The 57671-nt window shown below is 70.6% G+C and carries 48 protein-coding genes, 2 tRNA genes, 1 other RNA gene and 1 pseudogene (1 of these 52 running past the window's edge); 41 read left to right on the forward strand and 11 right to left on the reverse strand.

All coding sequences use genetic code 11. From position 1 onward, the window contains the following. The 3 genes and pseudogenes from FHX53_RS08330 to FHX53_RS08345 form a co-directional block, all read left to right on the forward strand. Window positions 1–1199: ISL3 family transposase (locus tag FHX53_RS08330; protein ID WP_182490904.1), on the forward strand; the 1199-nt coding region annotated here is incomplete at its 5' end. A 237-nt stretch (window positions 1200–1436) separates the two neighbouring features. Continuing rightward, complete coding sequence (locus FHX53_RS08335; RefSeq protein ID WP_182490905.1) at window positions 1437–1793, forward strand: Lsr2 dimerization domain-containing protein; 357 nt, start codon at window positions 1437–1439, stop codon at window positions 1791–1793. Window positions 1794–2109: 316 nt separating this feature from the next. Continuing rightward, window positions 2110–3281 (forward strand): annotated as a pseudogene (locus FHX53_RS08345) (IS30 family transposase). Window positions 3282–3407: 126 nt separating this feature from the next. Here the strand turns inward: FHX53_RS08345 and FHX53_RS08350 are convergent. Further along, window positions 3408–4643 carry a pyridoxal phosphate-dependent aminotransferase gene (locus tag FHX53_RS08350; RefSeq protein WP_182490906.1) on the reverse strand — a complete coding sequence of 412 codons (1236 nt, stop codon included), beginning with the start codon at window positions 4641–4643 and terminating at the stop codon, window positions 3408–3410. Between the two features lie 207 nt (window positions 4644–4850). On the opposite strand from FHX53_RS08350, the gene FHX53_RS08355 reads away from it, so the two are divergent. The 12 genes from FHX53_RS08355 to rplL all read left to right on the forward strand — a co-directional run bounded on the left by FHX53_RS08355 (window position 4851) and on the right by rplL (window position 13523). After that, window positions 4851–4923, forward strand: a tRNA-Trp gene (locus FHX53_RS08355). Between the two features lie 98 nt (window positions 4924–5021). Then, window positions 5022–5309: a preprotein translocase subunit SecE gene (gene secE, locus FHX53_RS08360; protein WP_182490907.1), complete on the forward strand. Its 288-nt coding sequence runs from the start codon at window positions 5022–5024 to the stop codon at window positions 5307–5309. A gap of 62 nt (window positions 5310–5371) precedes the next feature. Next, window positions 5372–6322 carry a transcription termination/antitermination protein NusG gene (nusG, locus tag FHX53_RS08365; protein ID WP_182490908.1) on the forward strand — a complete coding sequence of 317 codons (951 nt, stop codon included), beginning with the start codon at window positions 5372–5374 and terminating at the stop codon, window positions 6320–6322. 106 nt (window positions 6323–6428) lie between these two features. Continuing rightward, a complete protein-coding gene (gene rplK, locus FHX53_RS08370) occupies window positions 6429–6860 on the forward strand; it encodes a 50S ribosomal protein L11 (protein WP_055858203.1) in 432 nt (143 codons plus the stop codon). Window positions 6861–6942: 82 nt separating this feature from the next. Then, a complete protein-coding gene (gene rplA / locus FHX53_RS08375; RefSeq protein WP_182490909.1) occupies window positions 6943–7632 on the forward strand; it encodes a 50S ribosomal protein L1 in 690 nt (229 codons plus the stop codon). A 145-nt stretch (window positions 7633–7777) separates the two neighbouring features. Beyond that, complete coding sequence (locus FHX53_RS08380) at window positions 7778–8473, forward strand: Pr6Pr family membrane protein (protein WP_182490910.1); 696 nt, start codon at window positions 7778–7780, stop codon at window positions 8471–8473. 34 nt (window positions 8474–8507) lie between these two features. Then, entirely contained in the window at window positions 8508–9209 is a 702-nt protein-coding gene (locus tag FHX53_RS08385) for a DUF998 domain-containing protein (protein WP_182490911.1), read from the forward strand. Window positions 9210–9213: 4 nt separating this feature from the next. Beyond that, the gene (locus FHX53_RS08390; RefSeq protein ID WP_182490912.1) at window positions 9214–9954 is read left to right on the forward strand and encodes a response regulator transcription factor; all 741 of its coding nucleotides are present in this window, start codon (window positions 9214–9216) and stop codon (window positions 9952–9954) included. Beyond that, window positions 9954–11405, forward strand: a complete 1452-nt coding sequence (locus tag FHX53_RS08395) for a sensor histidine kinase (RefSeq protein ID WP_182490913.1) — start codon at window positions 9954–9956, stop codon at window positions 11403–11405. The genes FHX53_RS08390 and FHX53_RS08395 overlap by 1 nt, the downstream gene beginning before the upstream one ends. A 9-nt stretch (window positions 11406–11414) precedes the next feature. Next, entirely contained in the window at window positions 11415–12260 is an 846-nt protein-coding gene (locus tag FHX53_RS08400) for an NAD-dependent epimerase/dehydratase family protein (RefSeq protein WP_182490914.1), read from the forward strand. 315 nt (window positions 12261–12575) lie between these two features. Then, window positions 12576–13091, forward strand: a complete 516-nt coding sequence (gene rplJ / locus FHX53_RS08405; protein WP_055858222.1) for a 50S ribosomal protein L10 — start codon at window positions 12576–12578, stop codon at window positions 13089–13091. 48 nt (window positions 13092–13139) lie between these two features. Further along, window positions 13140–13523: a 50S ribosomal protein L7/L12 gene (rplL, locus tag FHX53_RS08410; protein WP_182490915.1), complete on the forward strand. Its 384-nt coding sequence runs from the start codon at window positions 13140–13142 to the stop codon at window positions 13521–13523. A 489-nt stretch (window positions 13524–14012) separates the two neighbouring features. Here rplL and FHX53_RS08415 read toward each other — a convergent pair whose 3' ends face one another. Then, window positions 14013–15050 carry a LacI family DNA-binding transcriptional regulator gene (locus tag FHX53_RS08415; protein ID WP_182490916.1) on the reverse strand — a complete coding sequence of 346 codons (1038 nt, stop codon included), beginning with the start codon at window positions 15048–15050 and terminating at the stop codon, window positions 14013–14015. A 394-nt stretch (window positions 15051–15444) separates the two neighbouring features. On the opposite strand from FHX53_RS08415, the gene FHX53_RS08420 reads away from it, so the two are divergent. From FHX53_RS08420 to FHX53_RS08430, 3 genes are all read left to right on the forward strand, one after another. Next, the gene (locus tag FHX53_RS08420; protein WP_182490917.1) at window positions 15445–16806 is read left to right on the forward strand and encodes an ABC transporter substrate-binding protein; all 1362 of its coding nucleotides are present in this window, start codon (window positions 15445–15447) and stop codon (window positions 16804–16806) included. 101 nt (window positions 16807–16907) lie between these two features. Continuing rightward, on the forward strand, window positions 16908–17900 hold the full coding sequence (locus FHX53_RS08425) for a carbohydrate ABC transporter permease (RefSeq protein WP_182490918.1): 993 nt from the start codon (window positions 16908–16910) through the stop codon (window positions 17898–17900). Then, entirely contained in the window at window positions 17897–18847 is a 951-nt protein-coding gene (locus FHX53_RS08430) for a carbohydrate ABC transporter permease (protein ID WP_182490919.1), read from the forward strand. Before FHX53_RS08425 ends, FHX53_RS08430 begins: the two co-directional genes overlap by 4 nt. A 303-nt stretch (window positions 18848–19150) precedes the next feature. On the opposite strand, the gene istB is transcribed toward FHX53_RS08430, so the two are convergent. Beyond that, a complete protein-coding gene (istB, locus tag FHX53_RS08435) occupies window positions 19151–19969 on the reverse strand; it encodes an IS21-like element helper ATPase IstB (protein WP_182490920.1) in 819 nt (272 codons plus the stop codon). After that, window positions 19966–21273: an IS21 family transposase gene (gene istA / locus FHX53_RS08440; protein ID WP_425488308.1), complete on the reverse strand. Its 1308-nt coding sequence runs from the start codon at window positions 21271–21273 to the stop codon at window positions 19966–19968. The genes istB and istA overlap by 4 nt, the downstream gene beginning before the upstream one ends. Window positions 21274–21416: 143 nt before the next feature. Here istA and FHX53_RS08445 point away from each other — a divergent pair, with 143 nt between their 5' ends. Continuing rightward, entirely contained in the window at window positions 21417–23306 is a 1890-nt protein-coding gene (locus tag FHX53_RS08445; RefSeq protein WP_182490922.1) for an ABC transporter transmembrane domain-containing protein, read from the forward strand. A gap of 10 nt (window positions 23307–23316) precedes the next feature. Here FHX53_RS08445 and FHX53_RS08450 read toward each other — a convergent pair whose 3' ends face one another. Beyond that, complete coding sequence (locus FHX53_RS08450) at window positions 23317–24018, reverse strand: DUF305 domain-containing protein (protein ID WP_343050926.1); 702 nt, start codon at window positions 24016–24018, stop codon at window positions 23317–23319. Further along, window positions 24018–24674, reverse strand: coding sequence for a DUF3105 domain-containing protein (locus tag FHX53_RS14050; protein ID WP_182490923.1), 657 nt, complete (start codon window positions 24672–24674; stop codon window positions 24018–24020). Before FHX53_RS14050 ends, FHX53_RS08450 begins: the two co-directional genes overlap by 1 nt. A gap of 153 nt (window positions 24675–24827) precedes the next feature. On the opposite strand from FHX53_RS14050, the gene FHX53_RS08460 reads away from it, so the two are divergent. From FHX53_RS08460 to FHX53_RS08535, 16 genes are all read left to right on the forward strand, one after another. Beyond that, window positions 24828–26222 (forward strand): cystathionine beta-synthase, encoded by a 1395-nt coding sequence (locus FHX53_RS08460; protein WP_182490924.1) that lies wholly within the window; start codon window positions 24828–24830, stop codon window positions 26220–26222. Further along, entirely contained in the window at window positions 26219–27379 is a 1161-nt protein-coding gene (locus FHX53_RS08465) for a cystathionine gamma-synthase (protein WP_182490925.1), read from the forward strand. The genes FHX53_RS08460 and FHX53_RS08465 overlap by 4 nt, the downstream gene beginning before the upstream one ends. A 166-nt stretch (window positions 27380–27545) precedes the next feature. After that, complete coding sequence (locus FHX53_RS08470; protein WP_182490926.1) at window positions 27546–28577, forward strand: substrate-binding domain-containing protein; 1032 nt, start codon at window positions 27546–27548, stop codon at window positions 28575–28577. A 259-nt stretch (window positions 28578–28836) separates the two neighbouring features. Next, complete coding sequence (locus tag FHX53_RS08475; protein WP_182490927.1) at window positions 28837–29826, forward strand: hypothetical protein; 990 nt, start codon at window positions 28837–28839, stop codon at window positions 29824–29826. Between the two features lie 437 nt (window positions 29827–30263). Then, complete coding sequence (locus FHX53_RS08480; RefSeq protein ID WP_182490928.1) at window positions 30264–30968, forward strand: L-ribulose-5-phosphate 4-epimerase; 705 nt, start codon at window positions 30264–30266, stop codon at window positions 30966–30968. Beyond that, window positions 30968–32620, forward strand: a complete 1653-nt coding sequence (locus tag FHX53_RS08485; protein ID WP_182490929.1) for an FGGY-family carbohydrate kinase — start codon at window positions 30968–30970, stop codon at window positions 32618–32620. Before FHX53_RS08480 ends, FHX53_RS08485 begins: the two co-directional genes overlap by 1 nt. 8 nt (window positions 32621–32628) lie before the next feature. Then, the gene (araA, locus tag FHX53_RS08490) at window positions 32629–34137 is read left to right on the forward strand and encodes an L-arabinose isomerase (RefSeq protein WP_182491114.1); all 1509 of its coding nucleotides are present in this window, start codon (window positions 32629–32631) and stop codon (window positions 34135–34137) included. A gap of 105 nt (window positions 34138–34242) precedes the next feature. After that, window positions 34243–35367, forward strand: coding sequence for a multiple monosaccharide ABC transporter substrate-binding protein (chvE, locus tag FHX53_RS08495; protein ID WP_425488309.1), 1125 nt, complete (start codon window positions 34243–34245; stop codon window positions 35365–35367). A gap of 127 nt (window positions 35368–35494) precedes the next feature. Next, on the forward strand, window positions 35495–37021 hold the full coding sequence (gene mmsA, locus FHX53_RS08500; RefSeq protein WP_182491116.1) for a multiple monosaccharide ABC transporter ATP-binding protein: 1527 nt from the start codon (window positions 35495–35497) through the stop codon (window positions 37019–37021). Further along, a complete protein-coding gene (gene mmsB, locus FHX53_RS08505) occupies window positions 37008–38228 on the forward strand; it encodes a multiple monosaccharide ABC transporter permease (protein WP_182490930.1) in 1221 nt (406 codons plus the stop codon). The genes mmsA and mmsB overlap by 14 nt, the downstream gene beginning before the upstream one ends. A 141-nt stretch (window positions 38229–38369) precedes the next feature. Continuing rightward, window positions 38370–39815: a GH1 family beta-glucosidase gene (locus tag FHX53_RS08510; RefSeq protein WP_182490931.1), complete on the forward strand. Its 1446-nt coding sequence runs from the start codon at window positions 38370–38372 to the stop codon at window positions 39813–39815. 280 nt (window positions 39816–40095) lie between these two features. Then, window positions 40096–40686, forward strand: a complete 591-nt coding sequence (locus FHX53_RS08515) for an HhH-GPD-type base excision DNA repair protein (protein ID WP_182490932.1) — start codon at window positions 40096–40098, stop codon at window positions 40684–40686. A gap of 184 nt (window positions 40687–40870) precedes the next feature. Continuing rightward, window positions 40871–42100, forward strand: coding sequence for a multidrug effflux MFS transporter (locus FHX53_RS08520; protein ID WP_182490933.1), 1230 nt, complete (start codon window positions 40871–40873; stop codon window positions 42098–42100). A 63-nt stretch (window positions 42101–42163) separates the two neighbouring features. Continuing rightward, a complete protein-coding gene (locus FHX53_RS08525) occupies window positions 42164–42961 on the forward strand; it encodes a phosphatase PAP2 family protein (protein ID WP_246335600.1) in 798 nt (265 codons plus the stop codon). A gap of 9 nt (window positions 42962–42970) precedes the next feature. Next, on the forward strand, window positions 42971–44254 hold the full coding sequence (locus FHX53_RS08530) for a saccharopine dehydrogenase family protein (RefSeq protein WP_182490934.1): 1284 nt from the start codon (window positions 42971–42973) through the stop codon (window positions 44252–44254). A gap of 71 nt (window positions 44255–44325) precedes the next feature. Beyond that, the gene (locus FHX53_RS08535; RefSeq protein WP_182490935.1) at window positions 44326–46227 is read left to right on the forward strand and encodes a helicase HerA-like domain-containing protein; all 1902 of its coding nucleotides are present in this window, start codon (window positions 44326–44328) and stop codon (window positions 46225–46227) included. A 369-nt stretch (window positions 46228–46596) separates the two neighbouring features. Here the strand turns inward: FHX53_RS08535 and FHX53_RS08540 are convergent, their stop codons facing one another. Together FHX53_RS08540 and FHX53_RS08545 are read right to left on the reverse strand one after the other, a co-directional pair. Then, the gene (locus FHX53_RS08540; RefSeq protein WP_182490936.1) at window positions 46597–47223 is read right to left on the reverse strand and encodes a hypothetical protein; all 627 of its coding nucleotides are present in this window, start codon (window positions 47221–47223) and stop codon (window positions 46597–46599) included. A 69-nt stretch (window positions 47224–47292) separates the two neighbouring features. Next, window positions 47293–47377 (reverse strand) — tRNA-Ser (locus FHX53_RS08545). Between the two features lie 57 nt (window positions 47378–47434). Between FHX53_RS08545 and ffs the strand changes: the two genes are divergently transcribed. Further along, window positions 47435–47531, forward strand: an RNA gene (gene ffs / locus FHX53_RS08550) — signal recognition particle sRNA small type. Window positions 47532–47600: 69 nt separating this feature from the next. Here the strand turns inward: ffs and FHX53_RS08555 are convergent. Further along, a complete protein-coding gene (locus FHX53_RS08555; protein WP_182490937.1) occupies window positions 47601–49187 on the reverse strand; it encodes an FAD-dependent oxidoreductase in 1587 nt (528 codons plus the stop codon). Window positions 49188–49325: 138 nt separating this feature from the next. Here FHX53_RS08555 and pta point away from each other — a divergent pair, with 138 nt between their 5' ends. Both pta and FHX53_RS08565 read left to right on the forward strand, forming a co-directional pair. Beyond that, window positions 49326–51485, forward strand: a complete 2160-nt coding sequence (pta, locus tag FHX53_RS08560; protein ID WP_182490938.1) for a phosphate acetyltransferase — start codon at window positions 49326–49328, stop codon at window positions 51483–51485. Then, window positions 51482–52801, forward strand: a complete 1320-nt coding sequence (locus tag FHX53_RS08565; RefSeq protein ID WP_343050927.1) for an acetate kinase — start codon at window positions 51482–51484, stop codon at window positions 52799–52801. Before pta ends, FHX53_RS08565 begins: the two co-directional genes overlap by 4 nt. A gap of 164 nt (window positions 52802–52965) precedes the next feature. Here FHX53_RS08565 and FHX53_RS08570 read toward each other — a convergent pair whose 3' ends face one another. Further along, window positions 52966–54387 (reverse strand): HNH endonuclease signature motif containing protein, encoded by a 1422-nt coding sequence (locus FHX53_RS08570; protein ID WP_182490939.1) that lies wholly within the window; start codon window positions 54385–54387, stop codon window positions 52966–52968. A gap of 178 nt (window positions 54388–54565) precedes the next feature. Between FHX53_RS08570 and FHX53_RS08575 the strand changes: the two genes are divergently transcribed. Both FHX53_RS08575 and FHX53_RS08580 read left to right on the forward strand, forming a co-directional pair. Then, window positions 54566–55048 (forward strand): SRPBCC family protein, encoded by a 483-nt coding sequence (locus FHX53_RS08575; RefSeq protein WP_182490940.1) that lies wholly within the window; start codon window positions 54566–54568, stop codon window positions 55046–55048. Next, entirely contained in the window at window positions 55045–55611 is a 567-nt protein-coding gene (locus FHX53_RS08580) for a TetR/AcrR family transcriptional regulator C-terminal ligand-binding domain-containing protein (protein ID WP_182490941.1), read from the forward strand. The genes FHX53_RS08575 and FHX53_RS08580 overlap by 4 nt, the downstream gene beginning before the upstream one ends. A 19-nt stretch (window positions 55612–55630) precedes the next feature. Here the strand turns inward: FHX53_RS08580 and FHX53_RS08585 are convergent, their stop codons facing one another. Further along, on the reverse strand, window positions 55631–56086 hold the full coding sequence (locus FHX53_RS08585; RefSeq protein WP_182490942.1) for an NAD(P)H-binding protein: 456 nt from the start codon (window positions 56084–56086) through the stop codon (window positions 55631–55633). Window positions 56087–56177: 91 nt separating this feature from the next. On the opposite strand from FHX53_RS08585, the gene FHX53_RS14055 reads away from it, so the two are divergent. After that, a protein-coding gene (locus FHX53_RS14055; RefSeq protein ID WP_182490943.1) for an RNA-binding domain-containing protein crosses the window boundary here: on the forward strand, window positions 56178–57671 show its 5' portion. It continues 198 nt past the right edge of the window; the window shows 1494 of its 1692 coding nt (coding positions 1–1494); its start codon is at window positions 56178–56180; its stop codon lies off the right edge, out of view.

Here is a 57671-nt window from a genome sequence, read left to right on the forward strand (position 1 = left end):
GCCGGGTCATCGAGGCCGACGACTGGTGCCGCGCCTGCGGCTGCCGGGGCGTGCCGCGCGACACGGTCACGCGTAGCTTGGCGCATGCGCCGTTCGGGCATCGGCCGACGACCTTGCTGCTGCGCCTGCGCCGGTATCGCTGCAGCGGCTGCGGCCGCGTCTGGCGGCAGGACACGGCCGCGGCGGCGGAGCCGCGTGCGAAGATCTCTCGCGCGGGACTGCGCTGGGCGCTGGACGCGCTGGTGCTCGACCATCTCACCGTCTCGCGCGTCGCGGCCGGCCTGGGCGTCGCCTGGCATACCGCCAACACCGCCGTGCTCGAGGAGGGCAGGCGCCGCCTGCTCGACGACCCGGCACGGTTCGAGGGGGTCGCGGTGCTGGGCGTGGACGAGCACGTCTGGCGTCACACGCGCCGCGGCGACCGCTACGTGACCGTCATCATCGACCTCACCCCGATCCGCGACAAGACGGGGCCAGCCAGGCTGCTGGACATGGTCGAGGGCCGCTCCAAGCACGCGTTCCAGCAGTGGCTCGCCGCCCGACCTCAGGCGTGGCGAGACGGCGTCGAAGTTGTCGCGATGGACGGCTTCTCCGGCTTCAAGACCGCCACCGTCGAGGAGCTGCCCGAGGCGGTGGCCGTCATGGATCCGTTCCACGTCGTCCGCCTCGCCGGCAACGCGCTCGACAGCTGCCGGCGGCGCGTCCAGCAGCAGATCCACGGCCACCGCGGCCGCAAGGGCGATCCGCTCTACGCCGCCCGCCGCACCCTCCACACCGGTGCCGCGTTCCACACGCCGCGCCAGCAGCAGCGGCTCGACGCGCTCTTCGCCGACGAGCGGCATGCCGCCGTCGAGGTCACCTGGGGCATCTACCAGCACATGGTCGCCTCCTACCGCGACCCCGACCGAGCCGCGGGCAAGCAGCTGATGATCGAGCTGATCGACACGGTCAGCGTCGGCGTTCCCGGGGCGCTCCGCGAGGTCATCACCCTCGGCCGGACGCTGAAACAGCGCGCCGCCGACGTGCTCGCCTACTTCGACCGGCCCGGCACCTCGAACGGGCCGACCGAGGCGATCAATGGCCGTCTCGAGCACCTCCGCGGCTCCGCCCTCGGCTTCCGCAACCTCACCAACTACATCGCCCGATCCCTGCTCGAGGCCGGAGGCTTTAGACCGTTGCTACACCCCCAAATGCGATGAGCCACTAATGCGTCGAGGGCCGGATTATCGGCAATTGCCGTAAGATGACGACCGCTCACCGGAATCGCGCGTATTTATCCTGTGAATAGCAGTACTCTGATCCCGCGCCGAGTGTTTATGCTCGGCGACCGACGATTAGCGCTCCGCATGAGAATGCTCCGCCGCGACCCGCTGATCGACGCGATCCCCTCGCGGGCGCACGGCCCCGCGAGAACCGCACTATTCAAGGAGTAATTTGTGAAGCGCATCACCACCGAGCTCGTCGACGACCTCGACGGCGGCATCATCGGCCAGGGCGACGGCGGCACCGTCTCGTTCGGCCTCGACGGCAAGCACTACGAGATCGACCTCACGAACGCTAACGCCGAGCAGCTGCGCAGCGCGCTCTCCCCGTTCATCGCCAAGGCCCGCTCGGCGAGCTCGGCCCGCGCGGCCGCTCCCGCTACGAAGGCTCCGGGCCGCAAGCGCGCCTCGGCCGGCAGCAGCGCCGAGACGCAGGCCATCCGCGAGTGGGCGCAGGCCAACGGCTACCCAGTCGGCGACCGCGGCCGCATCGCCGCCGAGATCCGCGAGGCGTACGCCGCCGCGAAGTAGTCGCCGCGACGCCCTCGCACCGAGGCAGTCGCCCCAGAGCAGCCGCATCGAACGTCGACGGCCCCGCACGATCGGCGGGTTCTAGCGATCCCCGCAACACCCTGAGGTTCAGGGAGTTGCGGGGATCGTGGTTTCTCAAGAGTTGAAGGTGCAGTTCTTTCAAGCGCTCGATCGGGAGAGCGGCAGCATCACTGCTGCGGCTCGTGTGGTGGAGGTCAACCGTCACACCGCCTACGGGTGGGCAAGGAAAGCGGGCCTTCGCGGCCTTGGGAAGTCAGGAGTGGGCCCGCATCCCGGCCGCGGGGATTACGAGCGGTTGCGCGCTGCGGGTGTTCGGCGGCGCGACGCCGCGGCGTGGGTCGGTATCAACGAGCGCACAGCGCGGGACTGGGACAAAGGGATCCGGAAAACGGGCAACGCGCGCCTGCACCCGGATGGGCGCCGGGTGGATTACAACACGGGTATGACCACCATTGTTGATGTGACGGTGCCCGTGAGGGCGCTTGAGGCGCAGTTGCATCCGCGGTTTCTGACGTTGGCCGAGCGGGAGCAGATCGCGGACCTGCATCGGCAGAGTGCGTCGCTGCGTGAGATCGGTCGACAGTTGGGCCGGCCGGCATCGACGATCAAGCGGGAGCTGGATCGCCGGTCGGATGTTGGCTCTTACCGCCCCTACGCCGCTCACCGCTCCTGGGTCAAGAGCCGCGCCAGGCCCAAGAACAGCAAGCTCGCCGCGGACAGCGCGTTGCGCGCGTTCGTCGTCGACAAGCTGCGGGTGCGGTGGTCGCCAGAGCAGATCTGTCACGCTCTGGTGAAGGACTTTCCCGATGACGAGAGCATGCGCGTGAGTGCTGAGACGATCTATCAGGCGATCTACGTTCAGGCCCGCGGCGGCCTGCGCCGCGAGATCGCCGCGGCGCTGCGCACTGGACGCACCCGCCGAAAGCCGCACAGACTCCCCGAGCAACGCACGCCGCGATTCACCGACCCTATGGTGATGATCTCCGACCGGCCGGCGGAGGTTGAGGATCGTGCCGGTCCCGGGCACTGGGAAGGGGATCTGATCGTCGGCACCCGCAGCGGCTCCGCGATCGTGACGTTGGTGGAGCGAACCACCCGATATGTGATGCTGGGACACCTGCCCGGCGGACACAGCGCCGAAGAGGTTCGTGACGTTCTCGTGCCGCTGATCACGAGCCTGCCCGAGCATCTGCGCGGCTCGTTGACCTGGGACCAGGGCAGCGAGATGGCCGCTCATAAACAGTCGTGCCGGTGTATTTCTGCGATCCTCACTCGCCCTGGCAGCGCGGCTCGAACGAGAACACCAACGGGCTGCTGCGTCAGTACTTCCCGAAGTGCACCGACTTGTCCATCTTTGGTGCGGAGGACCTTGAGCATGTTGCACAGGAGCTCAACGGCCGCCCGCGCAAAACGCTCGGCTGGGATACCCCAGCCGAGCGTTTGCGTGATCTACTGACGACGCCATAAGTCGCCAGGTGTTGCGAGGACCCCTAGATTCCGCCTCACCGTGCGGGGCCGTTCTCGTCACGCGGCGGCAGAGCGCCGCCGGGCCCCCAGGTCCGCGCCGCGGACAGCCGGTGGCAGAGCGCAGCCCTAGTCCCGTGCGCCGAAGAGTCGCTGCAGGCGCCGGATGCCCTCGAGCAGGTCGTCGTCGCCGAGCGCGTAGCTGAAGCGCAGGTAGCCGCTCGGGCCGAACGCCTCGCCGGGCACCGCCGCGACCTCCGCCTGCTCGAGGACGAGGTCGGCGAGCTCGAGCGACGTCGTCGGCGTCACGCCTCCCCACTCGCGACCCAGCAGGCCCGCGACATCCGGGTAGACGTAGAACGCGCCCGTCGGCGTCGGCGTGACCATGCCGGGGATGCGGTTGAGCTCCGCGACGGCCAGCCGGCGCCGCCGGTCGAAGGCCTCGCGCATCGTCGCGACCGCGTCCTGCGGGCCGGTCAGCGCGGCGAGCGCGGCGCGCTGCGACACGTTCGCGACGTTGGAGGAGAGGTGCGACTGAAGATTTGAGGCCGCGGCGATCGCGTCGGCCGGCCCGACCATCCACCCGACCCGCCAGCCGGTCATGGCGTACGTCTTCGCGACGCCGTTGACGAGGATGGTCGTGTCGGCGAGCCCCGGCACGGCCTCGACGATCGACACCGCGCGCTCGCCGTCGTAGGTGAGCGCCTGGTAGATCTCGTCGGTGATGACCCAGATGCCGTGCTCGAGCGCCCACTCGCCGATCGCGCGGGTCTGCTCGGGGCTGAACACCGAGCCGGTCGGGTTCGAGGGGCTCACGAAGAGCAGCACCTTCGTGCGGGGGGTGCGCGCGGCCTCGAGCTGCTCGACCGTGACGAGATAGTTCTGGTCGCTACCGGCGAAGACCTCGACGGGCACGCCGCCGGCGAGGCGGACGACCTCGGGGTAGGTCGTCCAGTACGGGGCGGGAAGCAGCACCTCGTCGCCGTCGTCGACGATCGTGGCGAAGGCCTGGAAGACGGCCTGCTTGCCGCCGTTGGTGATGATCACGCGGCTGGCGCTCACCTCGAGGCCCGAGTCGCGCAGCGTCTTCTCGGCGACCGCCTCCCGCAGCTCGGGAAGGCCCGCGGCGGGGGTGTAGCGGTGGTTCCTGGGGTCGCGCGCGGCGGCGACGGCCGCCTCGACGATGTGGTCGGGCGTCGCGAAGTCGGGCTCCCCGGCCGCGTACGAGATGACGGGCCGACCGGCGGCCTTGAGAGCCTTCGCCTTCGCGTCGACTTTCAGGGTCGCGGATTCGCTGATCGCGGCGATGCGAGCGGAGATGCGGGAGGAGTCTGCGGTCACGACGGGAAGTCTACGGGCGGGCATCCGCGCCCCGCGAAGCGCTCACCCGCCCCGCGCCGCCGTCTCGAAGAGAGGGGCGGATGCCCGGCCGGGGGCTCGGCTGGACTCGCCCCGGGGCGTCACCTACACTGGTCGAGGTAGTTGAACTCTGCCAAGCTTTGCCGCGCCGTCAGTCTGGCGAATCCCCCGGAACCCGACCGCGGTGAAGCATGCCCGAGTTCGACCACGCCGAGGGCGGTGGCTCAATTGGTAGAGCAGCGGTCTCCAAAACCGCAGGTTGCAGGTTCGAGTCCTGTCCGCCCTGCACATCGATCGGGCTCGGGGCGCTCCCGCACGGGAACGCCCCGGTCTCGGTGATACGGGCTCGCGAGAGCCCGGCGACAGTCGGAAGGCAGTGTGAACGTGGCAAGAAACGTGGTCGACGAGCCCAATGAGGACATCGTCGAGAACGCCAGGAAGGACCGCGCCGAGAAGCGCGGACCCTTCGGCCGCATGGCGCTGTTCATTCGTCAGGTGTTCAACGAGCTCGGCAAGGTCGTCACGCCGACGCGGCGCGAGCTCATCACCTACACCCTGGTCGTGCTCGTGTTCGTGATCATCATGATGGCGCTCGTCTCCGGCCTCGACGTCGTGTTCGGGTGGGTCGTGTCGTTCGTCTTCGGCGACGGATCGGCCGTCACGGGCGGTTAGCGCCCCCGCCTCGAACCGCCAGCACCCGCACCGGCCCAGTACTGCCAACGGAAAGAGATCCAGTGACCGACGACCACCGCCGCGACATCGACCTCGCGACCGCTGCCGAGCAGTCCTCCGAGGAGGACGAGGCGCAGGAGGGCAACACCCTCGAGGCTGACGAGCACTCGGCCGACGCCGCCGAGCACGTCGCGATGCACATCGTGGACGAGGACGAGCCCGACCTCACCGACCTGTTCGATGCGCTCGAGACCGCCGCCGACCCCGAGGCCGACGCGATCGTCGATGACGCTCTCGACATCGACTCCGCCGAGGAGGCCGAGGCCGCCGCCGAGGCGACCGAGGACGAGGCCGCCGAGGAGGCCGCGGAGTCCGCCGAGGAGGAGCCCGTCGAGGTCGACCCCTACGACGAGTTCAAGCGCGAGCTGCGCGTCAAGCCGGGCAAGTGGTACGTCGTCCACTCGTACGCAGGCTTCGAGAAGCGCGTGAAGTCGAACATCGAGAACCGCCGCGTCTCCATGAACATGGAGGAGAGCATCCACGAGGTGCAGGTCCCCATGGAGGACGTGGTCGAGATCAAGAACGGCCAGCGCAAGCTCGTCAACCGCGTGCGCATCCCCAGCTACGTGCTCGTCCGCATGGACCTCAACGAGGACAGCTGGTCGGTGGTGCGCCACACGCCCGGCGTCACCGGCTTCGTCGGCAACGCCCACAACCCGACGCCGCTGCGCTTCGACGAAGCCTTCACGATGCTGAAGTCGACCGTGCAGATCGCCGAGGCTCCCGCCAAGGCGGGCGCGGCCAAGGGCGGCGCGACCACCGCGCGCTCCATCCCCGCCGAGATCGACTTCGAGGCCGGCGAGACGATCACCATCAAGGAGGGCTCGTTCGCGGGTCTTCCCGGCACGATCAGCGAGATCAAGCCCGAGAGCGGCAAGCTCATCGTGCTGGTGTCGCTGTTCGAGCGCGAGACCCCGGTCGAGCTCAGCTTCGACCAGGTCACCAAGCTCTAAGATCCTCTGGGCCCTCGGGCCCCCCCAGTTCACCGCGGCTCGGATTCGCCGAGCAGGCGGGAGCGCGACGGCCACCCGGCTGCCGCACGACACGAAGGAAGAAGAAATGGCACCGAAGAAGAAGGTCACGGGCCTGATCAAGCTGCAGATCAACGCCGGCGCGGCGAACCCCGCCCCGCCGATCGGTCCTGCGCTCGGTCAGCACGGTGTGAACATCATGGAGTTCTGCAAGGCGTACAACGCCGCGACCGAGTCGCAGCGCGGCAACGTCATCCCGGTCGAGATCACCGTCTATGAGGACCGCTCGTTCACGTTCATCCTCAAGACCCCGCCGGCGGCCGAGCTCATCAAGAAGGCCGCGGGCGTGCAGAAGGGCTCGTCGACGCCGCACACAGTGAAGGTGGCCAAGCTCACCAAGGAGCAGGTCCGCGCGATCGCCGAGCAGAAGCAGGCCGACCTCAACGCCAACGACATCGACGCCGCGGCGAAGATCATCGCAGGCACCGCCCGCTCCATGGGCATCACGGTCGAGCAGTAAGCGCCCGCCTTCCCCCTTCCCACTCAGCGGGAGAGCCAGCCAGGCTCACGATTCACCGCGAACTCAGCACAGGAGACACAACATGGCACAGAAGTCCAAGGCCTACCGGGCCGCGGCCGAGAAGCTCGAGGCCGGCAAGTACTACACCCCCACGGAGGCCGTGACGGTCGCCCGTGAGACGGGTTCGAAGAACTTCAACGCGACCGTCGAGGTCGCCCTGAAGCTCGGCGTCGACCCCCGCAAGGCCGACCAGATGGTGCGCGGCACCGTCAACCTGCCCCACGGCACCGGCAAGACCGCGCGCGTCATCGTCTTCGCGACGGGCCCCGCGGCCGAGGCCGCGATCGCCGCGGGCGCCGATGAGGTCGGCGGCGCCGAGCTCATCGAGAAGGTCGCCGGCGGCTACACCGCCTTCGACTCGGCCGTCTCGACGCCCGAGCTCATGGGCCAGGTCGGTCGTCTCGGCAAGGTCCTCGGCCCCCGCGGCCTCATGCCCAACCCGAAGACCGGCACCGTGACGCCCGACGTCGCGAAGGCCGTGACAGACATCAAGGGCGGAAAGATCGAGTTCCGCGTCGACAAGCACGCCAATGTTCACTTCATCGTGGGCAAGACCTCGTTCAGCGAGGACCAGCTCAACGAGAACCTGCGCGCCGCGCTCGACGAGGTCCTGCGCCTCAAGCCGTCGAGCTCGAAGGGCCGCTACGTGCAGAAGGGCTCGCTCTCCACGACCTTCGGCCCGGGCATCCCGCTCGACGTCAACGCGCTCTGAGCTCACTGGTGCGCCGCCGCTGCTGCGGCGCATCGTCGCGAAGGCCCCGCTCCGGCGGGGCCTTCGTCGTTCCCAGCCGATGCGCGGGCTTCTGAGACTTCCGCGGCTCTAGTCTGGTCGCGTCCCCCCGCACGGAAAGGGCCACGTGACCGCCGCCTTCCTCGTCCTCCGCGCCATCGCGGTTCTCGCGATCGGGGCCGCGGTCGTAGGCCAGATCATCACGTCGCTCGGATTCTGGGCCGACGCCGGCCTCACCGATACGGCCTTCCGGCTCACGAACTTCTTCAGCATCGTCACGATCGAGTCGAACGTCGCGTCCGTCGTGGTTCTCACGATGGCTATCGGCCTGACTCTCATGGGCCGGCGTCCGACGTGGTTCGAGGTCCTGCGGGCCGCCGTCACGACCTACATGGTCACGGGGGGCATTGTCTACAACATGCTCCTGCGCGGCATCGAGCTGCCGCAGTGGGCGACGCTCGCCTGGTCGAATGAGATCCTCCACGTCTGGGGCCCGCTCTACCTGCTCATCGACCGGCTCTTCGCACCCGGGCGAATCCAACTCGAATGGAAGCAGTTCCTCTGGATCATCGGGTTCCCGCTCGTGTGGGCCGTCTACACGCTCATCCGCGGGCCGCTCACCTACGACCCCGTGCTCGAAGGTCCCTTCTACCCGTACCCGTTCCTCAACCCCGTCACGTCGACCAGTGGCTACGTCTCCGTGGCCTTCTACGTCATCCTCATCGCGGCCGTCATCGGACTCGTGGGGGCGGCGATCATCCGCATCTCGCGCACCCGTCTCGGTCAGGCGACGGATGCGCGTCCCGTGAGCGCAACGGCCTAGTGCGTCTGCCTGCTCCCGTCCTACGGTTCCTCCCATGACGCCTCAGCACCGGCGCGACGCCGCGCTCTCCGTGGCCGGCGCGCTCCTCGTGCTCGCCTCGCTCGTCATCATCTGGGTCTCCCGGCTCACCGTCCCGCGCGAGCTGTATGTCAGCGAGCTCGGCGCGGTCGGCGAGCCCACGGCGGACGCCTTCCGTCTCGCTCTGCTGCTCCTGGTCGCAGGAGGCGTGCTCGTCGCGTGGGCGGTGCGCGACCTTCGCGCACGCACGCCGATCCTCCGTCTGGGAACCCCCGCGCTCAGTCTCGCGCTCGCGTGCGCGGGCTTCTTCGTCGCCGCGAACGTGCCGTGCACCTCCGGGTGCCCCCTGCCGCTCGGGGACACGTTCACGTGGCAGGACTTCACGCACACCCTCGCGGCGGTCCTCGCCTTCGCGGCCGCGTGCTGGGCGATGCTGCAGGTCGCCTTCGCGCCGGGCCATCGGCCGATCTCCCGACTGTCGCTCGCGATGGCCATCGCAGTCGGTGCCATCGCGGCCGCGGGCGGGCTGCTGTCTCTCGCGCGCTGGAACGCGGAGTTCGGCAGCCGTCTGGAGCTCGTCGCGACGACCGTGGGGATCGCGTGGCTCGTCGTCGTGGGGCTCGTCCGCGCCGTGGGAGCGGTGCGCCCGTCGAGCTCGATGCGCCTCTCGGCCGCAGGGCCGACTCCAAGGAAGCTCATAGGTGATTCCGCAGACTAGGAGCATGGCCGACGACGAGACCCCCACCGCTCCTCGCTTCACCCACCCCGACGGCTCGGCGATCCGCGCCCTCGTCGTCGACGACGAGCCCTCGCTCGCCGACCTCGTCTCGATGGCCCTCCGCTACGAGGGCTGGGAGGTCCGCACCGCGCTGACCGGCGCCGACGCCGTCAAGCACGCGCGCGAGTTCGCCCCCGACGTGGTGGTCCTCGACATCATGCTCCCCGACATCGACGGGCTCGAGGTCCTGCGCCGCCTGCGCGCCGACGGCCGCGATGTGCCTGTACTCTTCCTCACCGCGAAGGACTCGGTCGATGATCGCGTCGTCGGCCTCACCGCGGGCGGCGACGACTACGTCACCAAGCCCTTCAGCCTCGAGGAGGTCGTGGCACGGCTCCGCGGGCTCATCCGACGCAGCGCCATGGTGGTGAGCGAGCGCCCGGACCCCGAGCTGCGCGTCGGCGACCTCGTGCTCAACGAGGAGAGCTACGAGGTGCGTCGCGGCGACGTCGAGATCGAGCTCACGGCGACCGAGTTCGAGTTGCTGCGCTACCTCATGCGCAACCCGCGCCGCGTTCTGTCGAAGGCGCAGATCCTCGATCGGGTGTGGAGCTACGACTTCGGCGGCCGCTCCAGCATCGTCGAGATCTACATCTCGTACCTCAGGAAGAAGATCGACACCCTCGGGCCGGCGATGATCCACACGGTGCGCGGGGTGGGGTACATGATCAAGCCGGTCACCTGATGGCGCAGTCCTGGTCGCTGCAGAAGCGCCTCGTGGCGGGCATCCTCGCTCTTCTCACCCTGGCGATCCTGGCGATCGGCGTCCTCAGCGTCGTCCTCCTCCGCGCGAACCTCGTCGATCAGCTCGACGAGGAGCTGCGCCTCACCTCGGCCCGCGTGGAGAACGCCCTCAGCACCGGTGGCCGACAGGGGCCCGGCGTGGGACTCGCCGGGCCGGGCATCCCCGTCGACTCGCTCGTCGGCGTCGTATCCGCCGACGGCACGATCGCGGCTGCCTACCTCGACAGCGATGCGGATGTCCGCCAGCTGACGACGGCGCAGCGTCGCGTCCTCGCCGAGCTCCCCCTCGACTCGCCGCGCACCGTCCGCCTGGACAGCGGGCTCGGCGAGTTCCGCGTCATCGCTGCGAGCCTCGACGGAGACAGCGCTCTGATCGTCGGCCTGTCGACGCGCGAGGTGCAGTCGACGACCGCCCGCCTCGGGGCGGTCATCACCGCGGTCCTCGCCGGCATCCTCGTCGCGGCCGGCGTGCTCGGTCGCGAGGTCGCGCGCGTCGCCCTCCGCCCGCTCACGCGCGTGCGCGAGAGCGCGACGCGCGTGACCGAGCTGCCTCTCGACCGCGGCACGGTCGCGCTCGCGGACCGCCTGCCGGAGCTCGACACCGACCCCGACACGGAGGTCGGGCAGCTGGGAGCGGCGTTCACGCGCATGCTCGAGCACGTGCAGTCGGCCTTCGACGCACGCCAGGCCAGTGAGGAGAAGGTGCGGCGGTTCGTCGCCGACGCGAGCCACGAGCTGCGCACGCCGCTCGCCGCGATCCGTGGCTACAGCGAGCTCACGCGCCGCAGCGGCCACCGGCTGCCCGACGACATCACGCACGCGCTCAGCCGCATCGAGTCGGAGTCGGTGCGTATGACGGCGCTCGTCGACGACCTCCTTCTGCTCGCGCGGCTCGACGAGGGCCGCGAGCTGCGGCGCGACCCGGTCGACCTCGGTCGACTGCTCGTCGACGCGGTCGCCGACGCGCGCGCGACGAGCTCCGAGCACGACTGGGTGGTGCGGGTTCCGGAGGCTCCCGTGGTCGTCGCGGGCGACGAGCACCGGCTGCACCAGGTCGTCGCCAATCTGCTCGCGAACGCGCGCATCCACACTCCCGCCGGGACGCGCGTGACCGCGGCCCTCGGGTCGCTCGAGGGTCGCGCGATCGTGACGATCACCGACACCGGTCCCGGAATCCCCGACGACATTCGGCCCGTCCTGTTCGAGCGGTTCGCCCGCGCCGACACCTCCCGCTCGCGCGCGACCGGCTCGACGGGGCTCGGCCTCGCCATCGTCTCGGGAGTCGTCGCCGCCCACCGCGGCCGGGTGGCGGTCGCGTCGAAGCCCGGCGAGACGGTCTTCACGATCAGCCTCCCGCTCGCCGCTCAGGGGGATGCGCCGCGAGCCGACTAGCCTGAGCGCATGCGCATCGCCGTCACCGGATCATCGGGAAAGCTCGGACGAGCGGCCGTCGACCACCTTCGCGAGGCGGGGCACGACGTCATCGGCTTCGACTCCACGGGCGAGCGCGGGCCCGATTTCGTGCAGATCGACATGACCGACTACGGGCAGGTCGCCGACGCGGTCGCGGGTGTGGAGGAGCGGGTGAGCGGGCTCGACGCGATCGTCCATCTGGCCGCGACGCCCGCGCCGGGCATCCGCCCCGATACCGCGCTCATCCAGGACAATCTCGCCATGACGATCAACGTCGTGCAGGCGGCCCGCCGCGCCGGAGTGCCGCGCATCGTGCACGCCTCGAGCGAGACGCTGCTCGGCCTGCCGCTGACCGAGGCGCCGCCGTACGCGCCGATCGACGAGGCCGCCGAGACGCGCCCGAACTTCATGTACGCGATCGGCAAGCACCTCGAGGAGGAGCTCGCGCGGAAGATCATGCGCGTCGAGGCGGCGCTCACGATCACGGGCCTGCGCTTCAGCAACGTGAAGGCGCCGGAGGACTACGCCGAGTTCGAGTCGTGGCAGGACGACGCGAGTGTGCGCCGCTGGAACCTGTGGGGCTACATCGACCGCCGCGACGGCGCGCACGCGATCGAGCGCGCGCTCGTCACCGAGCGCTCGAGGTACGAGTCGTACATCATCGCCGCGGCCGACACCGTCATGCGTCGCGACAGCGCCGACCTGCTCGCGGAGGAGTTCCCGGGCGTGGAGCTCGCTCGCCCCGTGACCGGCCGCGAGACGCTGCTCTCGATCGAGAAGGCGCGCGCCGAGCTCGGGTACTCGCCCCAGCACTCCTGGCTCGATCACGTCTGAGCCGTCGCGAACGCGTCGCGAGAGGCGGATGCCCGGCTCGATTTGCTCGCGGAGCCCTGCGTCCCGTAACCTGGCCTCTGCCAAAGACCGCCGGTCATCGGCGTGCCTGCCCGCTCCGCGAGCAGAACCGTCGATCGAAGGCTCGACACCCCTCGCGGGGTGACGGGGGCCCGCGCAGGTGACACAGGACAGATCCGCTCCTCCCGTCTGATCGAGGGGGGCGAAGAAGCTCCGTGCGCGTGCGCCGGAGCTTTCGTCATTCGGGCAGGGCTCCGGTGGTCGTGGGCAACACCAACCACAACTAAGAGGAGCACCATGGCGAACAAGGAAGCAACGGTCGCCGAGCTCGCGGAACTCTTCCGCAGCTCGACCGCCGTCCTGCTGACCGAGTACCGCGGCCTCACGGTGGCGCAGCTGAAGACGCTGCGCACGAACATCGCTGCAGACGCGTCGTACGCCGTGGTGAAGAACACGCTGACCAAGATCGCGGCCAACCAGGCAGGCATCGACTCGCTCGATGACATGCTCGCCGGCCCCTCCGCGATCGCGTTCGTGAGCGGTGACGCAGTCACCGTCGCGAAGGCTCTGCGCGACTTTGCCAAGGCAAACCCCAACCTCGTAGTGAAGGGCGGCTACTTCGACGGTAAGCCGCTCGACGCATCCGAGGTCATGAAGCTCGCTGAGCTCGAGAGCCGTGAGGTGGTCCTGGCGAAGCTCGCCGGTGCCGTCAAGGCTTCGCTCTTCGGCGCCGCGTACATGTTCAACGCGCCGCTGGCGCAGGCCGCCCGCGCCGTTGACGCGCTGCGGCAGAAGCAGGAGTCCGGCAGCTGATCTCAGCCCGCCGGTTCACGACGAGTACCAACCACTAAGGAGAAAATCATGGCCAAGCTCACCACCGACGAGCTCATCGAGGCGTTCAAGGAGCTTTCGCTCATCGAGCTCAGCGAGTTCGTGAAGAAGTTCGAAGAGGTCTTCGAGGTCACCGCCGCCGCGCCCGTCGCGGTCGCCGCCGCCGCCGGCCCCGCCGCCGCCGCCGAGGAGGTCGAGGAGAAGGACAGCTTCGACGTCGTCCTCGAGGCCGCCGGCGAGAAGAAGATCCAGGTCATCAAGGAGGTCCGCGCGCTCACGAGCCTCGGCCTCGGCGAGGCCAAGGCGCTCGTGGACGGCGCCCCGGCGACCGTCATCGAGGGCGCCAACAAGGAGACGGCCGAGAAGGCCAAGGCCCAGCTCGAAGAGGCCGGCGCCAAGGTCACCCTCAAGTAGTTCCCGCCCGGCTCGCCGGGTTCCCGAGGCGTCGCTCCCTTCGGGGGGCGGCGCCTCGTTCTCGTTCCCGGGCGCAATCTCGTGCGCGCGGGTGGTCCAGTCAGCGGATGCTCGGCGCGAGTACGCCCGGGGCTCGAGCCGAGCATCCGCCCTCGAACCCGCACGGTGCCGGGTGCCGCGTCGCATCGCGCCGCCGTCAGGGTGATGCCGCGCCGATCGGCGTGCACGTTCTCCGGAGATTCGGCAGCGCTGGCAGGGTGCGCCCCCGCCGGTGCAGCGAGGCTCACCAGAACTCCGGAGTTGTGACACACGACGATCCGCTGCTGCGACCGCATCGCGCCCCCCACTCCGGCGGGGTGCGTTGGTAACTCAGGATGCGAGGCTCGGCGAGCCGGCGAGCCGGCGAGCGCGCGGCTCGCGCGCTCCCAGCCGGGGTTGCGAGCGTGCGCGGCGTCGCGGGGCGGATGCCCGGCGCGCGCCGGCCGGCGCTCAGGCCGACGCGGTCGTGACGGGCGTCTCGCGCCGAGCGGCCGTGCTCGTGCGCACGCTCAGAGTCGTGGGCAGCACGATGTGCTCGCTCGGCGGCGCCTCCGGCGTCGCGTCGAGCTGCCCGAGCAGGAGCTCGACGGCCCGCGCCCCCTGGTCGCCCGGGTGCTGGACGACCGTGGTGAGGCCGAACGTCTCGGCGAGCGGGTGCCCGTCGATCCCGATGACGGAGAGCTCGTGGGGGATGGCGATGCCGAGCTGACGAGCGGCGACCATGATCCCGATCGCGATCTCGTCGCATCCCGCGAAGATCGCGGTGGGGCGCGTGCGCGGGTCGCCGAGAACCGCGAGACCGGCGGCGTGGCCGCCCTGGATGGAGAACTCGGCGTCGCGGAAGTCGTCCTCGACCGTGATCCCGGCATCGGTCAGCGCGCGCTGGAAGCCGATGTAGCGCTGCGAGTGCACGCGGAAGTCCATCTGCTCGTGCTGGTCGCCGCCGACGTGCATGATGCGGCGATGGCCGAGGCTGATGAGGTGTTCGGTCGCGAGGCGCGCCGTCTCGACGTCGTCGATCGAGAGAGAGGGGATGCCCGGGATGAGTCCGCCGATTCCCACGAGCGGCTTGCCCAGGGCCTGCAGCATGTGCACCTCGTTCGGGCTGAGCGCGATCGCGACGGAGATCACGGCATCGACGCGCTTGCGCACGAGGAAGTAGTCGAACACGCGGCGTCGCAGGTCGGCGTCGCTCGAGAGGCGGTAGAGCGTGAGGTCGTAGCCGGCCTGGATGAGCGAGGCCTCGATGCCCTCGAGCACTTCGCCGAAGTACCAGCGGTTGATGTACGGGATGACCACGCCGACGTTGCGCGTGCGGCCGGTGACGAGGCTGGCCGCGGCCGTCGAGACGACATAGCCGAGCTCCGCGGCGGCGCGCTCGACCTTCACGCGCGTGTCCTCGGAGACGTATCCGCGGCCGGAGAGCGCGCGCGAGGCCGTCGACTTCGACACGCCCGCGATGCGCGCGACGTCGGCCAGGATGCTCATGCTGCTCCGTCCTCCATTGGACCGGCCGCTGCACGGGGACCGCGCCGGAGCGCGCGGATCTCGAGCGGTGCAGAGCCGTCGAAGCGTCAGTGTAGCCCGACGACGACCGTTGTGGAACCGATGCCATGTGGAATCGGTTTCCCGCCCCTCAACGGCGCTCACAAAGTTTGGGAAGTTCCCGAGCGTTCCGCAACGTTCCTGTAACGGCCCGGGAAACCGGTGTTGCGGCGCGTCGCATCGTGACATACGGTGACTGCTGGAACCGGTTCCCGATGTGGCGGATCATGTCGCTCGGCGCAGCACGTTCCACCCTGTGCACCACCTGCATCACCTACCACCAAGTGCGGCGCGCCACCCCCGGAGCGCTGTTTTACCCTCAATGAGGAGGAAACACATGAGTTCCACCCTCCGACGCCGGCTCATCGCGCCGGCAGCGGCAATCGGTGCCCTCAGCCTCGTGCTCGCAGGCTGTGCGGCCGACGAGCCCGGAGCCGGCGGCAACGGCGGCAACGGCGGAAGCGCCGACTGCGCCGACTACGAGGCCTACGGCCAGTTCGAGGGCGAGACCGTCGAGATCTACGCGACGATCATCGACGTCGAGGCCGACAACCTCGTCACCTCCTGGGCCGACTTCGAGGCCTGCACCGGCATCGAGATCGAGTACAACGGCACGCAGGAGGCCGAGACGCAGATCAACGTCCGCGCTCAGGCCGGCGACGCGCCAGACCTCATGATCATCCCGCAGCCCGGTCTCCTCCAGCGCCTCATCGCCGACGGTTACGTCGTCCCGGCGCCCGAGGCCGTCGAGGCGAACGTGGACGAGTTCTGGAGCGAGTCCTGGAAGGGCTACGGCACCGTCGACGGCGAGTTCTACGCGGCTCCCCTCATGGCGAGCGTCAAGGGCTACATCTGGTACTCGCCGGCCGACTTCGAGGAGAACGGCTACGAGGTTCCGGCCACGTACGACGAGATGCTCGAGCTCACCGAGACCATGACCGAGCGCAACGACGGCCCGTACCGCCCCTGGTGCGTCGGCTTCGGCTCGGGCGACGCGACCGGCTGGGTCGGCACCGACTGGGTCGAGGACCTCGTCCTCCGCGGCGCGGGTCCCGACGCCTACGACCAGTGGGTCGCGGGCGAGCTGCCCTTCGCGAGCCCCGAGGTCCAGGAGGCCTTCGACCAGGTCGGCGAGATCCTCCTCAACCCGGAGTACGTCAACGGCGGCTTCGGCGGCGTGAACTCGATCGTCACCACCACCTTCCAGGACGCGGGCCTCGCGATCCTCGACGGCAACTGCTCGATGCACCACCAGGCCTCCTTCTACGAGGCTCAGTGGGGCGAGGGCGTGACGGTCGCTCCTGACGGCGACGTCTGGGCATTCATCACTCCTCCGATCAACGAGGGCGACGGCGCTGCCGTCACCGGTGGTGGCGAGTTCGTCGCCGCGTTCAACGACAACGAGGCGACGGGCGCGGTGCAGGCCTACCTCTCGAGCGACGTCTGGGCGAACAACCGCATCTCCCTCGGCGGCGTCATCTCGGCGAACAAGGGTCTCGACCCCGCAAACGCGCAGTCGGACCTCGCTCGCCAGTCGATCGAGATCCTCCAGGGCGAGGACACGGTCTTCCGCTTCGACGCCTCCGACCTCATGCCTGCCGCTGTCGGCACCAGCTCGTTCTGGACCGGCATGGTGGACTGGGTCGGCGGAGCCTCGACCGCGGACGTGACGTCGGCGATCGACAGCACCTTCCCGTAACCGCTCTATCGCAGCACTGGCACCGGCCCATCGGACGATTTCCTCGTCCGGTGGGCCGGTTCGTCAGGTAGCGTGACCACAAACCAATGGAGGTTCACCGCATGAGAGGTTTAGCGCCCTTCTGGTCCGATCTCTTCGAGAAGTTCGGGCTCATGCTCCTCGGTCTCGCCGTGTTCGCGGCGGTCATCGGAGTCATTCTCTTCCTCGCCGATCGGGCCCCGAAGAGGGGGCGGGACGTCTGGCAGCTTCTGGCCTTCGTGGCCCCGGCGCTCGTCCTCCTCGCCGTCGGCCTGATCTACCCCGCGATCCGCACGACGCTCCTCGCCTTCTACGACCGGACGGGCAACGAGTTCGTCGGCCTCGACAACTTCGTCTGGATGTTCACTCAGCCCGACATCGTCCAGACCCTCATCAACACCCTCATCTGGGTCGCCCTCGTGCCGACCCTGTCGACGATCATCGGATTGGCGTACGCGATCTTCATCGACAAGTCGCACGGTGAGAAGATCCTCAAGTCCCTCGTGTTCATGCCGATGGCGATCTCCTTCGTCGGCGCCGGCATCATCTGGCGCTTCATGTACGAGTTCCGAGAGCTCGGCTTCGCCGAGCAGATCGGGCTGCTCAACCAGCTCATCGTCATGTTCGGCGGGCAGCCGCAGCAGTTCCTCGTGAACTCGCCGTTCAACACGCTGTTCCTCATCGTCGTCATGGTCTGGATCCAGACCGGCTTCGCAATGGTCCTCCTCTCGGCGGCGATCAAGGGCGTTCCGATCGAGATCATCGAGGCGGCCCGCCTGGATGGCGCGAACGCCTGGCAGCAGTTCCGCAACGTGACCCTCCCGGGCATCCGCGGCACCCTCGTCGTGGTCGTCACGACCATCTCGATCGCGACCCTGAAGGTCTTCGACATCGTCCGCTCGATGACCGGCGGAAACTTCGAGACCTCGGTCGTCGCCAACGAGATGTACACGCAGGCCTTCAACCGCAGCGAGTTCGGCTACGGCTCGGCGCTCGCCGTGATCCTGTTCCTCATGGTCCTGCCGATCGTCGTGTACAACGTGCGCGTGATGCGGAAGCAGAAGGAGATTCGATGACCGACGTCACCGACAAGGCCGAGGCCAAGCTCGACCGCCCGCTCGGTCAGAAGAACGATCCCCGTGCCGCCAAGCTCAGCCGGGCATCCAAGGCCAAGCAGAAGCTGACCTCGCCCGGCGCGACGATCGCGGCGGTCATCATCGCCGTCATCTGGACGATCCCGACCTTCGGTCTGCTCGTCTCGTCGTTCCGCACGCCGGAGGAGATCCGCACCAACGGCTGGTGGAACATGTTCGTCAGCCCGAGCTTCACGCTCGAGAACTATGCCGACGTGCTCACGACGCAGGGCGCCTCCTCGGCGAACCTCAGCTCGTACTTCGTGAACTCTCTCATCATCGCCATCCCGGCGGCTCTGTTCCCGATCATCCTCGCCACGATGGCCGCGTACGCGTTCGCGTGGATCAAGTTCAAGGGCTCGGGCGCGATCTTCGTTCTCATCTTCGCCCTGCAGATCGTGCCGCTGCAGATGGCGCTCATCCCGCTGCTGCAGATCTTCTCGAGCGTGCTCGGCATCAGCGGAACCTTCCCCGCGGTGTGGATCGCGCACACGATCTTCGGTCTGCCGCTCACGATCTTCCTGATGCACAACTTCATCGCGGAGATCCCGGGGGAGGTCATCGAGGCGGCGCGTGTCGACGGTGCGAACCACACGCAGATCTTCTTCCGGATCATCATCCCGCTGTCGCTCCCGGCGCTCGCCTCGATCGGCATCTTCCAGTTCCTCTGGGTCTGGAACGATCTGCTCGTGGCGCTCGTGTTCTCCGGCGGCACAGCCGACGTCGCGCCACTGACGCAGCGATTGGCCGAGCTCGTGGGCAACTTCGGGCGCAACCAGGAACGCCTGCCCGCTGCAGCGTTCATCTCGCTGATCATCCCGCTCATCGTGTTCTTCAGCCTTCAGCGGTACTTCGTGCGCGGTCTTCTGGCCGGCTCGACGAAGGGCTGATCGGGCGACCGACCGAGCTCTCGCGACGCCCCTGGAGGAGACTCCGGGGGCGTCGTGGCATGCGACGGATGCCCGCGGGCGCGCCCCGGGCATCCGTCGCCATCGCGCGCGGTGCGCTCGGTGCCCGCTCAGGGCCGCGCCGCCTCCCGGCGCACTGTCGGCGGTGCCGATCTAGGCTCGCGACGTGAGCATGGGACACGGGTCGGGCGGCGGCATGGGCGGCGGAGGCATGGGCGGCCGTGACGGCGCTCAGCGAATTTCCCCAGAGTTGCTCATCGAACTTCCCCAGGTCGCGGGGTCAGGTTAGCGCGGGTTGGTGCCGGTGGTGACGCGGCGGAGCTCGTCCGCGGCAGCGTGGTGGTTGCGGAGCCGGTAGGAGGCGCCGTCGAGGGTGACGACGACGGAGCGGTGCAGGAGCCGGTCGAGCATGGCGGCGGCGACGGTGGTGTCGCCGAGGACCTCGCCCCAGGCTCCGACGGGCCGGTTCGTGGTGATCACGATCGAGGTCTTCAGGTAGCGCTGGTTGATGACCTGGAACAGGGCGGAGGCGGCCTCGCCGGGCAGCGGCAGGTAGCCGAGCTCGTCGATGATCAGCAGCGTCGGGCCGGCGAAGAAGCGCATCATCGTGGACCACTTGCCCTCGATCGCGGCGCGGTGGCAGCGGGCGGCGAGGTCGGCGGCGGAGGTGAAATAGACGCGGTAGCCGGCGTGCACGGCGGCGTGGCCGAGACCGGTGGCGATGTGGGTCTTGCCGACGCCGGGCGGGCCGATGAGGAGCACGTTGGTGGCGGTCTCGAGGTAGCGGCAGGTGCCGAGCTCGGCCAGCAGCGACCGGTCGATGCCGGAGGCTGCGTCGAGGTCGAAGTCGGCCAGGGTGGCGCCGGTGGGGAGGTTCGCGAACCGGTGACGGCCGGCGAGGCGGCGCGCGTCGGTGGCAGTGACCTCGACGCGCAGCAGCCGCTCGAGCGCCTGCGTCAGCGACCAGCCCTCGGCGCTGGCCTGGTCCAGCACGGACGGGAGAGCCTCGGCGGCGTCGGCGAGCTTCAGCTCGGCCAGGTGGCCGCGCAGCTGCTGATAGACGCTCGCCGCCGTCGCGGTGGTGGTGTGGGTGTGGGTGGTCATGGGAGGGTGTTCCTGTTCTTCGCGGCCTGCTCGTAGGCGGCCAGGTCGGTGACGGTCGAGACGGGTCCGGCGGTGCCGGTGAGGATGCCGGCGGCGCGCAGCGCCGCGCTGCCGGGCGGGATGCGCTCCTTGCGACGATGGGGTCGTCCGGGCGGGGCCGAGGCGAGCGCGATCGTCTCGAGCGCGGTGACGTGGCCGGTGTCGCGGATCGTGACGCCCAGCCCGGGCTCGGCGAGCCGGTGGCGGGCGATGACGGTGCCGGCGGCGGTGGCGATGTCGATCGTGTCCGCGGCCAGCCGCCAGCGGACGTGCACGCGCGCCGCGGCCAGCTCCGGCGGGACCGAGTAGCGGTTGCCGCGCCAGTCGATCAGCGCCTGCCGGGTCGCGGTGCGTTGCTCGGTGACGACCACCGGGAACGGCGCCGAAGGCAGCGGCCGCAGCCGCTCGGCGGCGAACATCGCGGCCGCGGTCGTCGTCCCGGCCGAGCCCTCGCGCTTGCGCCCGTCCTGGCGCTGGGCGAACGCCTGGAGGGACGCTTGCGCCTGCTCGAGGGTCGTCTCGTCCGGCAGGGTCCGCCACCAGCGCTGCGCGGCGGTGTGGTTGTTCTTCTCCACCACGCCCTTGCGGTTGCCGGAGCGGGGCCGGCAGGCGACCGCCTGCACGCCGTGGTGCTTCGCGAACGCGGCGAACTGCGCCGTCAGATCGCCCGAGGCGGGATCGAGCACGGTCCGCATCCGGTCGAAGCGCCAGTCGCGGGTGAGCCCGCCCAGCAGGCCCAGCACGGCCGTCATCGCGGCCAGCAGGTGCGGCAGGTCCATCGAGGGCGACAGCACCGCCCGCCAGACGCCCGAGTGGGCGAGGGAGCCGACCAGCGCGTAGGCGCGCTTGCCCGGGAACGCCCAGCCCGCCGGTGGGTCCGGCAGCTCGACCCAGTCGAACTGCGTCTCCTCGCCCGGCGGGTGCGCGATGACCGCGTTCGCCCGCCTCGTGACATGCGCGCACGCGACGCACGCTGGCCGCAGCCCCCGAGCACGGATCTGCCGCGTGAGCGTCGGGTACGAGCCGGCGTAGCCGAGCGCGGCGAGCTCGTCCAGCAGCGTCACCGCCCAGAGGTGCGGGTCCTCGGTCAGCCGGGCCGCGACGTAGTCGACGAACCCATCGAACGGGTCCGGCGAAGCTCGCTGGCGGACTCCAGGTTGGCGCTCTCCGGCGAGGTAGGCGCGGATCGTCTTGCGGTCGTGGTTCGTGCGGCGGGCGATCTCGCTGATCGTCATCCCCTGCCGCTGCAGAGCGTGGATGTCCACGCTGCTCCTCTCTGAGAGCATGAGAAACAGGGCCTTCCTGGGCTGGTGTGTGTTCAGAGACCACCAGCATCCAGGGAGGCCCGCCTCATGCGGCGGAGCGACCCAGAGTGGGGAGATTCGATGAGCAGAACTGGGGAAATTCAGTGAGCGCCGTCAGCCGCGGAGGCCGCGGCGGTCGTGTCGCCGGGAGCGATGTCGCCGCGCAGAAGGCGGCCAACGCCGAGGCGCCGCGCATCCCGAACCTGCTGCCGCGCATCGCGCAGCTGTTCGCTCCGCACAAGGCCGTGCTCGCCCTCACGATCGCGCTCGTGCTCGTCAGCGCCGGTCTCAGCGTCCTGCCTCCTCTGCTCACCCAGCAGGCGTTCGACGTCGGGCTGTTCCCACCCGAGGGCGAGCCGAACGTGCCGGTGCTGCTGCGCATCGTCGGGCTCATGCTCGTGCTCTGGGTGGCGAGCGCGGGGCTCGGCATCGCGCAGACGTACCTCACCGCGAGCGTCGGGAACTCGGTCATGGCGCAGCTGCGCGTGACCCTCTTCGACCACCTCCAGCGCATGGAGCTCGCCTTCTTCACGCGCACCAAGACGGGCGTGATCCAGTCTCGGCTGCAGAACGATGTCGGTGGCGTCGCGAGCGTGCTGAGCAACACGGTCTCGAGCGTGATCGGAAACACCGTCACGGTGCTCGCCGCCCTCGTCGCGATGCTGCTGCTGAGCTGGCAGCTGACGCTCACGGCGGTCATCCTGCTGCCCCTGCTCATCGCGGCGCAGCAGCGCGTCGGCCAGGTGCGCGCGCGCATCGCGACGAAGACGCAGGAGTCGCTGAGCGACATGACCGCGATCACGCAGGAGGCCCTGAGCGTCTCGGGCATCATGCTCGCGAAGGGCTTCTTCCGCCAGAACGCCGAGGTCGACCGATACCGCGCCGAGAACGAGACGCAGCGCGGCCTGCAGGTGCAGCTGCAGATGAGCGGCCAGTGGTTCTTCGCGATGGTCAACGTCTTCCTCAGCGTGATCCCGGCGATCATCTACCTCGTCGCGGCGTGGCTGTTGCAGGCGGATGTCGCGATCACCGCGGGCACGCTCGTCGCGTTCACGACGGTGCAGGCCCGGTTGACCTTTCCGCTGCTCGGCCTCATGCGGGTCGCCCTCGACCTGCAGACCTCCGGAGCCCTGTTCGCGCGCATCTTCGAGTACCTCGACCTGAAGCCCGCGATCACGGAGGCGCCCGACGCGCGCGCGGTCGACGAGCGCCAGGTGGGGCGCATCCGCTTCGAGGACGTCGTCTTCCGGTACCCGGACGCCGGCCCCGACCAGGCGCCGACCCTCGATCGCGTCTCCTTCTCGGTCGAGCCCGGCCAGTTCGTGGCGTTCGTCGGCCCATCGGGCGCGGGCAAGACGACGATCTCGTACCTGATCCCGCGGCTGCACGAGGCGAGTGAGGGGCGCGTGCTGTTCGCGGGCGACGACGTGCGCGAGCTCAACCAGGAGAGCCTCATCGCGCAGGTCGGCATCGTCAGCCAGGAGACCTACCTCTTCCACGCGACGATCGCCGAGAACCTGCGGTACGCGAAGCCGGAGGCGACGGATGAGGAGCTCGAGGTCGCCTGCCGTGCGGCGAGCATCCACGAGACGATCGCGAGCTTCCCCGACGGCTACGACACGATCGTCGGCGAGCGGGGCTACCGACTGTCGGGCGGCGAGAAGCAACGCATCGCGATCGCTCGTGTGCTGCTCAAGGACCCCCCGGTTCTGATCCTCGACGAGGCGACGAGCGCGCTCGACTCGGTCTCCGAGCGCGTCGTGCAATCGGCGCTCGACTCGGCGACCCGCGGCCGCACGACCGTCGCGATCGCGCACCGGCTGTCGACCGTCGCGGGCGCCGATGTCATCCACGTCATCGACCGGGGGCGCATCGTCGAGATCGGCTCGCACGACGAGCTGCTCGCACTCGGCGGCGTGTACGCGCGGCTCGTGGCTGAGCAGTCGACCGACTTCGGCCGGTCGGCCTCAGCGGCGTCGCCCCACGCGCTCTGAGCGAAGCGACCTACGAGCGCTCCTCGAGCAGCTCGGTCATGTAGTCGATCTCCTTCTGCTGCAGCTGCACCACTCCGCCGGCGAGCCGCGTGACGAGCTCGTTCTCGGTGCGCACGAGCACGGCCTCGGCCATCTCGACGCCGCCCTCGTGATGCTCGATCATGAGTTCGAGCCACAGCACCTCGGCCTCGAGGCCCTCGGCGTCGCGCAGGGCGGCCATTTCCTCCGGGCTCGCGAGCCCCGGCATCGGCTCGCCAGGAGTGTGCGCGTCGCTGTGCTCGTCGTGCCCGCCGTCGAGCGTCGGCAGCGCCATCCACGCCATCTCGGGCTCGGTCGACGTCTGCGGCACGCCCCACATGGTGAGCCACGCGAACATCTGCCCCGCCTGCTGCGCCTGCGCGGTCGCGATGTCGAGCGCGAGCAGCCGGACCTCCTCGTCGTCAGTGCGGTCGCGCAGCAGCAGCGACATCTCGACCGCCTGGTTGTGGTGCGTCTGCATGTCGCGCGAGAACCCGGCCTCAGCGCTCTCCGCTGCGGGGGCGGATGCGGCGCCCGCGGGCGCCGTCGCGCGACCGAGCAGCACGCCGGCGACGAGGGCCACGAGCACGAGCAGCGCCCCCGCGACGATCAGACGCACGCGGGCGGGGCTGCGCTCGGGCCGGGCATCCGTCGAGGACGATGCGGGAGCCGGATCAGCGCTCGACAAGACCACTACGCGATCTTGCCGGGGCCGTCGACGGCCTGGGTGCACAGCGCGCCGGGCTCGGGAGCGTCGGGGGAGGCGCGGTACTTGACGATGAAGTCGGCGAGGCGCTCGTCGTCGACCCCGTCGAGCTGCACCTGGTAGCCCCAGGCGCTCGCCACGACAGGAGTCTCGAGGCCCTCGAACGGAGAGAGGATCACGTAGGTGTTCGGCATCGCATCGCGCAGGGCATCCAGGTCGCCGCCCGTGACCTCCTCGGGGTCGTAGGTGACCCACACGGCGCCGTGCTCGAGCGAGTGCACCGCGTTCTCGGCGGGCACCTCCTGCTCGTAGATGCCGCAGTTGAGCCACGCCGCGTTGTGCGGGCCGCCCACGGGCGGGGTCTGGTCGTAGTCGACGGCGCCCTCGACGTGCACGCCCTCGATCTCGTCGAAGGTCTCGAGGCCGGCGATGTCGATGTCCTCCGGCTCGACGCGCGGCTGAGCGCTCGTGACGACGATCGAGACGATGATCGCGATCACCGCGAGGGCGCCGACGACGGCGCTGCCGATGGCGATGAGGTTGCGGCGCTTCTCGCGCTCCTGCTTCGCCCTGAGGGCGGCGACCTTCTCGGCGCGGCGCTTCTCGCGCTGCTGCTTGATCGTGAGGTTCTCGTCGTTCGACACGCTCGGGGCTCCAGCCGTGAGGGGAGGGGTTCGACGGCGCGCGCGAGAGCGCGGCCAGGGCGCTCACATTGTCTCAGATGACATTTCGACTTCCTGTCAGGGGCGGGCGCAGGCGACTTCGGGGCGGATGCCCGGCGCGGGTAGGCTCGCAGGATGAAGTTCGCCCGCTCCGTCGTCGACCTCATCGGCGACACGCCCCTCGTGCAGCTCAACCGCGTGACCGAGGGCGTCTCGGCCACCGTGCTCGCCAAGGTCGAGTATCTGAACCCCGGCGGGAGCGCGAAGGACCGCATCGCGACGCGCATCATCGACGCCGCCGAGCGCGAGGGTTTGCTCAAGCCGGGCGGCACGATCGTCGAGCCGACGAGCGGCAACACGGGCGTCGGGCTCGCGCTCGTCGCCCAGCAGCGCGGCTACCGCTGCGTGTTCGTGCTTCCCGACAAGGTCGGCGAGGACAAGCGCAACGTGCTCACCGCGTACGGTGCCGAGATCGTGGTCACCCCGACGGCCGTCGCTCCCGAGGACCCGGAGTCGTACTACTCGGTCTCCGATCGTCTCGCGCGCGAGATCCCCGGCGCCTTCAAGCCGAACCAGTACGCGAACCCCAACGGGCCGCTCAGCCACTACGAGACCACGGGCCCCGAGATCTGGCGCGACACCGACGGCCGAGTCACCCACTTCGTGACGGGAGTCGGCACGGGCGGCACGATCACCGGCACGGGCCGCTACCTGCGCGAGGTGAGCGCCGACCGTGCGAGCGGCCGCGTTCAGATCGTCGGCGTCGACCCCGTGGGCAGCGTCTACTCGGGCGGCTCGGGCCAGCCCTACCTCGTCGAGGGCGTGGGTGAGGACTTCTGGCCGGCCGCCTACGACCCGAGCGTCACCGACCGCATAGTGGCCGTGAGCGACCAGCAGTCGTTCGACATGACCGTGCGCCTCGCGCGCGAGGAGGGCCTGCTCGTCGGCGGCTCGTGCGGCATGGCCGCGGTCGGCGCCCTGGAGGTCGCGCGCGAGCTCGGCCCCGATGACGTCGTCGTCGTGCTGCTTCCCGACGGCGGTCGCGGCTACCTCGGCAAGATCTTCAACGAGCACTGGATGCGCCGCCACGGCTTCACCGCCGCTCAGGGCTCGCCGACCGTCGCCGACGCCGTGCGCCCCGACCCCGCGGCGCTGCCCCACGTGCTGCGGCAGCACTCGGTGGCCGACGCGATCGCCGCGCTTGAGGCGCACGATCATGCGCTGCCGGTGCTCTCGTCGGCTCCCCCGGCGGTGCTCGGAGAGGTCGTGGGCACGGTCGACTCGCGCTCGTTGCTGCGCGCGCTCGGCGCAGGCGACGTCACCACCGCGAGCCCCGTGACCGATGCCATGGCGCCGCGCCTGCCGCTCGTGGGGGCGCACGAGTCGCTCGGCGACGCCCGCGCGCACTTCGAAGAGCGCGGCCCCGGCGGCCAGCTGCCCGACACCCTGCTCGTGCTCGACGGCGGCAACCCCGTCGGCCTGCTCACGCGTCACGACCTCGTGCGCGCTCTCGCGAAGGACCCCTCATGATCCACGACGACCACGGCTTCTCGACCCGCGCCATCCACGTCGGCCAGGAGTTCGACCCGACGACCGGCGCGGTCATCCCGCCCGTGCACTTCTCGACGACCTACGCCCAGGACGGCATCGGCAACCTGCGCGGCGGCTACGAGTACGGTCGCGGCGGCAACCCCACGCGCGACTCGCTGCAGAAGCAGCTCGCCTCGCTCGAAGGCGCGAGCCACGCCTTCAGCTTCGCGTCGGGCCTCGCCGCGGAGGACGCCCTCCTGCGCGCCGTGCTGCGCCCCGGCGACCACGTGCTCATGGGCAACGACGTCTACGGCGGAACCCACCGGCTCGTGCGCCGCATCTTCGGCGACTGGAACATCGGGCTCACGACCCTCGAGCTCGACGACCTGGAGGCAGTGCGGTCGGCCCTCGCCTCGACGGGCGCGCGAGTGCTCTGGCTCGAGACACCATCGAACCCGCTCATGAAGGTCACGGACGTCGCTGCTCTCGCCGAGATCGCGCACGCATCCGGGGCCCTCGTCGTCGTCGACAACACCTTCGCGACGCCCTACCTGCAGCAGCCGCTCGCGCTCGGCGCCGACGTGGTCATCCACTCGACGACGAAGTACCTCGGCGGGCACTCCGACGTCATCGGCGGCGCGGTCGTGCTCTCGGATGACGCGCTGGCCGAGAAGGTCGGCTTCCACCAGTTCGCCGCGGGCGCCGTCTCCGGCCCCCTCGACGCATGGCTCACCACGCGCGGCATCAAGACTCTCGCCGTGCGCATGGACCGCCATTCGGCCTCGGCGCACGCTCTCGCCTCGGCGCTCGAGGGGCACCCCGCCGTCGCGCGCGTCTACTACCCGGGCCTGCCCTCGCACCCCGGTCACGACCTCGCCGCGCGCCAGATGCGGGACTTCGGCGGGATGCTCTCGCTCGAGCTCGCGGGGGGCGCCGCGGCCGCGCGCGCCTTCGCCGAGGGGCTGCGCGTCTTCTCGCTCGCGGAGTCGCTCGGAGGAGTGGAATCGCTCGTCAACTACCCGAGCGAGATGACCCACGCCTCGGTGCGGGGCACCGCGCTCGAGGTGTCCGACGCGATCATCCGCCTGTCGGTGGGGCTCGAGGACGTCGAGGATCTGCTCGCCGACGTGCGGCAGTCGCTCGCGCGGCTGGGCTGAGAGCCGCATCGCGCGGCAGGATCGGCCGGGCGGGAGGCTCCGCCGGGTCGCGGGAGCGCCGCTGACCGCCCGCGCGACGCGACGGGCGCTCACGCTCGGGCGGGCATCCGCGTGCATAATGGGCCTGCTGATGTGAACGTACACATCACCGGATCGGAAGGGCCTCGTGTCGAGTCCTGAGCAGGCGAGCGAGCCGGAGCGCGTGCGCGCCCCGAACATCCGCGACGTCGCACGGGTCGCCGGGGTCTCGTACCAGACCGTCTCGCGCGCGCTCAACGACAGCCCGTCCATCCGGCCGGAGACGCTCGCACGCGTGCAGACCGCCATCGAGGAGCTCGGGTACCGGCCGAACCAGGCCGCCCGCGCGCTCGTCACGAGCCGGTCGCGGACGATCGGAGTGCTCGCGGCGCAGACCGTCCACTACGGGCCGGCCACGAGCATCCAGGCCATCGAGACCGCCGCGCGCGAAGCCGGCTACCGGCTCTCGATCACCAACATCAGCTCGAGCGAGTACGCCTCGATCAAGGCCGGACTCGACCACCTCATGGCGCAGTCGATCGAGGCGCTCATCGTCATCGCGCCGCAGGTGCGCGTGTTCGAGGCGCTCAATGACCTGCAGGTCGCGGTGCCGTTCGTCACGCTCGAGTCGACCGGGCTCAACTCGGCGCACTCGCTGTGGGTCGACCAGATCCAGGGCGCGAGGCTCGCGACGCGGCACCTCATCGACCTCGGCCACACCGAGATCATGCACATCTCGGGGCCGCAGGACTGGATCGAGGCCGAGGCGCGGATGCAGGGGTTCCTGCGCGAGCTCGGCGACGCCGACCTGCGCACGCGCGCGCCCATCCTCGGCGACTGGACGGCGCACTTCGGCTACTACGCCGGCCTCGAGCTGCTGCGCTATCGCGACTTCACGGCCGTGTTCTGCGGCAACGACCAGATGGCGCTCGGGTTCATGCACGCGTGCCGCGAGTCGGGGCTGTCGGTGCCCGGCGACATGTCGATCGTCGGGTTCGACGACATCCCCGAGGCGGCGCACTTCGCTCCGCCGCTGACGACCGTGCGGCAGAACTTCGCCGAGATCGGGCGGCGGGCGATCGAGGTGCTGCTCGGCGAGCTGCGCGGAGACACCGAGCTGAGTCACGCGCCCGTGCAGCCCGAGCTCATCGTGCGCCAGTCGACGGCGCGGCTCGCGTAGGCGCCGCGGGCGCTCCGCCCGCCCCGCCCCGCCCCGCGCCGCCCCGCCCCGCCCCGCGCCGCCCCGCGACCCGCCGCACCGCGCTCCCCCTCCGCACTTCGTGCTGGTCCGGGCGATCCGGACGCCCGGGGGCGCACGTCGCGCCTGAATGAGTACGGGGCGCGGTCGGGGCTCCTCCGCAGGGAGCGCAGAAGAGTCGTGTTCCACGGGGCCGCCGCCCCCGATGCTGACGCCGGCCCGGGCGACGCACACTGCGCGCATGACAACAGCCTTCACCCCGGCGGTGCGCGAGGCGTTCGCCGCGGCCATCGTCGTCGCCGAGCATCCCGATGACATCGCGCTCTCCCGCAGACTGCACCGAGGGCGCTCGAGAGGTGAACTCGTCGCGCTCACCCGCGGCGTCTTCGTGCCGAGCGCCTCACTCGCAGCGCTCGCACGGTGGGAGGTCGAGGTGCTTCGCGCGTGGGCCGCCTCGGCGCTCGGCCGGGTGCGCCAGCCGCTGTGTCGGGCATCGGCCGCGCGGCTTTGGGGTGCACCGGTCCTCGATGGCGGGGCCGCGCCGAGCATCCACGCTCTCGGATGGGGGATCGATGACACCCGTCACCGTGGCGACGTCCGCTACTGGGCGACCCGCGACCCGGCGGCGAACCTTGTCACGCTCGAGGGCGCGCGACTGACCGACCTGCCGCGCACGCTGGCGGAGCTCAGTGCGTCGGCGACCTTCGCGGGCGCGGTCGCCGCGATCGACTGGGGCGTTCGCGTGCGCCGCCGCAAGGAGGGGCCGGTCACGACCGTCGACGAGATCCGGGCGGTGGCGGATGCTCTCGCGTTCGTTCGGGGACGAGGCCGGCTCGAGTGCGCTCTCGCCTTCGCCGACGGGCGATCCGAGTCGCCCGGGGAGTCGTGGGCGCGCGTGCTCATGCACGAGCTCGGGTTCGAGGCGCCCGAGCTGCAGCACGAGTACCGGCTGCCGGATGGTCGGGTGTTCCGCACGGACTTCCGATGGCCGTCGATCGGCCTCGCCGGCGAGTTCGATGGGCTCGCGAAGTATCGCGCTGCTGACGTGCGCGCAGGACGCTCGGTCGAGCAGGTCGTCGTGGAGGAGAAGGAGCGCGAGGACGGGGTGCGCTCGACCGGCGACGGGATGCTGCGGCTGGTGTGGGGCGATCTGCGCGACCGACGCCGTTTCGCCCATCGGCTCGAGGGGGCGGGGGTTCCTCGCCGGCGCGGGCGGCGCACTCCGTACTGATGCGGGCACCCCGTGCGCCTGGGGGCGTCCGGAGTGCCCGGAACAGAGCGAGGTGCGGTGAGTGGCGTGTGCGGGATGCGCGGGTGAGGGGCGGGTGCGCGGGTGAGGGACGGGTGCGCGGAGGCGGGGCTGCGCGGGCGGGGCAGGGCATGGGAGGCGCGGGCCGGTGGAGGGGGCGCGGGGCGCGCGGACGCATTTCGAGGCTGTTACCGACTTGTGACCGTTTCGCATGGGGACCTGCTTGACAGATGTGACCGTTTCGCAGTTAGAGTGCATCAACGCAATGTGAACGGTCACATCACGAGCCTCGGTTCGGGTCGGGCAGGTTCGCACGCGAAGTACCAGGCACCACCACCGCGGCGCTATTCGCCGCGAACCACCACCCCTGTTCCACCCCGGCGTCGGGTACACCGTCGCCGCCGCGACGATGGAGTCCCGTGATCGCTCTGAGCCCCGAGGTGCAGGTCGCCGTCGCGCGCGTCCGCGACGAGGTGGCCGCCCTCCACGCTGAGCTGGTCCGCAACGGGCTCGTGGTCTGGACCGGCGGCAACGTCAGCGGCCGCGTCCCGGGCGCCGACCTCTTCGTCATCAAGCCGAGCGGCGTCTCCTACGACGACCTCGACCCGGCGAACATGATCCTCTGCACGCTCGACGGCGAGGTCGTCCCCGACACTCCCGGCAGCGACCGCAGCCCCTCGAGCGACACCGCGGCGCACGCATACGTCTACCGGCACATGACCGACGTCGGCGGAGTCGTGCACACGCACTCGACCTACGCGACGGCCTGGGCGGCGCGCGGCGAGAGCATCCCGTGCGTGATCACGGCGATGGCCGACGAGTTCGGCGGCGACATCCCGGTCGGTCCGTTCGCGATCATCGGCGACGACTCGATCGGCCGCGGCATCGTCGAGACGCTCTCCGGCCACCGCTCGCGCGCCGTGCTCATGCAGAGCCACGGCCCCTTCACGATCGGTCGGGACGCGCGCGACGCCGTCAAGGCCGCCGTCATGCTCGAGGATGTCGCGCGCACGATCCACATCGCCCGACAGCTGGGCGACCCGCTCCCGATCGAGCGCGCCGCGGTCGACGCGCTCTTCGACCGGTACCAGAACATCTACGGCCAGCCCGGCGGAGCCGCCTGATGACCGCGAACGACTCCCGCGCTCGCACGCCCGCCGCCGCTCTCGCCGCCGGCCGCGTCGCCCTCGGCATAGAGCTCGGATCGACGCGCATCAAGGCCTGCCTCGTCGACTCGGAGGCGCCGGCGACGGTGCTCGCGACGGGCAGCCACGAGTGGGAGAACCAGCTCGTGGACGGCGTGTGGACGTACGACCTCGCCGAGGTCGAGCAGGGCATCCGCGCCGCGTACGCCGCCCTCGCCGACGATGCCCGCACCAGCCACGGCGCAGCGCCGACGACTCTCGCCGCGCTCGGCGTCTCGGCGATGATGCACGGCTACCTCGCCTTCGACGAGCACGACGAGCTGCTCGTCCCGTTCCGCACCTGGCGCAACACGAGCACGGGGGCCGCTGCCGCCGAGCTCTCGGCGCTGCTCGGCGCGAACATCCCGCTGCGCTGGTCGATCGCGCACCTGCACCAGGCCGTCCTCGACGGCGAGGAGCACGTCGGCCGCATCCGCCACCTCACGACCCTCGCCGGCTACGTCCACCACCGCCTGACCGGCGAGCGCGTGCTCGGCGTCGGCGACGCGAGCGGGATTTTTCCCGTGGACGCCGCCGGCAGCGACTACGACGCCGAGCTCCTCGCCCGCTTCGACGCGCACGCCGCCGGGTCGGCCCTCGCGGGCCCCCTGCACCGGATGCTCCCCCGCGTGCTCCCCGCCGGCGCGACCGCCGGCACCCTGACCGCCGCCGGCGCCGCGCTCCTCGACCCGACCGGGGCCCTCGAGCACGGCGCCCCGCTCTGCCCGCCCGAGGGTGATGCCGGAACCGGCATGGTCGCGACGAACGCGGTCGCTCCGCGCTCGGGCAACGTGAGCGCCGGCACGAGCATCTTCGCGATGGTCGTGCTCGACCGCCCGCTGAGCGCCCCGCACTCCGAGATCGACGTCGTCGCGACGCCCGCGGGCGACCCGGTGGCGATGGTGCACTGCAACAACGGCACGAGCGAGCTCGCCGCCTGGGTCGGCACCTACCGCCGCTTCGCCGAGCTCGCCGGCGCGACCACCACCGCCGACGAGGCGTACGCGCTGCTGCTCGCCGAGGCGCTCGAGGGCGCGGCCGACGCGGGAGGCGTCCTCGCCTACAACCAGGTCGCCGGCGAGCCCGTCGCGCAGCTGACCGCGGGCCGCCCGCTCGTCGTGCGCACCCCCGAGAGCCGCCTCACGCTCGCGAACCTCATGCGCGCCCACGTCTACGGCGTCTTCGCCGCACTCGCCCTCGGGATGCGCGCCCTCCACGAGGAGGGCGTCACGGTCGAGCGGATGCAGGCCCACGGCGGGCTCTTCCGCACGGCCGGCGTCGCGCAGCGCCTTCTCGCCGCTGCGCTCGACGCGCCCGTCGGCGTCGCCGGCAGCGCCTCCGAGGGCGGGGCCTGGGGCATCGCGGTGCTCGCTGCGTTCACCGCCGAGGCGGCCGGGGGCCCTGCGACCGACGGCGCCCCCACCACCCTCGCCGACTACCTCTCGACCCGCGTCTTCGCCGACGCCGACACCGCGGTCGCCGCCCCCGACCCCGCCGACACCGCCGGCTTCGCCGCCTACCTCGTCCAGTACGAGGCCGGGCTCGCCATCGAGCGTTGCGCCATCGACGCCCTTGCAGGAGGACCCCAGTGACCCGCAGCATCATCCCCGACCTCCGCACGCTCGAGGTGTGGTTCCTGACCGGGAGCCAGAACCTCTACGGCGACGAGACCCTGCGCCAGGTCGCCGAGCAGTCGCAGGCGGTCGTGGCCGGCCTGCAGGCGGCCGCGGACATCCCCGTCACGATCGTGTGGAAGCCGACCCTCGTCGACTCCGCGAGCATCAGGCGCGTCATGCTCGAGGCGAACGCCGCCGAGAACGTCATCGGCGTCATCGCCTGGATGCACACCTTCAGCCCCGCGAAGATGTGGATCGCCGGTCTCGACGCGCTCTCCAAGCCGCTGCTGCACCTGCACACGCAGGCCAACGTCGAGCTGCCGTGGGGCGAGATCGACTTCGACTTCATGAACCTCAACCAGGCCGCGCACGGCGACCGCGAGTTCGGCTACATCGCCTCGCGCATGAGCGTCGCGCGCGCGACGGTCGTCGGCCACGTCTCGAACCCGGCCGTCACGGCGCGCGTCGGCGTCTGGACCCGCGCGGCCGCAGGCTGGCACGCGACTCACGAGCTCAAGCTCGCCCGGTTCGGCGACAACATGCGCTTCGTCGCCGTGACCGAGGGCGACAAGACCGAAGCCGAGATCCGCTTCGGCGTGCAGGTCAACACCTGGGGCGTCACCGAGCTGGCGGATGCTGTGCACGCGGTCGGCGACGCCGAGGTCGACCGGCTCGTCGAGGAGTACCTCGACCTCTACGAGGTCTCCCCCGAGCTGCACCCGGGCGCGGAGCGCGCCGACAGCCTGCGCTACGGCGCGGCGATCGAGCTCGGCCTGCGGGGCTTTCTCGAGGGCGGCAGGTTCGGCGCCTTCACGACGAGCTTCGAGGACCTCGGCGCACTGCGCCAGCTGCCCGGCCTCGCCGTGCAGCGCCTCATGGCCGACGGCTACGGCTTCGGCGCCGAGGGCGACTGGAAGACCGCGGTGCTCGTGCGCGCGGCGGCCGTCATGGGCGCGGGCCTCCCTGGGGGCGCGAGCCTCATGGAGGACTACACGTACCACCTCGAGCCCGGCAACGAGCTCATCCTCGGCGCGCACATGCTCGAGGTCAGCCCTTCGCTCAGTTCTCAGCGCGCGCGCCTCGAGGTGCACCCCCTCGGCATCGGCGGCAAGGACGACCCGGTGCGCCTGGTCTTCACGGCCGACGCGGGCCCCGCGGTCGTCGCGGCCCTCAGCGACATGCGCGACCGGTTCCGGCTCGTCGCGAACGTCGTCGAGAACGTGGCGCTGCCCGCCCCGATGCCCCACCTGCCCGTCGGGCACGCCGTCTGGAAGCCGGCGCCCGACTTCGCCACCTCGGCAGCCGCCTGGCTGACCGCGGGGGCGGCGCACCACACGGTCATGACCACGCAAGTGGGCGTCGAGGTCTTCCGAGACTTCGCCATCATGGCCGGCGTCGAGCTCCTCGTCATCGACGAGGCCACCACGCTCGAGGGGTTCGCGCGCGACGTGCGCGCGAACGCCGCCTACTACCGACTCGCTCAGGGCATCTGAGCGGGGCCCCAGAACCTCCCGGCTCTGCCGGGAACCGGAGCCAGAGCTCGAGGCCGAGCGACGGACCCGAACGCACCACCACACTCCCCATCGAAAGGACACACAGTGAAGAACTCCAAGTTCCTCCTCGGCATCGCTGCCGCAGGAGTCATGTCGCTGGCACTCACCGGTTGCGCCGGTGACCGCACCGGCGGCTCGGCCGGCGGCGGCGACGGCGGCGGCGACGAGGCCGGCGGCATCGTCGGCGTTGCGATGCCGACCCAGCAGTCTGAGCGCTGGATCGCCGACGGCGACAACGTCAAGTCGCAGCTCGAGGAGCTCGGCTACGACGTCGACCTCCAGTTCGCCAACGACGACATCCCCACGCAGGTCTCGCAGATCGAGAACATGATCTCGAGCGGCGCCGAGGCGCTCATCATCGCCTCGATCGACGGCACGACGCTCACCGATGTGCTGCAGCAGGCGGCCGACGCGGGCATCCCCGTCATCGCCTACGACCGCCTCATCAACGGCAGCCCGAACGTGGACTACTACACGACGTTCGACAACTTCCAGGTGGGCGTGCAGCAGGCGACCTCGCTGCTCATCGGCATGGGCGTCTTCGACGAGAGCGGCGCGCGCACGGATGCGGCCGGCCCGTTCAACGTCGAGCTCTTCGCGGGCAGCCCCGATGACAACAACGCCGGGTTCTTCTTCAACGGCGCCATGAGCATCATCCAGCCCCTCATCGACGACGGCACCCTCGTCGTCCCGTCGGGCCAGGTCGACTTCGAGCAGGTGGCGATCCTCCGCTGGCTGCCCGAGACGGCTCAGGAGCGCATGGAGAACATCCTCACCATCATCGGCGACACCCAGATCGACGGCGTCCTCTCGCCGTACGACGGCCTCTCGATCGGCATCATCTCGGCGCTCACGTCGGGCGGATACTCGACCGACGCCCTCCCCGTCATCACGGGTCAGGACGCCGAGGTCGGCTCGATGAAGTCGATCATCGCGGGCGAGCAGTACTCGACCATCTTCAAGGACACCCGTCTGCTCGCCGAGCAGGCCGTCGCGATGGTGGATGCTCTGCTCTCGGGCGAGGAGCCCGAGGTCAACGACACCGAGACCTACGACAACGGCGAGAAGGTCGTCCCGTCGTTCCTGCTCGAGTCGACGATCGTCACGGTCGACAACTACGAAGAGGTTCTCTTCGACAGCGGGTACTACACCGCTGAGGACCTCGCCTAGTAGGTTCGCACCACCCGGGTGCGGGCTCGGCCGAGAGATCGGCCGGGCCCGCACCATCCCTCATCACCGCGAGAGCCCTCGCACAACCGAGGAGAGGAAGAGGATCGCCGTGAGCACCATCCTCGAAATGCGTTCGATCACGAAGGAGTTCCCCGGCGTCAAGGCGCTGCAGGATGTCTCCATCACGGTCGAACGAGGCCACGTCCACGCCATCTGCGGCGAGAACGGCGCAGGGAAGTCGACCCTCATGAAGGTGCTGTCGGGCGTCTACCCGCACGGCACATACAGCGGCGACATCGTCTTCGAAGGCGAGTCGATGGAGTTCAAGGACATCCGCGACAGTGAGAAGTCCGGCATCGTCATCATCCATCAGGAGCTCGCGCTCAGCCCCTACCTCTCGATCGCCGAGAACATCTTCCTCGGCAACGAGCGCGCCACGCGCGGCTTCATCGACTGGGATGAGACGAACGCGGAGGCGGCCAAGCTGCTCGCCCGCGTCGGGCTCGGCGACAGCCCCACGACCGTCGTGCGCGAGATCGGCGTCGGCAAGCAGCAGCTCGTCGAAATCGCCAAGGCGCTGTCGAAGAACGTGAAGCTGCTCATCCTCGATGAGCCCACCGCCGCCCTCAACGACGAGGACTCGGCGCACCTGCTCGACCTGATCCGCCACCTCAAGGGGCAGGGGATCACGTGCATCATCATCAGCCACAAGCTCAACGAGATCAAAGCGATCGCCGATGAGGTCACGATCATCCGCGACGGCCGGACGATCGAGACGCTCGCGCTCGCGACCGGCGACATCTCGGAGGACCGCATCATCAAGGGCATGGTCGGGCGCGACCTCGAGCACCGGTACCCCGACCGCTCGGTGGCGATCGGCGAGGAGATCTTCCGCGTCGAGGACTGGACCGTCCACCACCCCACCGACCACGACCGCACGATCATCCACGGCGCATCCCTCACGGTGCGCGCGGGCGAGGTCGTCGGCATCGCCGGGCTCATGGGCGCGGGGCGCACCGAGCTCGCGATGAGCATCTTCGGCCGCTCGTACGGCTCGAGGATCAGCGGGCGCCTCTTCATGCGCGGCGAGGAGATCCAGGCGCGCACGGTGCCGGAGGCCATCCGCAACGGTCTCGCGTACGCCACCGAGGACCGCAAGATGTACGGCCTCAACCTCATCGAGGACATCAAACGGAACGTCTCGGCCGCAGGGCTGCGCAAGCTCGCCCCGCGCGGCTGGGTCGACGGCGGCGCCGAGCACGTCGTCGCCGAGGGCTATCGCAAGAGCATGAACATCAAGGCGCCCTCGGTCGACGCGATCACGGGCAAGCTCTCGGGCGGCAACCAGCAGAAGGTCGTGCTGTCGAAGTGGCTGTACTCCGATCCGGAGCTGCTGATCCTCGACGAGCCCACGCGCGGCATCGACGTCGGCGCCAAGTACGAGATCTACACGATCATCAACAGCCTCGCCGCGCAGGGCAAGGCGGTCATCGTGATCTCGAGCGAGCTCCCCGAGCTGCTCGGCATCTGCGATCGCGTCTACGCCCTCTCGGAGGGACACATCACCGGCGAGCTCCCCATCGAGCAGGCCACCCCCGAAGCACTCATGGTGCTCATGACCAAGGAGAAGGAGGCCGACCATGTCATCGGCTAGCGCAACCCGCCCCGCGTCCAGCCGTTCGGAGGTGCTCGGCTTCCTGACCTCGCGCCTGCGTCAGATCGGCATCTTCGTCGCGCTCATCGTCATCGTCCTGCTGTTCCAGGTGCTGACCGAGGGCCGCCTGCTGACGGCGGGCAACGTATCCAACATCATCGTCCAGAACAGCTACATCCTGATCCTCGCGATCGGCATGGTGATGATCATCATCGCCGGCCACATCGACCTCTCGGTCGGCTCGGTCGCGGCGTTCGTTGGCGCCATGACGGGTGTCATGGTGCAGGACTGGGGCCTGCCCTGGTGGGCGGCGATCCTCCTCGGCCTCCTCGTCGGCGCGATCGTCGGCTGCTGGCAGGGCTTCTGGGTGGCGTACGTGGGCATACCCGCATTCATCGTGACCCTTGCGGGCATGCTCCTCTTCCGCGGTCTCACGCAGATCGTGCTCGGCAACACGCAGATCACGCCGTTCCCGAACGAGTACCGCCAGCTCGGCGGCGGCTACCTCTTCCCGCAGCTGTTCCCGGCGGCCACCTCGCCCGCCGAGTGGATCACGGTCGGCCTGGGCCTCCTCACGCTCGTCATGTTCATCGGCTCGCAGCTGCGCGGCCGCATGAAGCGCGCGAAGCTCAACCTCGAGACCGAGCCGGCCTGGTGGTTCATCGTCAAGGTGGCGTTCGGCGCGGGGCTCATCCTGTTCCTGACCTACCTCCTGGGCGTCGCGCCCGGATCACGCGGAACCCCGATCGTGCTCATCGTGCTCGGCGTGCTCGTGGTCGTCTACACGGCGGTCATGAACCGCAGCGTGTTCGGCCGCCACATCTACGCCGTCGGCGGCAACCGCCACGCGGCCGACCTGTCGGGCATCCAGTCGCGCAAGATCGACTTCTACCTGTTCGTCAACATGGGCGTGCTCGCGGCGCTCGCCGGCATCATCTTCACCGGTCGACTCAACTCGGCCGGACCCGGCGCGGGCAACCTGTTCGAGCTCGACGCGATCGCGGCGTCGTTCATCGGCGGCGCGGCCGTGCAGGGCGGCGTCGGAACGGTCGTCGGCGCGATCACGGGCGGTCTCATCATGGGCGTGCTCAACAACGGCATGTCGCTGCTGGGCGTCTCGACCGACTACCAGCAGTTCATCAAGGGCCTCGTGCTGCTCCTCGCCGTCGCGTTCGACGTCTGGAACAAGCGCCGCGCCCGCGGCTAGTCCGCGCTCTCACTCGACGCCCCGGTCGCGCCCGACGCGCGGCCGGGGCGTCGTCGTGCGCGGCGGTTGGTCGGCGGATGCTCGGCGCGAGCGACCCGGATGTGGGAGCGGTTCCACGCTCGGGCACGTAGGCTCATCAGCATGAATCAGGGCACCCCCGACTACCGCGACTCCGGCCTGGAGTTCCCCGCCGACTTCGTCTTCGGCTCCGCGACCGCGAGCTACCAGATCGAGGGGGCCGCGCACGAGGACGGCCGCGGGCCGTCGATCTGGGACACGTTCAGTCGCACCCCCGGCAAGGTGCTCTTCGGCCACACCGGCGAGGTCGCCGACGACCACTACCACCGGCTCGACTCCGACCTCGACCTCATGCAGCGGCTGGGCCTCGAGTCGTATCGGTTCTCGATCGCGTGGCCGCGCATCCAGGCCGAGGGCACGGGCCCCGCGAACGTGAAGGGCGTCGCGTTCTACAGCCGCCTCGTCGACGGGCTCCTCGCGCGCGGCATCACGCCCATCGCGACGCTCTACCACTGGGATCTGCCGCAGACGCTCGAGGACGCCGGCGGCTGGACCAACCGCGACACGAGCTACCGCTTCGCCGACTACGCGCACATCATGGGTGAGGCGCTCGGCGACCGCATGGCGATGTGGACGACCCTCAACGAGCCGTGGTGCAGCGCGTACCTCGGCTACGGCTCAGGCGTCCACGCGCCCGGCATCACGAGCGGCCGCGCCGCCCTCACGGCCGTGCACCACCTCAACCTCGCCCACGGTCTCGGCCTGAGCGCCCTGCGGGACGCGGTGCGCAAGCCCGACGCGCAGTACTCGGCGACGCTGAACCTGCACATGATCCGGCCCGCCCGCGACGCGGACGGGGAGGCGCTTCCGGCGAGCGCCGAGGCAGTGCGCCGCATCGACGCCCTCGCCAACCGCGCGTTCACGGGCCCGATGCTGCACGGTGCGTACCCCGCGGATCTGCTGGAGGACACCGCGCACGTCACCGACTGGCAGTTCGTGCGCCCGGGCGACCTCGAGCTCACCCACCAGCCGATCGACGTGCTCGGGGTCAACTACTACTCGACCGTGACCGTCACGATGTGGGATGGCGTCTCGCCGCGCTCGAACGCCGATGGCCACGGAGACGCGGCCGGCTCGCCCTGGCCCGGCAGCGAGGACGTCGAATTCGTGCAGCAGCCCGGCCCGTACACGGCGATGGGCTGGAACATCGCGCCCGACGGTCTCGAGGAGCTCCTCGTCGATGTGCACGAGCAGTTCCCGACGCTGCCGCTCATGATCACCGAGAACGGCGCGGCCTTCGACGACGAGGTGCGGGACGGCGTCGTGCAGGACGACGCGCGAATCGACTACCTGCGCCGCCATTTCACGGCCGCCCACCGGGCGATGCAGCGCGGCGTCGACCTGCGCGGCTACCAGGTGTGGAGCCTCATGGACAACTTCGAGTGGGCCTACGGCTACACGAAGCGCTTCGGCATCGTCCACGTCGACTACGACTCGCTCGAGCGCACCATCAAGCAGAGCGGGCACTGGTACGGCGAGCTGATCCGCAGCCGCAGCATCCCGGAGTAGGCGGGGCGGTCATCCGCCGCCGACGCGCGTTCTCGACCAAATGAAGGGAGCGCGGCGCTCGTGCACGGCGTGTCAGTGCGACACGCCGTGACGACGTCGGCCGCTCCCTTCATTTGGGCGAGCCGGCCTCGGGTTGGGCGGGCGCGCGACAGCCGAGTGCGGGGATCGCGCGCCGGTGGTCGGCGAGTCGGGACGTCGCGCCGAGCGCGCCGTGGTCGCTTCCTGCACTCTGAGCCGCGTCGCTGAGCGCCGCCGCAGGCGCGCGTGGTTCGATACGCGCATGGCTCTGAACATCACGGGGGATGCCCCCGCCGACGCACTGCTCACCGACGACCCGTTCGCGCTCCTGGTCGGGATGCTCCTCGACCAGCAGGTGCCCATGGAGACCGCGTTCGCGGGGCCCGCGAAGATTCGCGAGCGGATGGGCTCGTTCGACGCCGAGACGATCGCCTCCGTCGCCCCCGAGGCCCTCGCGGCGGTGTTCAAGGAGTCGCCCGCGGTGCACCGGTTCCCCGGCTCGATGGCCGCGCGCGTGCAGGCGCTCGCCGCCGAGGTGCGCGACGAGTGGGGCGGGCGCGCCGACGCGATCTGGACGCGGCCCGGGCTCGACGGGCTCGCGCCCGACGGAGCGGAGATCCTCCGCCGACTGCAGGAGCTGCCCGGCTTCGGCGAGCAGAAGGCGACGATCTTCCTCGCCCTGCTGGGCAAGCAGTGCGGGCTCGAGGCCGACGGTTGGCGGGAGGCCGCCGGCGACTACGGCGTGCAGGGCTCGTACCGCTCGGTCGCCGACATCGTCGACGCCGACTCGCTCGCGAAGGTGCGCGAGGCGAAGAAGGCCGCGAAGGCGAAGTCGAACGCCGCGAAGGGCTGATCCGCCGCGGCGGCGCGTGCACGTTCTCCGGAATTCTGGAGAGCCGGCCGCACCCCGCCCGCGGCCCCGCGACGGGCCGAACCGAAACTCCGGAGAACTGACACAGCCCGGCGCGGGGCGCGCGACACGCGCATCCGATCGAATCGATTCGACACGGGCCGACTCGGCCTCTATCGTGGGGACAATGACCACTGTCGTGCACCCCGGCGACTCGCTCACTCGGCGCCAGCGCATCGTCTACGTCGTCGTGCTCGGCGCCCTCACCGCTCTCGGCCCGTTCACGGTCGACCTCTACCTCCCGGCGTTTCCGCAGGTCGAGGCCGACCTCGGCATCAGCGTCGCGCTCGTGCAGCTCACCCTCACCGCGACGATGGTCGGCTTCGGCTTCGGCCAGCTCATCGTCGGCCCGTGGAGCGACCGCGTCGGCCGCCGCCTCCCGCTCATCACCGCCTCGACCGTGCACGTCGCCGCGAGCCTCATGGTCGCGGTCGCCCCCGACGTCACGTGGCTGCTCGCGGCGCGCGTCCTGCAGGGCGCCGGCGCGGCGGCGGGGGGCGTCGTCGCGATGGCGATGGTGCGCGATCTCTTCGGCGGGTACCCCCTGGTGCGGATGCTCTCCCGCCTGGCCCTCATCACCGGGCTCGCTCCGATCCTGGCCCCGCTGATCGGCTCGCAGCTGCTGCTGCTGACCGAGTGGCGCGGTCTGTTCGTCGTGCTGGCCGGATACGGGCTCCTGGTCGTCGTGGCCTCGTGGCTCTTCATCGTCGAGACGCTCCCGCCGGCGCGGCGCTCCGACCGCGGTCACTCGACGATCGCGGAGCGCTACCGCGCGCTGTTCCGCGATCGCATCTTCATCGGCGTCGCGGTCATCGGCGGGTTTACCTTCACGGGCCTGTTCGCCTACCTGTCGGCGTCGTCGTTCCTCTTCCAGGATGTCTACGGCCTCGACCCGCAGGCGTACGGCCTGGTCTTCGCGGCGAACTCCGTCGGGGTGTTCATCGGCGTGCAGTCGAGCGCGCGTCTCGCGAAGCGGATCCCGCCGCAGTGGATCCTCGCGGTCTCGACGGCCGTGCTTCTCATCAGCGCGATCGCGATCGTCGTGCTGGATCAGGCGGGTGCGGGGATGTGGGGCACCATCGTGCCGCTGTTCTTCTTCATCATGGCGTGCGGCTTCGGCTTCCCGATGGTGCAGGTGCTCGCGCTCGTGAACCACGGCAAGGAGGCGGGGACCGCGGCGTCGCTCCTCGGCGCCCTGAACTTCGGCCTGGCGGGCCTGCTGTCGCCCATCGTCGGCGTGTTCGGCATCGGCAGCGCCACTCCGATGGGCGCGGCCATGGCGATCGCCGCCGCGGTCGCGGTGCTCGCGCTGTGGGTCGTCGTGCGACCGCGGACGGTGCCGGCGCTCACGGACTGACGGTCGCGCGCGAACTCACCGGGAGCCTGCGAGCATCCGTCGAAAGGCCCTCGATAGGGTGCCATGATGGAGCCGACCTCGACCCGACGCGTCGCGAGCCACTGGCGCTGGATCAGCGGAGTGGTGGCGCTCGGGCTCGCCGCCGGCCTGGGCCTGCTGGTGATGCTGCGCGAGAGCCCCTTCGACCTCGACGCCGACTGGATGACCGACGTGCTCGCCGAGCGGGGGCCCGTCCTCGAAGTGCTCGCGATGCTCATGGACCGCATCGGCGGCGGCCCGATCGGCGTCGTCGTCGTGCCGCTCGGGCTCGTCGCGCTGCTGCTCATCGCCCGTCGCCCGTGGGGCGCCCTCTTCTCGATCATCGCGGCGGCCCTCAGCGCGGCCATCGTGCAGCTGCTCAAGGGCACGTTCGCGCGCGCCCGCCCGGAGGAAATCCTCGTCACGGCCGACTTCGGCTCGTTCCCGTCGGGGCACGTCGCGAACGCGGCGACGCTCGCGACGACGATCGTCCTGATCTTCGGTCTGTCGCGGTCGCGGGCGTGGGTGTGGATGCTCGGCGCGGGCTGGATCGTCGCGATGGCGCTGAGCCGGACATACCTCGGCGCGCACTGGGTCACCGACACGATCGGCGGCGCGCTCATCGGCATCGCGGTCGCGGTGATCGTGTGGGCTCCGTTCGTGACCCGCCTGGAGCGGGAGCCGCGGCCGTCGAAGAACGCGCCGACGCCAACGGGCGCAGCGGCCACGCCGCTCACGCCGGCCGAGGGCGCGCCGACCCTCGGCGCGGCCGCGGGCTCGCGCCTGCGCGCCCCCGCGGAGAGCCTCAGCCCGCACTGGCGCGATCGTTGTCCATCTGGATAACATGAGCCCATGAGAATCCTCCTCGTGGGTGCGGGCGGCGTCGGAGACGCCTTCGCCAAGATCGCCGCTCGCCGCTCCTTCTTCGACACGATCATCGTCAGCGACTACGACGTCAGTCGCGCCGAGCGCACGATCGCGTGGATCGCTGACCGGCACGGCGACCAGGGCGAGCGCTTCGTGGCGGCGCAGATCGACGCGAGCGACGCATCCGCCGTCGAGAGGGTCGCGCGCGAGCACGGCGCGACGCACGTCATGAACGCCGTCGAGCCGAAATTCGTGCCGACGATCTTCGCCGGAGCCCTCGCGGCCGGCGCCGACTACCTCGACATGGCGATGAGCCTGTCGCGCCCGCACCCGACGAACCCGTACGGCGAGACCGGCGTGAAGCTCGGCGACGAGCAGTTCGCGGCCGCCGCAGACTGGGAGGCCGCGGGCCGCCTCGCGCTCGTCGGCATGGGCGTCGAGCCCGGCCTGAGCGACGTCTTCGCGCGCTACGCCGCCGACCACCTCTTCGCGGAGATCGACGAGCTCGGCACGCGCGACGGCGCCAACCTCGTCGTGCGCGACGAGAACGGCGACGAGATCTTCGCGCCGAGCTTCTCGATCTGGACGACGATCGAGGAGTGCCTGAACCCTCCCGTCATCTGGGAGAAGGACCGCGGATGGTTCACGACTCCGCCGTTCAGCGAGCCGGAGGTCTTCGACTTCCCCGAGGGAATCGGCCCGGTCGAGTGCGTGAACGTCGAGCACGAGGAGGTGCTCCTCATGCCGCGCTGGGTCGACGCGAAGCGCGTGACGTTCAAGTACGGGCTCGGCGACGAGTTCATCGGGATCCTCAAGACGCTGCACCAGCTCGGACTCGACAGGACCGAGCCGCTGCGCGTGCGCTCGGCGAACGGGCCGGTCGAGGTCAGCCCGCGCGATGTCGTCGCCGCGGGCCTTCCCGACCCGGCCTCCATCGGGCCGCGGATGACCGGCAAGACCTGCGCCGGGCTCTGGGTCACGGGAACCGGAGTCGACGGCTCGCCCCGCGAGGTGTACCTGTACCACGTCTCCGACAACGAGTGGACGATGGCCGAGTACGAGAGCCAGTGCGTCGTGTGGCAGACCGCGCTCAACCCCGTCATCGCCCTCGAACTGCTCGCGACGGGCGCCTGGAGCGGCACGGGCGTGCTCGGGCCGGAGGCGTTCGACGCCGAGGCGTTCCTCGAGCTCATGGCGCGGCCCGAGGCCGCGGGCGGGTACGGGCAGTCGTGGGGGCTCGAGGACCGGGAGCCGACCGCGCGGGCCTGATCGCTCGCCGCTGATCGTGCGCTGTCTGCGGGCCTCCCGCAGGCGCACCCCGCTCGCCTAGGCTGGCGCGCATGAGCGACAGCGACGACGCGACGGCCAGGGCCGCGGAGACCGACACCGACGACGCGACGGCCAGGGCCGCGGAGACCGACACCGACACCGACACGGCGGCGGAGGCGGCTGCGGCCGTCGAGGCCGCGCGGAAGGCTCTCGAGGAGGCCCAGGCGGCGCTCGCGCAGGCGACAGCGCAGGCGACAGCGCAGGCGGAGGTCGAGACGCGCGCCGCGGAGGGTGAGGCGCCCGTGGGCGGTCCGCTCGACGAGGCGCAGGTGGCGGCGATCCGCGACGGATACGCGATGGAGGGTGCCGCGATCGAGATGGGCGCGCTCGTGAACGGCGACGCGCGCGCGGACGTGCCGGTGCGCATCCCGCTCGCGATGACGAATCGGCACGGGCTCGTCGCGGGCGCGACGGGCACCGGCAAGACGAAGACCCTGCAGGTGCTCGCCGAGCAGCTGAGCGCGGCGGGGGTCCCGGTGTTCGCGGCCGACATCAAGGGCGACCTGAGCGGCATCGCGGTCGCGGGCGAGGCGAGCGAGAAGCTCCTGGCGCGCACGGCAGGGATCGGGCAGGACTGGCGGGCGACGGCGCACCCGACCGAGTTCTACTGCCTGGGCGGGATCGGGCACGGGGTTCCGGTTCGGGCGACGGTGTCGAGCTTCGGGCCGCTCATGCTGAGCAAGGTGCTCGGCCTCAACAAGACGCAGGAGTCGAGCCTCGGGCTGATCTTCCACTACGCCGACAGCAACGGCCTCGCGCTCGTCGACCTTGATGACCTGCGCACGGTGATCCAGTTCCTGACGAGCGACCAGGGGAAGGCGGAGCTCGCCGAGCTGGGCGGGCTGAGCTCGGCGACGGCGGGGGTGATCCTGCGCGAGCTCATCGCGTTCGCGGCCGACGGGGCCGATGCGTTCTTCGGCGAGCCCGAGTTCGACACGGCGCACTTCCTGCGCACGACGGCCGACGGGCGCGGGGTGGTGAGCCTGCTCGAGGTTCCCGGAGTGGCCGACAAGCCTGCGCTGTTCTCGACGTTCCTGATGTGGATGCTCGCCGACCTGTTCAACGATCTGCCCGAGGTGGGCGATCTCGACAAGCCGAAGCTCGTGTTCTTCTTCGATGAGGCGCACCTGCTGTTCCGGGATGCGTCGAAGGACTTCCTGGCGGCGATCACGCAGACGGTGCGGCTGATCCGGTCGAAGGGGGTGGGCATCTTCTTCGTGACGCAGACGCCGAAGGATGTCCCGGCTGACGTTCTCGCGCAGCTGGGCTCGCGCGTGCAGCACCAGCTGCGGGCGCACACCCCGGATGACGCGAAGGCGCTGCGGGCGACGGTGTCGACGTATCCGACGAGCGGGTACGACCTCGGCGAGGTGCTGACGACACTCGGCATCGGCGAGGCGGTCGTGACGGTCATGAACGAGAAGGGCGCGCCGTCGCCGGTGGCGTGGACTCGGCTGCGGGCGCCGCAGGGCTCGATGGATCCGGCTCCGGTCGAGACGATCGAGGCGACGATCGCGGCGTCGCCGCTCATGGCGCAGTACGGCGAGGTGGTCGACCGCGAGACGGCGCACGAGCTGCTCACGGCGCGCATGTCGGCGGCCGAGGCGGCGGAGGCCGCGCGCACGGCCGAGGAGGAGCGCGCCGAGGCCGCCGCGAGGGCGGCTCGCGACGCGGAGAAGCAGCAGGACGCGGCGCAGAAGGAGTACGAGCGGCGGATGCGCGAGCTTCAGAAGAGGGACCGCACGACGACGCGCACGCCGACTCGCACCGGTCGCTCGGGGGGCGCCGGCGGCACGGCCGGCGGGGGCGGCGGTCTCGGCGACGTCGTCGGAGACGCGCTCGGGTCGCGCACCGGCCAGACGATCGTGCGAGAGGTCCTCCGCGGAATCTTCGGGACGCTCAAGAGGCGCTGAGCGGTCGGCCCCCGCGTCTTATCCCGCCCGCCCGCCTGGCCCGCTCCCGCGTTCCCGCCCGCCCCGCTCCCGCGTGCCCGCCCCGCTCCCGCATGCCCGCCCGCCCACGCCACCTGCCGCCTGCGCTCGACGATCCGCGTTCTGCCCGACTCAGGTTGTGGAGGAGTGACGAGATCCGATTAGGTCAGTCCTCCACATCGCGAGCGCGAATCGGGGGAGCGCGTCGTCGCGCCCGCAGCCCAGCCCCGTCCCCGTCTCACTCACTACCGTTGTTGAGGAGTGACTTAAATGGATTCCGACACTCCTCAACAACGGAAGGAGGTCGGCCGCGGGCCCGACGCGGTCGCGGAGCGGAGTGCGCGCGGGTGCCTACGCGCCGTTGAGGGGCGCGTCGGCCAGCACGAGCATCCCGTACACGATGGCGGCCGCGACCACGACGGCGCCGGTGAAGCCGGCGGCGGCGAGCACGGGGCGGTTCTCGTACCAGTAGGCGGCCTGCTGCCACTGGTCGTGGAACTCCTTCTGCGTGAGCGGCTCATCGCTGCGGATCACGACCGCCTTCGTCGCCTCGGCGACCTGGTCGATCGCGTTGCGGGTCCAGAACTGCCCGCGCATCCGGAACAGGCGCTCGCCCTCGGCGGAGAGGGCGAGAAGCTGCGGCACCGAGCGCGTCGTCCCCGACGGGTACACCTCCAGCACGTGAACCGACTCGATCCGATCGAGCGGAACCCGGAAGGGCGGCGTCAGGAACGCCCGCTTCACGAGCTCCCCCTCGGTGATCGTGATCGCGGCCCGCGCGAAGTCGAGAACCCCGATCACGCACAGCACGACGACGACCCCGGCCGCCGCGATCACGACCGGTCCGTTGCCATTGGGCACGGTGAGCAGCAGCGGGGCGCCCAGAACGATCAGCACGAGCCCGATCGCGAGCAGCCCGTCGCGCAGCAGACGTCGGCGAGGGCGAACGACGAGGGGCGCGTCGTGGGCTCTGCTCACGATGCTCCCCTTGTCTCCGTTGTGGTGGCGAGCGCCGGAAGGGTGATGCGAAAAGCGACGCTCGGAGTGCGGAGGATGGGGGATTCGAACCCCCGAGGGCTTGCACCCAACACGCTTTCCAAGCGTGCGCCATAGGCCACTAGGCGAATCCTCCAGCGGTCGCCCTGCGCGAACGCGTGACGACCAGGAGCGATCCTACCCGTAAACTAGACGCGGCTCCTCGCGTGGCGCCATCCAGGCCAACTCCCCCAGGGCGGAAACGCAGCAAGGGTAACCGGGCTCTGGCGGGTGCGCGAGGGGTCCTTTTTTGTGCCAGGGCGACGATCGCGCGGATGCCCGGCGAAAGCATCCGCGCCCGCCGACCAGCCCGGCCGGGCCTACCGCTTCGCCAGCCCCCGCCTCGCCGGGCCCTCGAGCCGCGCCCCGTCCGGCGCGAACCGCGAGCCGTGCGCCGGGCAGTCCCACGAGCGCTCGGCGTCGTTCCAGTTCAGCGGCGCCCCGAGGTGCGAGCACAGCGCCGACACGCGGCACACGCGCCCGTCGACGCGCGACACAGCCTCGAGCCGCGCCCCGTCGCGCCCTGTCACGCCCGAGCCCTCCGAGGGCGCGGCCGCCGGCAGCGGCGTCGTCAGCACGTGCGCGAGCCCCCTGCCGTACCACCACGCGACCTTCGCGTTCGCGACGACGCCTTCGAGCAGCGAGCCCGGCATGAGCGGACGCCGACCCATCGCCTTCGCCCACCGCGGAACCTCCCCGTCGAGCAGCCGCGCGCTCAGCTGCAGCGCCGCCTGCACGGCGTTCGTCATGCCCCACTTGTCGTATCCGGTCGCAAGCGCGATGCGGCGGTGCGTGAACGGCACCCACCCGACGAAGGGGATGCCGTCGGTCGGCTCGTAATCCTGCGCGCTCCACACGTGCGTGCGCTGCGCTCCCGGCCAGTGCTCCTCCGTCCACGCGGTGAGCTCCTCGAGGCGCGCCGTGGGCGACGGGTTCTTCCCGCCGGGGCCATCGGTGCAGTGCCGGCCGACGGCGTGCCCGTTGCCGCCGATGAGCAGCAGCTCCCCGCTCTGGCCGAGCGAGCGGCCGGCGGCACGATCGGGCGTCGTCCGCACCGACCGCGACGGCTGGTCGACGCTCAGGTGCTGCCCGCGCGGCAGCGTGCCGGGCACGCGGAACGCCGCGGCGTACGAGCGCTGCGGCGTCATCCGCGCCCAGTAGAGCCCGCGATCGAGGACGGGGATGCCCGTCGCGAGCACCACGCGGTCGGCCCACAGGCTCGCGCGCGTCGTCGTGACCTCCACGAGGTCGTCGGTCGTGGTGGTCGCGTAGTCGGTCGAGCCGGGGCCGAGGGACGACCGCGACGGCGCCCGCATCCCCGTCGCCGGCAGATTCTCGATGATCACGCCGCCGCGCGAGCGGACGTCGGCGGCGAGCGCGGCGAGCACGTCGAGCGGGTCGAACTGGGCCTGGTCGGGCAGCACGACGGCGCCGTGCGTGGCGAAGGGCAGCTCGGTCGCGTCGGTGAGCGCGACCGGCAGACCGAGCGAGCGGGCGACGTCGTGCTCGCGCTCGACCGTCGGCCGGCCCTCGGGGGAGCCGGCGTAGCTGTAGGCGTCGCGGGTCTCGATCTCGATGCCGTGCTCGGCGGCGTAGCGGAGCATCCACGCCTGGCCCTCGCGGTTGGCCTCGACGTACGCCTCGAGCGCGCCGCGCGAGGCGCGGGAGGCGATCTGCTGGAGGTGCGTGCCCTGCAGCAGGCTCAGCTTGGCGGTCGTGTTGCCCGTCGTGACGGCGCCGATGCGCCGCGATTCGATGACGGCCACCTTCTGGCCGGCGCGGGCGAGCAGGAGGGCGGTCGTGAGTCCCGTCAGCCCCGCGCCGACCACGATGACGTCGTAGCGCGCGTTCTGCTCGAACGGATCGGTCTCGATGTGCGGAGCGCGGTCAAGCCAGAGAGAGGTCATGCGGGCCACGGTAGGCACCGAGCACTCACAGGGCCAGCGGGTTGCATGCCCGCCCGCACGGGTCTACGGGCAGGCCCCGGCGCCGGCATGCCGAAAGACCCTGGGAGCCGCCAGTGCTGCGCACCTAGGCTGTGCGGGATGGCCAGGAGCATCTACCTCACGTCCGCCGAGGGCAACTCGGGCAAGTCGTCGATCGCGCTCGGCGTGCTCGACACTTTCGCGCGCACGCTCGAGCGGGTCGGGGTCTTCCGGCCGGTCGCGCGCGGCCGCGACGAGGGCGAGCGCGACTACGTGCTCGAGCTCCTGCTCGCCCACGCGCGCGTCGACCTCGACTACGACGAGTGCATCGGCGTCGGCTACGACGACGTGCACGCCGACCCGGAGGCCGCGCTCGCGCGCATCGTCGACCGGTTCCACGAGGTCGAGAAGAAGTGCGACGCCGTCGTCATCGTCGGCAGCGACTACACCGACGTCTCGAGCCCGACCGAGCTGAGCTTCAACGCCCGCGTCGCCGCGAACCTCGGCGCCCCCGTGCTGCTCGTGCTCGGCGGACGCGCGACGGGGCAGGCGGGCGCGCGGGGGCTGAGCGACTCCGACGCGCGCAGCGCCGACGACATGCGCCGCGCCGCCGAAGTGAGCGTCGCCGAGCTCGAGCACGCCCACGCGCAGCTGCTCGCCGTCATCGTCAACCGCGCCGACCCCGACGCGCTCACCGACATCGTCGCCGCCGTGCAGGAGGTCGCGCCCGACGCGCTCGTCGCCGCCGTGCCCGAGGACCGCTACCTCGTCGCCCCGACCGTCGAGGCCGTCATGGAGGCGTGCGGGGCGCGCTTCGTGCGCGGCGATGCGCAGCTGCTGCGCCGCGAGGTCATGGGTGTCGTCGTCGCGGGCATGAGCATGGAGAACGTGCTGCCCCGCCTCATCGAGGGTGCCGTCGTGCTGATCCCGGGCGACCGCAGCGAAGTGCTGCTCGCGGTGCTCATGGCGCATGCGAGCGAGACGTTCCCGTCGCTCGCGGCGATCATCCTCTACGGCGGGTTCGAGACGCCGGATGCCGTGCAGAGCCTCGTCGAGGGCCTCGACCCGGCTTTGCCCATCCTCCGCACCGACTCCGGAACGTACGACACGGTGCTGCGAGTGACCGAGACGCGCGGCCGGCTGGCTGCGGACAGCCAGCGCAAGTACGACACGGCGATCGCCCTGTTCGAGACGCACGTGAACGCGCCCGACCTGCTGCAGCGCCTCGAGATCAGCCGCAGCTCCGTCGTCACGCCGCTCATGTTCGAGCACGACCTGCTCGAGCGCGCTCGCGGCGACCGCAAGCGCATCGTGATGCCCGAGGGCGACGACGACCGCGTCCTGCGCGCCGCGAGCACCCTCCTCGGCCGGGGCGTGTGCGACCTGACGATCCTCGGCGATGAGACGAGCATCCGCGCCCGGGCGGCCGAGCTCGGCCTCGACCTGTCGGCCGCGCAGATCATCAGCCCGCGCGAGGAGGAGCTGCGCGATCGCTTCGCGACCGAGTACGCGCGGCTGCGGGCGCACAAGGGCGTCACGTACGAGACGGCGCGCGACGTCGTGACCGACGTCAGCTACTTCGGCACGATGATGGTGCACCTGAACCTCGCCGACGGCATGGTGTCGGGGGCCGCGCACACGACCGCGCACACGATCCGCCCGAGCTTCGAGATCATCAAGACCGACCCGGGCGTGGGCGTCGTGTCGAGCGTGTTCCTCATGTGCCTCGCCGACCGCGTGCTCGTCTACGGCGACTGCGCGGTCATCCCCGACCCGACGAGCGAGCAGCTGGCCGACATCGCGATCTCATCGGCGGCGACGGCCGCGCAGTTCGCGATCGAGCCGCGCGTGGCGATGCTGTCGTACTCGACGGGGGAGTCGGGCTCGGGCGACGACGTCGAGAAGGTGCGCGCCGCGACCGCGATCGTGCGCGAGCGACGCCCCGACCTGCTCGTCGAGGGGCCGATCCAGTACGACGCGGCGGCCGAGCCGAGCGTCGCGAAGACGAAGATGCCGGGTTCGGAGGTAGCGGGCAGGGCGACGGTGTTCGTCTTCCCCGACCTCAACACCGGCAACAACACGTACAAGGCCGTGCAGCGCTCGGCGGGCGCCGTCGCCATCGGGCCGGTGCTGCAGGGCCTGCGCAAGCCCGTCAACGATCTCAGCCGTGGGGCCCTCGTCGGCGACATCGTCAACACCGTCGCGATCACCGCCATCCAGGCGCAGCGCACCCCGCCGCCGCCGACGCAGCCGATCTCGACGATCGGGGGCACCGAGTGACCCGGGTCTTCGTCGTCAACTCCGGGTCGAGCTCGATCAAGTACCAGCTCGTCGACGTGCAGAGCGGCGAGGCCGTCATCGGCGGGGTCGTCGAGCGCATCGGAGAGCCCGGCGGCGACGCGAGCGATCACACCGAGGGGATGCGCCTCGTCCTCGACCGGCTGGGTTCCGAGAGCGGGTTCGGCGCCGAGGCCCGGTACGGCGTGTTCGGCGTCGCCGCTTCTGCCCCCGCCGCCGGTGCCGCCGCTCCCGCCGCCGGTGCCGCCGCCGCTCCCGCCGCCGGTGCCCCCGGCCCCGCCGCCGGTGCCCCCGGCCCCGCCGCCGGTGCCCCCGCCCCCGCCCCTGCCGCGGCCCCCGGCCCCGCCGCCGCCCCCGCCTTCGTGGCCGTCGGCCACCGCGTCGTGCACGGCGGCGCGCTCTTCACGGCGCCGACGCTCATCACCGACGAGGTGGTCGAGCAGATCGAGAGGGTCTCCGCTCTCGCGCCGCTGCACAACCCCGCGAATCTGGCGGGCATCCGCGCCGCTCGTGAGGTGATGGGCGACGTGCCGCATGTCGCCGTCTTCGACACCGCCTTCCACCAGTCGATGCCCGCCGCGGCCTACACGTACGCAATCGACCGCGATGTGGCGCAGGCGCACGGGGTGCGGCGGTACGGCTTCCACGGAACGAGCCACGAGTTCGTCGCGCACCGCGCGGCCGGGCTGCTGGGTCGCCCGGTCGACGAGCTGAAACTCATCGTGCTGCACCTCGGCAACGGATCCTCGGCGACCGCGATCGACGGCGGGCGCTCGATCGACACGTCGATGGGGTTGACTCCGCTCGAGGGGCTCGTCATGGGGTCGCGCTCGGGCGACGTCGACCCGGGCGTGCTGCTGCACCTGCTGCGTGCCGGGCTCTCGGTCGACGAGGTCGACCGTCTGCTCAACAAGCGCAGCGGCCTCCTCGGGCTGACCGGCCGGTCGGACATGCGTGACGTCGTGCAGGCCGCCGACGACGGCGATGGGGATGCCCGGCTCGCTCTCGACGTGTGGGCGCACCGCATCCGGCACTATGTGGGCGCCTACCACGCACTGCTGGGCGGGCTCGACGCGCTCGTGTTCACGGCCGGGATCGGCGAGAACTCGCCCGTCATGCGTGCCCGCGCCCTCGCGGGGCTGTCGCACCTCGGCCTCACGATCGACGCCGACCGCAATGCGATGTCGTGGCGCGAGCCGCGGGAGATCTCGCCCGACGGCGCGGCCGTGAAGGTGCTCGTCGTGCCGACGAACGAGGAGCTGGCGATCGCGCGCGCGGCGGCGGCGCTCGCCGGCTGAGTGGAGTCGACTGGTTGATGACGCGGATCAGCGCTGCGGGCGGCCCCCGCGGGGCAGCGCTGCCGGTTGCGCCCGCGGGTCAGCGCTGCTGGTGACGCCCGCGGGTCAGCGCTGCGGGCCCTCCGTGCGGATCATCTCGGCGGCTGACGCGGCTGACGCGGCGGCTACGGCGGCTCTGCGCCGCTGAGCGCGTCGGCGAGCGCCCGGCTTCGACTGGGCATGTCGATGGGTTGGTGCTGCGGCTCGCCGGCCCGCCCCGATTCCATGAGGCGGTATCGCGGCCCGGCCCTCGAGATCTGCCATCCGTTGTTGTGCACGAGCAGGTGGTGATGTCGGCAGAGCAGGATCCCGTCGGCGACATCGGTGCGCCCGCCGTCGCGCTGCCAGTGGTCGATGTGGTGCGCCTCGCACCAGGAGGGCGGTCGTTCGCAGCCGGGCCAGCGGCAGCCGCCGTCGCGGGCGGCCAGGGCGATGCGTTGGGAGCGGCTGAAAAGGCGCCGCTCGCGCCCCAGGTTGAGCGGTTGACCGTCGTCGTCGACGGTGATCGTGATGGTGCCGGCAGCGCAGGCGAGCCGCTCGGCAGTGGCGACAGAGACGGCATCGGGGTGCCCTTCGAACCATGCCGCGCCTCGGCGGCGGGTGAGCGTGCGGGCCGCGACGAGCATCCGTACCCCGATGGGGCCGTCGCCGAGCAGCTGTGAGGTGTCTGCGGCGGCTCCATGCCGGAGCAGCTCGGCGAACGCGTCGCTCGCGAACTGCTCGGTGGTGCGTTGCTCATCGATCACTCGGTCGGTCGGTTCACTGTCGGCGGCGAAGCTCGGCCCACCGCGGCGTGGCGACGTGATGCGGTCGTACACCTCACTGACGATCGCGAACGTCTCGGGGTCGAGCACCCACTGCGCGAACCCCATGCCGTCGGAGCGTCGTCCGATGCGCAGCGACCGTCGTTCGCGCTGCACCGCTTCGCGCTGCTGGATGCCCTCCGCATCGAGCTCGTCACGCAGGGCCCGGGCTTCTCGGGCCGCCCGGTCGGCGTCGAGTCCTGCGACACGGTCGACGAGCTGCCCGGCGGCCGTGGCCAGAGCCGATTCGTCGACCCCCGCCGCGGCAACCCCGAGCCCGGTTTTGATCGCGTCGGCGACGGCGACGCTGACCCGACCGTCGAGCACGGCGTCGGTGAGCGGTCCGGCGTCGGCGACGGCTGCCCCCACGCGCACGGCCGCGCGGGCGTCAGTGAGCCGGGTGCCGGTGGTGACGCGCACGAGTTCGTCGGGGGTGCGGTGGCCTCGGCTCTGAGCGAGGCCGGAATGCCCGAGCTCGGGCGCCGAGCGCCGGGCGATCTCGCCCGCGAGCAGCGAGACGTGCAGCTGCGCGAGGCGCACCTCGTCGGCGGCGAGCCGCGTGAGCGCGAGCAGAGCGGCGTCGTCGAGAGCGCGGTAGGGGTCGAGGGCGCGGGGGACGGCGGCCAGAGCATCCACCGCAGAACGCAACGCGATGCCCACGCGACCGGCGCCGCCCGCACCGCCCGCCGCAGCGTGCCATGAGGTCGGAACGCCGCCCGTCGCCTCGAGCACTCCGCTTGTCATGACTCGAACATACGTTCGACCACCGACATTCGTCAGGACTATCCCCAGAGGCACGGAGAGCCCTGCCTGGGCACGCGCGCTGACCACGTGCACCTGATTGCAACTGCAGTTGCGCGACCACGTCGCGAGGCGTACGCTGGCAATGCAACACAAGTTGCGTTACGAGAGAAGGCATCACGTGATCACCACCCCGACCGCCGCCGTGACGAGCGGCGCATTCCGCGTCGAGATCCGCACGAGCATTGAGATCGATGCCGCACCCGCGATCGTGTGGGGCGTGCTCACCGACACCGCCGCCTACCCCGAGTGGAACGGCTTCATCGTCGAATGGACAGGCGAACTAGCACGAGGCGAACGCCAGAACGTGCTGCTGCAGCCCCCCGGCGGGAAGCCGCAGCGGTTCCGCCCGCGCATCGTCACCCTCGACGCGGGTCGCGAGCTCGTGTGGCTCGGGCGCCTCGGAATCCCGGGCGTGCTCGACGGGCGCCACCGCTTCGTCATCGAGCCCCTCGCCGGCGCCCGAGCACGCCTGCGCCACGAGGAGACCCTCACCGGCGCGCTCGTCCCCGCCCTGCGCCGCCTGCTCACCGAGACGACACCCACGGGCTTCGAGCGCATGAACCGCGAGCTCGCGGCCCGCGCCGAGGCGGCCGCCGCGTGACGACGAACCCCCAGCGCCGCGGCGCCGCCGTCGAGTCCCGCGTGCTCGAGGCGACCCTCACGCTCCTCGCCGAGCGCGGCGCGGCCCTCACGGTCGACGAGGTGGCCGCCGCGAGCGGCGTGCACAAGACGACGATCTACCGCCGGTACGCGACGCGCGAGCAGCTCATCGCCTCCGCGGTCATGAGCCTGGCCGAGCAGGCGGTGCCGCCCGTCGCCGACGATGACCCGCGCGCCGCGATCGAGAGGCTCGCCCTCGCGGTGGCTGCGACGACGCGCACGGATGCAGGCCCGAACATCCTGCGCGCGACGATCGCCGCGAGCGCGACGTCGAGCGAGCTCGTGCAACTGGCGGATGCGTTCTTCCGCGCTCGGTACGCGCTCGCCGTCGAGCACCTGCGTCGGCTCGCCGAGTCGGGCGACCTGCGGTCGGACGTCGACCCGGTCGTGGTGTGGGAGCAGATCGTGAACCCCATGCACGTGCGGGCCCTGTGCGGCCGCGCGACGAGCGAGGCGGATGCGCGCCTGCTCGTCGAGCTCGCCCTTCGCGGCGCGGCGCCCTGAGCCGCAGGCCCGGCCCGCATCAGAGCGCGGCGACGGCTTCGGCGATCGGCGTCTCGCCGCTGACGACCTCGAACTGCGCGCCGACGCCCGCTCCGGTCGCGAGGAGCGTCGCGATGAGGGCGGCGACGTCGCCGCGGGGGATGCTCCCCTCGACCTCGGCGCCCGCCTGCACCTTCCCGGTGGGCGAGTCGTCGGTCAGCTGCCCGGGCCGCGCGATGGTCCAGTCGAGCTGGTCGTTGCCGCGCAGGGCCGCGTCGGCCTCGCTCTTGGCGCGCAGGCAGATCTGGAAGATGTCGACCGAGTCGGCGTCGTCCGCGTCGGCCCTGCGCGACGACACCATGACGGAGCGACGGATGCCCGCCTGAACCGCGGCGTCGGCGAGCAGTATCGCCCTGTCGCGGTCGACGGAGCACTTCCGCTCGGGCGGAACCCCCGGCCCCGAGCCCGCCGCGAATACGACGGCATCGCAGCCCATAGCGCGAGTCGTGCCATGTGAAAAGACGGGCGGTTTGAGAAAGTTTGATGAAGCGTAGCGTTTAGACGCCTCATCAAACTACGATCAAACTGTGAACGAAGCCACCAAAGCCATCGAAGCGATCCGCGCTGGCGCCACACCAAGTGAACTCGAGTCGCAGACGCTCGAGTTCAAGAGCGAGGCGGCGACGCCCCGCGAGAGCCTGCAGATACTTGCCGACGCTGTCGTGTGTTTTGCGAATGCCCATGGGGGCACCATCGTCTTCGGCGTCGCCGACAAGGTGGCTGGTATCGAAGCATTGGTAGGCGTCACGCATCTCGACGAGCGGCAGATCATCACAGGAATCTTCGACCGCACGAACCCAGCGTTATCGGTACCCGTCAAGGGTATGAACGTTGACGATAAGCGGCTCTATGAGGTCACCGTCCCCACTGGGGCGACGATCTACTCAAACACGAAGGGCACGGCAACTCGCCGGGTGAACGACGAATGCCGACCGTTCCCGCCAGAAGAGCAGCGGCAGGCTTTGATGGCTCGGGGAATCCATGATTGGTCGTCGATGCCGACGGCGGTGACCGTGCCTGACGAACTCGAGCTGAGCAGGCTTCGCCGATTGCTGAGGGAGGCGGGGCACGAGGCGCTCGCCGGGCAGGACGACCTTGCCCTTCTGAGAGATCTGAGGCTCGTGAACGACATCGGCAGGTTGACCAACGCTGGCCTGTTACTCGTCGGCCGCGAGTCGGATCTCCGTCTGCACATTCCCAGCCATGGATTCTCTTACCAGTACAGGCCCTCGTCGGGCTCCGAAGCGACCAGCACTCTCCGAGAGCGGAAGACGCTCCTTGCCGCCGTCGAGTTGCTGATCGACGCGATCTCGACCCGGACTCAAGTCGCTCCGATGAACGTGAGCGGCGGGGTTCAGATTCGGCGCGAGGACTACCCCCCGGATGCTGTGCGTGAACTGGTCGTCAACGCCTTGGTACATCGCGATTACGGCGTCCCCGGGACGGTCGACATCGAACACACTCCAGAGTCGCTTCGCATCAGCAGCCCCGGCGGGCTGGTGTACGGCGTCACCCCAGAGAACATCCTCAGTCATCCGTCCACCCCAAGAAACCGCCTCTTGCTCGAAACCGTTACAGCCCTTCAGGTGGCGGAGCGCACGGGCCAGGGGGTCGATCGCAGCTATCGATCCCTGCTTCGGTCCGGTAAGAAGCCGCCGCTTTTCGTCGACGCGGGCGACAGGGTTGACGTGCACGTCGAGGGCGGTAGCGGTAACGCCGCTTTCACGCGATTCGTACGCACCCAGCTGCCTGAGTCGCTCTCCGGTGATCTCGATGCCCTCCTGGCGCTCGACATGCTGTGTTCGCGCCGCGGCGTTTCGGCACCGGAAGTGGCCACGGTCATCCAGCGCACTCCAGACGATGCGCAACGAGTGCTGGCTCGTATGGCGGTGGCCGATATCGTCTCGCCGACGAAGCGATCTGCCCGACAAAGCCATCCCAGGTACGAGCTGGCACCTTCGGCGCTTGTCGGGCTCGGGCTCGCAGTTCAGTACAACAAGCGGAAGGCAGAGGGCTCCGAA

The organism is Microcella alkalica, assembly GCF_014137945.1.
Classification (GTDB): domain Bacteria; phylum Actinomycetota; class Actinomycetes; order Actinomycetales; family Microbacteriaceae; genus Microcella; species Microcella alkalica.

Coding starts and splice junctions, on each gene's coding strand:
- FHX53_RS08350 (WP_182490906.1), bottom strand. CDS start 4,643: ATGCCCGCCCGTAGACTTCCCGTCGTGACCGCAGACTCCTCCCGCATC.
- rplK (WP_055858203.1), top strand. CDS start 6,429: ATGGCACCGAAGAAGAAGGTCACGGGCCTGATCAAGCTGCAGATCAAC.
- rplA (WP_182490909.1), top strand. CDS start 6,943: ATGGCACAGAAGTCCAAGGCCTACCGGGCCGCGGCCGAGAAGCTCGAG.
- FHX53_RS08385 (WP_182490911.1), top strand. CDS start 8,508: ATGACGCCTCAGCACCGGCGCGACGCCGCGCTCTCCGTGGCCGGCGCG.
- FHX53_RS08390 (WP_182490912.1), top strand. CDS start 9,214: ATGGCCGACGACGAGACCCCCACCGCTCCTCGCTTCACCCACCCCGAC.
- FHX53_RS08395 (WP_182490913.1), top strand. CDS start 9,954: ATGGCGCAGTCCTGGTCGCTGCAGAAGCGCCTCGTGGCGGGCATCCTC.
- FHX53_RS08400 (WP_182490914.1), top strand. CDS start 11,415: ATGCGCATCGCCGTCACCGGATCATCGGGAAAGCTCGGACGAGCGGCC.
- rplJ (WP_055858222.1), top strand. CDS start 12,576: ATGGCGAACAAGGAAGCAACGGTCGCCGAGCTCGCGGAACTCTTCCGC.
- rplL (WP_182490915.1), top strand. CDS start 13,140: ATGGCCAAGCTCACCACCGACGAGCTCATCGAGGCGTTCAAGGAGCTT.
- FHX53_RS08415 (WP_182490916.1), bottom strand. CDS start 15,050: ATGAGCATCCTGGCCGACGTCGCGCGCATCGCGGGCGTGTCGAAGTCG.
- FHX53_RS08420 (WP_182490917.1), top strand. CDS start 15,445: ATGAGTTCCACCCTCCGACGCCGGCTCATCGCGCCGGCAGCGGCAATC.
- FHX53_RS08425 (WP_182490918.1), top strand. CDS start 16,908: ATGAGAGGTTTAGCGCCCTTCTGGTCCGATCTCTTCGAGAAGTTCGGG.
- FHX53_RS08430 (WP_182490919.1), top strand. CDS start 17,897: ATGACCGACGTCACCGACAAGGCCGAGGCCAAGCTCGACCGCCCGCTC.
- istB (WP_182490920.1), bottom strand. CDS start 19,969: ATGACCACCCACACCCACACCACCACCGCGACGGCGGCGAGCGTCTAT.
- FHX53_RS08460 (WP_182490924.1), top strand. CDS start 24,828: ATGAAGTTCGCCCGCTCCGTCGTCGACCTCATCGGCGACACGCCCCTC.
- FHX53_RS08465 (WP_182490925.1), top strand. CDS start 26,219: ATGATCCACGACGACCACGGCTTCTCGACCCGCGCCATCCACGTCGGC.
- FHX53_RS08475 (WP_182490927.1), top strand. CDS start 28,837: ATGACAACAGCCTTCACCCCGGCGGTGCGCGAGGCGTTCGCCGCGGCC.
- FHX53_RS08485 (WP_182490929.1), top strand. CDS start 30,968: ATGACCGCGAACGACTCCCGCGCTCGCACGCCCGCCGCCGCTCTCGCC.
- mmsA (WP_182491116.1), top strand. CDS start 35,495: ATGCGTTCGATCACGAAGGAGTTCCCCGGCGTCAAGGCGCTGCAGGAT.
- mmsB (WP_182490930.1), top strand. CDS start 37,008: ATGTCATCGGCTAGCGCAACCCGCCCCGCGTCCAGCCGTTCGGAGGTG.
- FHX53_RS08510 (WP_182490931.1), top strand. CDS start 38,370: ATGAATCAGGGCACCCCCGACTACCGCGACTCCGGCCTGGAGTTCCCC.
- FHX53_RS08515 (WP_182490932.1), top strand. CDS start 40,096: ATGGCTCTGAACATCACGGGGGATGCCCCCGCCGACGCACTGCTCACC.
- FHX53_RS08520 (WP_182490933.1), top strand. CDS start 40,871: ATGACCACTGTCGTGCACCCCGGCGACTCGCTCACTCGGCGCCAGCGC.
- FHX53_RS08525 (WP_246335600.1), top strand. CDS start 42,164: ATGATGGAGCCGACCTCGACCCGACGCGTCGCGAGCCACTGGCGCTGG.
- FHX53_RS08530 (WP_182490934.1), top strand. CDS start 42,971: ATGAGAATCCTCCTCGTGGGTGCGGGCGGCGTCGGAGACGCCTTCGCC.
- FHX53_RS08535 (WP_182490935.1), top strand. CDS start 44,326: ATGAGCGACAGCGACGACGCGACGGCCAGGGCCGCGGAGACCGACACC.
- FHX53_RS08555 (WP_182490937.1), bottom strand. CDS start 49,187: ATGACCTCTCTCTGGCTTGACCGCGCTCCGCACATCGAGACCGATCCG.
- pta (WP_182490938.1), top strand. CDS start 49,326: ATGGCCAGGAGCATCTACCTCACGTCCGCCGAGGGCAACTCGGGCAAG.
- FHX53_RS08570 (WP_182490939.1), bottom strand. CDS start 54,387: ATGACAAGCGGAGTGCTCGAGGCGACGGGCGGCGTTCCGACCTCATGG.
- FHX53_RS08585 (WP_182490942.1), bottom strand. CDS start 56,086: ATGGGCTGCGATGCCGTCGTATTCGCGGCGGGCTCGGGGCCGGGGGTT.